This window comes from Burkholderia anthinoferrum (assembly GCF_002925705.1).
GTDB classification, from domain to species: Bacteria; Pseudomonadota; Gammaproteobacteria; order Burkholderiales; family Burkholderiaceae; genus Burkholderia; species Burkholderia semiarida.
This window is the reverse complement of sequence record NZ_LFZP01000048.1, coordinates 1-57671: the sequence shown is the minus strand read 5'-3', so window position 1 is coordinate 57671 and position 57671 is coordinate 1. Positions and strand designations below refer to the sequence as shown.

47 protein-coding genes and 1 tRNA gene (1 of these 48 running past the window's edge) are annotated in these 57671 nt (G+C 68.8%); 23 read left to right on the top strand and 25 right to left on the bottom strand.

Annotated elements, in window-relative coordinates; genetic code table 11:
- The 4 genes from C5F75_RS18870 to C5F75_RS18855 form a co-directional block, all read left to right on the top strand.
- Positions 1–1392, top strand: the 3' portion of a protein-coding gene (locus C5F75_RS18870; protein WP_104012582.1) for an SDR family oxidoreductase. 396 nt of this gene lie to the left of the window's left edge; only the last 1392 of its 1788 coding nucleotides appear in the window; its start codon lies beyond the left edge, outside the window; its stop codon occupies positions 1390–1392.
- Between the two features lie 29 nt (positions 1393–1421).
- Positions 1422–2327, top strand: a complete 906-nt coding sequence (locus C5F75_RS18865) for a metal-dependent hydrolase (RefSeq protein WP_060011860.1) — start codon at positions 1422–1424, stop codon at positions 2325–2327.
- Positions 2328–2406: 79 nt separating this feature from the next.
- On the top strand, positions 2407–2694 hold the full coding sequence (locus C5F75_RS18860) for a hypothetical protein (RefSeq protein WP_059525440.1): 288 nt from the start codon (positions 2407–2409) through the stop codon (positions 2692–2694).
- Positions 2695–2945: 251 nt separating this feature from the next.
- Complete coding sequence (locus C5F75_RS18855; protein ID WP_104012591.1) at positions 2946–3320, top strand: DUF2917 domain-containing protein; 375 nt, start codon at positions 2946–2948, stop codon at positions 3318–3320.
- 160 nt (positions 3321–3480) lie between these two features.
- Here the strand turns inward: C5F75_RS18855 and C5F75_RS18850 are convergent, their stop codons facing one another.
- Positions 3481–3759 (bottom strand): hypothetical protein, encoded by a 279-nt coding sequence (locus C5F75_RS18850; RefSeq protein ID WP_006480752.1) that lies wholly within the window; start codon positions 3757–3759, stop codon positions 3481–3483.
- Between the two features lie 823 nt (positions 3760–4582).
- Between C5F75_RS18850 and C5F75_RS18840 the strand changes: the two genes are divergently transcribed.
- Entirely contained in the window at positions 4583–5884 is a 1302-nt protein-coding gene (locus tag C5F75_RS18840) for an NCS2 family permease (protein ID WP_059584507.1), read from the top strand.
- A 243-nt stretch (positions 5885–6127) separates the two neighbouring features.
- Here C5F75_RS18840 and C5F75_RS18835 read toward each other — a convergent pair whose 3' ends face one another.
- Positions 6128–6415, bottom strand: coding sequence for a DUF1488 family protein (locus C5F75_RS18835; RefSeq protein WP_006486743.1), 288 nt, complete (start codon positions 6413–6415; stop codon positions 6128–6130).
- Between the two features lie 240 nt (positions 6416–6655).
- Positions 6656–6931, bottom strand: coding sequence for a DUF2964 family protein (locus C5F75_RS18830; protein WP_226291178.1), 276 nt, complete (start codon positions 6929–6931; stop codon positions 6656–6658).
- Between the two features lie 184 nt (positions 6932–7115).
- Here C5F75_RS18830 and C5F75_RS18825 point away from each other — a divergent pair, with 184 nt between their 5' ends.
- The 7 genes from C5F75_RS18825 to C5F75_RS36815 all read left to right on the top strand — a co-directional run bounded on the left by C5F75_RS18825 (position 7116) and on the right by C5F75_RS36815 (position 11825).
- Positions 7116–9020, top strand: a complete 1905-nt coding sequence (locus C5F75_RS18825; RefSeq protein ID WP_104012581.1) for a sigma-54-dependent Fis family transcriptional regulator — start codon at positions 7116–7118, stop codon at positions 9018–9020.
- A 79-nt stretch (positions 9021–9099) separates the two neighbouring features.
- A complete protein-coding gene (locus C5F75_RS18820) occupies positions 9100–9402 on the top strand; it encodes a 2Fe-2S iron-sulfur cluster-binding protein (protein WP_059584503.1) in 303 nt (100 codons plus the stop codon).
- A 58-nt stretch (positions 9403–9460) separates the two neighbouring features.
- On the top strand, positions 9461–9955 hold the full coding sequence (locus tag C5F75_RS18815) for an SRPBCC family protein (RefSeq protein ID WP_059585090.1): 495 nt from the start codon (positions 9461–9463) through the stop codon (positions 9953–9955).
- Positions 9956–10047: 92 nt separating this feature from the next.
- Positions 10048–10425 carry a DUF2946 domain-containing protein gene (locus C5F75_RS18810; RefSeq protein WP_099317742.1) on the top strand — a complete coding sequence of 126 codons (378 nt, stop codon included), beginning with the start codon at positions 10048–10050 and terminating at the stop codon, positions 10423–10425.
- A gap of 293 nt (positions 10426–10718) precedes the next feature.
- Positions 10719–11084, top strand: a complete 366-nt coding sequence (locus tag C5F75_RS18800) for a copper resistance CopC family protein (protein ID WP_104012580.1) — start codon at positions 10719–10721, stop codon at positions 11082–11084.
- Positions 11085–11176: 92 nt separating this feature from the next.
- Positions 11177–11620, top strand: a complete 444-nt coding sequence (locus C5F75_RS18795; RefSeq protein ID WP_059584498.1) for a copper chaperone PCu(A)C — start codon at positions 11177–11179, stop codon at positions 11618–11620.
- 31 nt (positions 11621–11651) lie between these two features.
- Complete coding sequence (locus tag C5F75_RS36815) at positions 11652–11825, top strand: hypothetical protein (RefSeq protein ID WP_167351648.1); 174 nt, start codon at positions 11652–11654, stop codon at positions 11823–11825.
- Positions 11826–11860: 35 nt separating this feature from the next.
- Here C5F75_RS36815 and C5F75_RS18785 read toward each other — a convergent pair whose 3' ends face one another.
- Positions 11861–13174 (bottom strand): leucine-rich repeat-containing protein kinase family protein, encoded by a 1314-nt coding sequence (locus tag C5F75_RS18785; RefSeq protein WP_104012579.1) that lies wholly within the window; start codon positions 13172–13174, stop codon positions 11861–11863.
- Positions 13175–13318: 144 nt separating this feature from the next.
- Here C5F75_RS18785 and C5F75_RS18780 point away from each other — a divergent pair.
- Positions 13319–13403 (top strand) — tRNA-Leu (locus C5F75_RS18780).
- Between the two features lie 74 nt (positions 13404–13477).
- Here the strand turns inward: C5F75_RS18780 and C5F75_RS18775 are convergent.
- Positions 13478–14350: a LysR family transcriptional regulator gene (locus C5F75_RS18775; RefSeq protein WP_104012578.1), complete on the bottom strand. Its 873-nt coding sequence runs from the start codon at positions 14348–14350 to the stop codon at positions 13478–13480.
- Between the two features lie 139 nt (positions 14351–14489).
- On the opposite strand from C5F75_RS18775, the gene C5F75_RS18770 reads away from it, so the two are divergent.
- On the top strand, positions 14490–15731 hold the full coding sequence (locus C5F75_RS18770) for an MFS transporter (RefSeq protein WP_104012577.1): 1242 nt from the start codon (positions 14490–14492) through the stop codon (positions 15729–15731).
- A gap of 73 nt (positions 15732–15804) precedes the next feature.
- On the opposite strand, the gene C5F75_RS18765 is transcribed toward C5F75_RS18770, so the two are convergent.
- The 10 genes from C5F75_RS18765 to C5F75_RS18720 all read right to left on the bottom strand — a co-directional run bounded on the left by C5F75_RS18765 (position 15805) and on the right by C5F75_RS18720 (position 36653).
- On the bottom strand, positions 15805–17052 hold the full coding sequence (locus C5F75_RS18765) for a RhtX/FptX family siderophore transporter (RefSeq protein WP_099317748.1): 1248 nt from the start codon (positions 17050–17052) through the stop codon (positions 15805–15807).
- A gap of 22 nt (positions 17053–17074) precedes the next feature.
- Positions 17075–18586: a PepSY-associated TM helix domain-containing protein gene (locus C5F75_RS18760; protein ID WP_104012576.1), complete on the bottom strand. Its 1512-nt coding sequence runs from the start codon at positions 18584–18586 to the stop codon at positions 17075–17077.
- Between the two features lies 1 nt (position 18587).
- On the bottom strand, positions 18588–18851 hold the full coding sequence (locus C5F75_RS18755) for a hypothetical protein (RefSeq protein WP_059640820.1): 264 nt from the start codon (positions 18849–18851) through the stop codon (positions 18588–18590).
- Positions 18851–21034, bottom strand: a complete 2184-nt coding sequence (locus C5F75_RS18750) for a TonB-dependent siderophore receptor (protein WP_218828261.1) — start codon at positions 21032–21034, stop codon at positions 18851–18853. Before C5F75_RS18750 ends, C5F75_RS18755 begins: the two co-directional genes overlap by 1 nt.
- Positions 21035–21180: 146 nt before the next feature.
- Positions 21181–22944, bottom strand: a complete 1764-nt coding sequence (locus C5F75_RS18745; RefSeq protein ID WP_059584483.1) for an ABC transporter ATP-binding protein — start codon at positions 22942–22944, stop codon at positions 21181–21183.
- The gene (locus tag C5F75_RS18740) at positions 22941–24668 is read right to left on the bottom strand and encodes an ATP-binding cassette domain-containing protein (protein ID WP_059584480.1); all 1728 of its coding nucleotides are present in this window, start codon (positions 24666–24668) and stop codon (positions 22941–22943) included. Before C5F75_RS18740 ends, C5F75_RS18745 begins: the two co-directional genes overlap by 4 nt.
- Positions 24665–25717: a Gfo/Idh/MocA family oxidoreductase gene (locus C5F75_RS18735; protein WP_059584479.1), complete on the bottom strand. Its 1053-nt coding sequence runs from the start codon at positions 25715–25717 to the stop codon at positions 24665–24667. Before C5F75_RS18735 ends, C5F75_RS18740 begins: the two co-directional genes overlap by 4 nt.
- The gene (locus tag C5F75_RS18730) at positions 25714–31191 is read right to left on the bottom strand and encodes a non-ribosomal peptide synthetase (RefSeq protein ID WP_059584477.1); all 5478 of its coding nucleotides are present in this window, start codon (positions 31189–31191) and stop codon (positions 25714–25716) included. Before C5F75_RS18730 ends, C5F75_RS18735 begins: the two co-directional genes overlap by 4 nt.
- Entirely contained in the window at positions 31188–35588 is a 4401-nt protein-coding gene (locus tag C5F75_RS18725; RefSeq protein ID WP_059584476.1) for a non-ribosomal peptide synthetase, read from the bottom strand. Before C5F75_RS18725 ends, C5F75_RS18730 begins: the two co-directional genes overlap by 4 nt.
- 123 nt (positions 35589–35711) lie before the next feature.
- A complete protein-coding gene (locus C5F75_RS18720) occupies positions 35712–36653 on the bottom strand; it encodes a helix-turn-helix transcriptional regulator (RefSeq protein ID WP_059584474.1) in 942 nt (313 codons plus the stop codon).
- A gap of 214 nt (positions 36654–36867) precedes the next feature.
- On the opposite strand from C5F75_RS18720, the gene C5F75_RS18715 reads away from it, so the two are divergent.
- Genes C5F75_RS18715 through C5F75_RS18700 form a run of 4 tightly spaced genes read left to right on the top strand, consistent with a single transcriptional unit; the run spans position 36868 to position 41022 of the window.
- Complete coding sequence (locus C5F75_RS18715) at positions 36868–38520, top strand: (2,3-dihydroxybenzoyl)adenylate synthase (protein ID WP_059584472.1); 1653 nt, start codon at positions 36868–36870, stop codon at positions 38518–38520.
- Positions 38517–39290 (top strand): thioesterase II family protein, encoded by a 774-nt coding sequence (locus C5F75_RS18710; protein ID WP_059584469.1) that lies wholly within the window; start codon positions 38517–38519, stop codon positions 39288–39290. The genes C5F75_RS18715 and C5F75_RS18710 overlap by 4 nt, the downstream gene beginning before the upstream one ends.
- The gene (locus C5F75_RS18705) at positions 39287–39592 is read left to right on the top strand and encodes an isochorismate lyase (RefSeq protein WP_059584467.1); all 306 of its coding nucleotides are present in this window, start codon (positions 39287–39289) and stop codon (positions 39590–39592) included. The genes C5F75_RS18710 and C5F75_RS18705 overlap by 4 nt, the downstream gene beginning before the upstream one ends.
- Positions 39589–41022 carry an isochorismate synthase gene (locus C5F75_RS18700; RefSeq protein WP_104012575.1) on the top strand — a complete coding sequence of 478 codons (1434 nt, stop codon included), beginning with the start codon at positions 39589–39591 and terminating at the stop codon, positions 41020–41022. Before C5F75_RS18705 ends, C5F75_RS18700 begins: the two co-directional genes overlap by 4 nt.
- Before the next feature lie 13 nt (positions 41023–41035).
- Here C5F75_RS18700 and C5F75_RS18695 read toward each other — a convergent pair whose 3' ends face one another.
- Positions 41036–41920: a LysR family transcriptional regulator gene (locus tag C5F75_RS18695; RefSeq protein WP_059584463.1), complete on the bottom strand. Its 885-nt coding sequence runs from the start codon at positions 41918–41920 to the stop codon at positions 41036–41038.
- A gap of 77 nt (positions 41921–41997) precedes the next feature.
- Between C5F75_RS18695 and C5F75_RS18690 the strand changes: the two genes are divergently transcribed.
- Complete coding sequence (locus tag C5F75_RS18690) at positions 41998–43299, top strand: aspartate aminotransferase family protein (protein WP_104012574.1); 1302 nt, start codon at positions 41998–42000, stop codon at positions 43297–43299.
- A gap of 68 nt (positions 43300–43367) precedes the next feature.
- Here the strand turns inward: C5F75_RS18690 and C5F75_RS18685 are convergent, their stop codons facing one another.
- Positions 43368–44117 carry an SDR family oxidoreductase gene (locus C5F75_RS18685; RefSeq protein WP_104012573.1) on the bottom strand — a complete coding sequence of 250 codons (750 nt, stop codon included), beginning with the start codon at positions 44115–44117 and terminating at the stop codon, positions 43368–43370.
- 41 nt (positions 44118–44158) lie between these two features.
- Here C5F75_RS18685 and C5F75_RS18680 point away from each other — a divergent pair, with 41 nt between their 5' ends.
- From C5F75_RS18680 to C5F75_RS18670, 3 genes are all read left to right on the top strand, one after another.
- Entirely contained in the window at positions 44159–45136 is a 978-nt protein-coding gene (locus tag C5F75_RS18680) for an AraC family transcriptional regulator (RefSeq protein ID WP_059584452.1), read from the top strand.
- Between the two features lie 73 nt (positions 45137–45209).
- The gene (locus C5F75_RS18675) at positions 45210–46067 is read left to right on the top strand and encodes an AraC family transcriptional regulator (RefSeq protein WP_059640794.1); all 858 of its coding nucleotides are present in this window, start codon (positions 45210–45212) and stop codon (positions 46065–46067) included.
- Between the two features lie 44 nt (positions 46068–46111).
- Positions 46112–46519 (top strand): DUF2000 domain-containing protein, encoded by a 408-nt coding sequence (locus tag C5F75_RS18670; RefSeq protein WP_059640792.1) that lies wholly within the window; start codon positions 46112–46114, stop codon positions 46517–46519.
- A gap of 33 nt (positions 46520–46552) precedes the next feature.
- Here the strand turns inward: C5F75_RS18670 and C5F75_RS18665 are convergent, their stop codons facing one another.
- The 6 genes from C5F75_RS18665 to C5F75_RS18640 form a co-directional block, all read right to left on the bottom strand.
- Positions 46553–46903 (bottom strand): VOC family protein, encoded by a 351-nt coding sequence (locus C5F75_RS18665; RefSeq protein ID WP_059640790.1) that lies wholly within the window; start codon positions 46901–46903, stop codon positions 46553–46555.
- Positions 46904–47066: 163 nt separating this feature from the next.
- Positions 47067–47768: an ABC transporter ATP-binding protein gene (locus C5F75_RS18660; protein WP_006484776.1), complete on the bottom strand. Its 702-nt coding sequence runs from the start codon at positions 47766–47768 to the stop codon at positions 47067–47069.
- Positions 47768–48541: a high-affinity branched-chain amino acid ABC transporter ATP-binding protein LivG gene (gene livG / locus C5F75_RS18655; protein WP_104012572.1), complete on the bottom strand. Its 774-nt coding sequence runs from the start codon at positions 48539–48541 to the stop codon at positions 47768–47770. The genes C5F75_RS18660 and livG overlap by 1 nt, the downstream gene beginning before the upstream one ends.
- Positions 48538–49809 (bottom strand): high-affinity branched-chain amino acid ABC transporter permease LivM, encoded by a 1272-nt coding sequence (locus C5F75_RS18650; protein ID WP_059640787.1) that lies wholly within the window; start codon positions 49807–49809, stop codon positions 48538–48540. The genes livG and C5F75_RS18650 overlap by 4 nt, the downstream gene beginning before the upstream one ends.
- A gap of 11 nt (positions 49810–49820) precedes the next feature.
- Positions 49821–50747: a high-affinity branched-chain amino acid ABC transporter permease LivH gene (gene livH, locus C5F75_RS18645; RefSeq protein WP_059584442.1), complete on the bottom strand. Its 927-nt coding sequence runs from the start codon at positions 50745–50747 to the stop codon at positions 49821–49823.
- A 183-nt stretch (positions 50748–50930) separates the two neighbouring features.
- The gene (locus C5F75_RS18640) at positions 50931–52049 is read right to left on the bottom strand and encodes a branched-chain amino acid ABC transporter substrate-binding protein (protein WP_104012571.1); all 1119 of its coding nucleotides are present in this window, start codon (positions 52047–52049) and stop codon (positions 50931–50933) included.
- Positions 52050–52834: 785 nt separating this feature from the next.
- Here C5F75_RS18640 and C5F75_RS37250 point away from each other — a divergent pair.
- Complete coding sequence (locus tag C5F75_RS37250; protein ID WP_081075384.1) at positions 52835–53488, top strand: hypothetical protein; 654 nt, start codon at positions 52835–52837, stop codon at positions 53486–53488.
- 330 nt (positions 53489–53818) lie between these two features.
- Here C5F75_RS37250 and C5F75_RS18630 read toward each other — a convergent pair whose 3' ends face one another.
- Both C5F75_RS18630 and C5F75_RS18625 read right to left on the bottom strand, forming a co-directional pair.
- A complete protein-coding gene (locus tag C5F75_RS18630; protein WP_104012570.1) occupies positions 53819–54571 on the bottom strand; it encodes a macro domain-containing protein in 753 nt (250 codons plus the stop codon).
- A complete protein-coding gene (locus C5F75_RS18625; protein ID WP_104012569.1) occupies positions 54568–57537 on the bottom strand; it encodes an RHS repeat-associated core domain-containing protein in 2970 nt (989 codons plus the stop codon). The genes C5F75_RS18630 and C5F75_RS18625 overlap by 4 nt, the downstream gene beginning before the upstream one ends.
- Positions 57538–57671 lie beyond the last annotated feature (134 nt).

The following is a 57671-nucleotide window of genomic DNA, read 5'->3' as shown; positions in this document are numbered from 1 at the left end:
GGCCGTATCGCGTCATATACGTCGTGCTCGGGCCCGTGCCTCGACCACGTCGGGTTCTGGCTGCGCGAACGCGTGCTGCACCCGACGCCCGCGTCGCTGGCCAGGCTCGGCGGCCAGCTCGTGCGCTCGTGGTACGTCTACCTGTTCCACCTGCCGCTCCTCCCCGAACTCGGCTGGCGGCTGTGGCTCGGCCGCGCGTGGCCGGGCCTGCTGCGCCGGATCGAGAAAACGCCCGCCACGCCGCGCCCGACGCAGGCCGACGACGGCGCGCGCGGCGTGCGCCTCTACCGTGCGAACTTCATCCGCTGCCTGTTCGCGCCGCGCGAACGCTATGCGCATGCGCCGGTGCAGACGATCGTGCCGCTCGGCGACAAGTACGTGAGCCCCGCGCTGTCCGAGAACCTGTCGCGCTGGGTGCCGCGGTACTACCGCCGCGAAGTCGCGGCCGGCCACTGGCTGCCGCTCGCCGATCCCGCGCGCTTCGCGGATCTCGCCGGTCAATTGATCGATGCAGTCGAATCCGGCGACGAACCACCCGCGCTCGCGAACGCGCGCCGCCGCGCGACCAGCGGGCGCTTCAGCGGCAAGGTCGCGGTCGTCACCGGCGCGGGCAGCGGCATCGGCCGCTGCGCGGCGCAGGCCTTCGCACGCGAAGGCGCGACGGTCGTCGCATGCGACATCGATCTCGCGAGCGCCGAGCGCACCGCGCTGCTCATCGGGCTGACCGGTGCGCACGCGCATGCGAAACGCGTCGACGTCGGGTCCGCCGACGAAATGGAAGCGCTCGCGACCTGGGTCGGCAGCGAACTCGGCGGCGCGGACGTCGTGATCAACAACGCGGGCATCGGCATGGCCGGCGGCATCCTCGACACGAGCACGCGGCACTGGGAGCGCATCCTGCACGTGAACCTGTGGGGCGTGATCCACGGCTCGCGGCTGTTCGCGCAGCAGATGGCCGCGCGCGGCGCCGGCGGGCACATCGTCAACACCGCGTCGGCCGCCGCGTTCGGGCCGTCGCGCGACCTGCCCGCGTATGCGACGACGAAGGCCGCGGTGCTGATGCTCAGCGAATGCATGCGCGCGGAACTCGCCGGGAAAGGCATCGGCGTGACGGCCGTGTGCCCCGGTTTCGCGGAAACCGGAATCATGGCGTCGACGCACTACGCGGGCGCGAGCGCCCAGGACGAAGCGCGGCTGCGCAAGCGCGCGACCAGGCTGTACCAGATGCGCGGCCTGAAACCCGAAACCGTCGCGCAGGCGATGATCGACGGCGTGCTGCGCAACCGCCCCGTCGTCGCGGTCGGCGGCGAAGCGCACGCGATGCGCTTCGTCGGCCGCTTCATGCCGTGGCTGGGCCGGATGATCGCCCGCGTCAGCATGGCATCGCATTGACGGCGCACGACGCCGCACAGGGAGACGACATGAACGATACCGCCGACTACCACAAGATCAGGGCCCGGCACGTGAAGTTCGACTTCAGCGACACGCCGGTCACCTGGGTGCCGAACGATCCGGGCAGCACGCACATCATCAACACGCTGAACCTGCTGTTCCCGGAGGGCGAGCTGTGGTTCTGCCGCGTCTACAACAAGGCGCTGCCGTTGATCGCCGATGCGCGACTGCGCGACGAAGCCGAAGGCTTCCTGCGCCAGGAAGCCGTGCACTCGCGCTCGCACGGCGGCGTGCTGAAGCACTACTACGACCGTCACGGCATCGACACGAAGCCGTTCACGCAAAAGCTCAACCGGTTGTTCACACGCGTGCTCGGCGAACGGCCGCTCGGGCTGAAGATCGGCCATACGCGCTTCTGGCTGCGGCAGCAACTGGCCGTGATCGCGTCGCTCGAGCATTTCTTCGGCTATCTCGGCAACTGGGTGCTCAACGCGCACGGCCTCGACGAAGGCCGTGCGGACCCGACGATGGTCGACCTGCTGCGCTGGCATGGCGCCGAGGAAGTCGAGCACCGCACCGTCGCGTTCGACATCTACCGGCACCTGGGCGGCACCTATCCGGAGCGCTGCGTGCACATGGCGTTGGTGATCCTGCTGCTGCTCCACTACATCACGACCGGCGCGAAGTTCATGTACCGGCGCGATCCGGACGCCGGCCGCTACCCGGGCTTCGTGCTCGCGTGGTGGCGGGGTTCGCGGCGCGGGCACCTGCCGTCGTTCTGGAAGGTGATCGGCGCGGCGCTGCGCTATTTCAAGCCGGGCTATACGCCGCATCACGAAGGCTCGACCGAGCAGGCGCTCGCCTACCTCGCCCGCTCGCCGGCCGCGCAGGCGGCCGCGCACGGCGGCAACTGGGGCACGACGAAAGGCACGTGACCGGGTTGCCGGCCGGTTCGGCGGGCGGCGCCCGCCGAAATGCGTACAATCGCGGCTTCAATTTCCCGGAGGTGCCGCGATGGCCATGAAGAAAACCGATCTCGAAAAGAACAAGGCGCTCAAGCTGACGCACGCGATGAAACAGTCGAGCTCCGCGCGTTTCGGCAAGGGCGCCGAAGAAGCGGCCAAGCTGGACCGCCGCGCGCAGCGCAAGCTCGACCAGGAACAGGGCCTCGTGCCGTTCGCGTGCAAGCTCAACGCGGAGCTGGTCGAACAACTGAAGGCACGCGCGGCCACGCACCCGGAAGGGATGACGGGCCTGCTGTCCGAGCTGCTCGTGAACGGTCTCGCGCAACGCGACGCGTAATTGCGACGTATCTCGAAATTTCCGTTGACAGGGCTGCGCGGCCACGACACACTCGTTCGCATGCCTATGCTCAAGCCCATCGCCATCGCGCATCAAAAACGAGTGAACGCCCATACGTGGCGATCGCCGGAGGCGCTTGTGCATTAGCATCGAGATTTCAGTCATGCATGTCACGAGGCCTCGCCGGAACCGGATGAGGCCTTTTTGTTTTGGTGCGCGTCATCCCGCCCGGCTCAACGATGGAGATGACGATGGACCAAGCAAGCCGGCTGGTTGTTTGCCCCGATCGGTGCCGCACCGATACGATCTCGTTGCCGAGAGTCGAGTTGCATTTCACGGTCGCGCCGCGCAAGACGCTGACGTGGCGCGCGCAGCACGACGCCGAGATCCGCGTGCATGATGCGACGCTGTGGATCACGCGGCTCGGCAGCGTCGACGATTACTGGATCCGCTCCGGCGACGTGCTGCGCGTGCAACGCGGCGAACGCGTGTGGCTCGGCGCCGACGGCGACCAACCGGCGCAGGCGTCGATCACGACCGCGTACGTGCGGCGCGGCGAACGCGTCAGGCGCGCGCTCGCGCAAGTGCAACGTTTGCTCGTGAAGGTATGGAGAAGGAGCGGATGAGCGGCGCGCCGTTACACGCGCGATACGCGGAACGGCCGCGACCGAAAACGGGCGCACCCGCGGCGCAATGCGCCGCGGGTGCGCATCGAAGAACGCGGCACGCCGGTGCGTGCCGCGAGCGATCGCGCGCCATGCGCAACGAGAGGATGCTGCAGGTGCATCAGGTGCTGGCGGCGAGACGCGGGCCCGTGCTTCGTGGAGTGGAATCGAGGTCGGGGCGTTGCGCAGCCTGAGAGGTCACCCACGGATCGATGCCCTGCTTCTGCACCTCTTCGAGGAATGACACACGTGTGCGCCAGTAATCCGCCTGTAATTTCGCATCGATGACGCGCTGTTCGGCTGCGAACAGTTCCATGCGCGCCGTCACGAGCATCGACGCGGCGGTTTTTTCCGGCGTGGGGGCGTGTCGCATCGCCCAACGGCTGATCCAGTTCAACATGCTGACCTCCGTGATTACGGACGAACCCGCATCGGGCAATCGCAATCGGCCGTGCCTGACCGGCCGTGCCTAACCGGCCATGGCTGCCCGAACGCGCAACGGCCTTGACCGCCATTCACCGCCTGGCCTGCACGGACTGCGACTCCCCCGCGTCGGCAATGATCGGCCGGCGTGTGTATGAGCGGTGTATCTATCCTAGAAAGACTTGCCGGTTTACGCGATGGGGTCTTGCATTCTTTTACACAGAAACCACAGTCGCCCCCGCATCGCGAAATGACAGTTGCGGACGGGACGGCTTCGGCGCACGATAACCCGATCCCTGCCGCCGCCTGGACAGACGAATGGCCGCCGCACGCGGTTGCCTGGTCCTGTGTCCGCACCGGCGGCACACGTGCGTTCGTACGAGCGCGCCGCCTGCACCGCATTCGTGCAGCATGCGGGCGCTGCGTTTCAGTCGCATGTCGTCGTGTACCGGCCGCGCGCGACGCCGCCGGCATGCCGTTGCGCACGCATCGGCCGGTTTCGCCCGCCTGCGGGGCGCCCCTTCCGTTCGTTTCCTTCGTTCCCGCCGTTTCGGCCATTTCCGCCGGCCGGTGCCGCATGAACCGGTAAAATGCGCGCCTTCGTCGCGCGGGCGGGCTGCCGGACCGTTTGCGCGCAGGCAACCGATCGTGCCCTCCAACTATATCGTCCGAGCTATCCACGCTATTACAATCCGCCGATAGCCGGACAATAGTGGCTGGTTACAGTTAGCCGGCCGCGCTGCCTGTACAACAATTCGGCACAACAATCAACACGACAACCCGACCGGAGAAACGCCTTCATGGAATCCATCAAGCGGTATTTCGGCTTCGCTGAAGCCGGCACCGATTTCCGCACCGAAATACTCGCGGGCGTCACCACGTTCCTGACGATGGCCTACATCATCTTCGTCAACCCCGCGATCCTCGGCGACGCCGGCATGCCGAAGGAATCCGTGTTCGTCGCGACCTGCCTCGTCGCGGCGCTGGCGTCGATCATCATGGGGCTGTACGCGAACTACCCGATCGCCTGCGCGCCCGGCATGGGCCTGAACGCATATTTCGCGTACACGGTCGTCAAGGGAATGGGCTTCACGTGGCAAGCCGCGCTCGGCGCGGTGTTCATCTCCGGCTGCCTGTTTCTGCTCGTCACGCTGTTCCGCGTGCGCGAGGCGATCGTCAACGGCATTCCGAAATCGCTGCGGATTTCCATTACCGCCGGCATCGGCCTGTTCCTCGGCATCATCTCGCTGAAGACGTCGGGCGTGATCGTCGGCAACCCGGCCACGCTCGTCACGCTCGGCGATCTGCACAAGCACGAGACGATCCTCGCGATCGTCGGCTTCTTCGCGATCGTCACGCTCGACCATCTGCGCGTGCGCGGCGCGATCCTGATCGGCATCATCGGCGTGACGATCCTGTCGTTCTTCTTCGCCGGCAACCAGTTCCACGGCGTGTTCTCGGCGCCGCCGTCGATCGACGCGACGCTGTTCAAGCTCGACATCGGCGCCGCGCTGTCGACCGGCATCATCAACGTGATCCTCGTGTTCTTCCTCGTCGAGCTGTTCGACGCGACGGGCACGCTGATGGGCGTCGCGAATCGCGCGGGCCTGCTCGTCGAAGGCAAGATGAACCGCCTGAACAAGGCGCTGCTCGCCGACAGCACGGCGATCGTCGCGGGCTCGGTGCTCGGCACGTCGTCGACCACCGCGTACATCGAAAGCGCATCGGGCGTGCAGGCCGGCGGCCGCACCGGCGTGACGGCCATCACCGTCGCGGTGCTGTTCCTCGCGTGCCTGTTCATCGCGCCGCTCGCCGGCGTCGTGCCGGGCTACGCAACCGCACCGGCACTGCTCTACGTGTCGTGCCTGATGCTGCGCGAGATGGTCGAGGTGCCGTGGGACGATGCGACGGAAGCCGTGCCGGCCGCGCTGACCGCGCTGCTGATGCCGTTCACGTACTCGATCGCGAACGGCGTCGCGTTCGGCTTCATCGCGTACGGCGGCCTCAAGCTGCTGACGGGCCAGGCGCGCACGGTCAAGCCGATCGTGTGGATCATCGCGGCCGTGTTCCTGTTCCGCTTCTTCTATCTCGGCAGCGAGTAAGCGCGGAACGCACACCGGCGCGACGCACGATGAAAACGCCACCTTCGGGTGGCGTTTTCGTTTTCGCACGATTGCTCTGCGATCCTCATGAATCGACGTGCACGAGCGCGCCGACGCTCGGGCAATCCCGCACGGCCCGCATACGAAAATGCCGCGCGGCCCCGCCGAACGGCATTGCGTGAAGACAATGTCCTCGCGTGCGCCGCGCTCGAGCGCATGCGCCGCCGGACGGGCGTCGTGTCGTCAGCGCCAGTTGGCCTCGTAGAAACGCACGTAGCCGCTGCGCAGCGTCACGCATTGCGCACGCGTTTCCGACAGCAGGCGCCGTGCGGCCGCCTCGATGCGCTCACGGTGCTGATCGAATGCGCCGACCATGTCCTCGAAGCGCGGCGATGCCGCGCCGAAGTGGTCTTCCAGCGCCTCGGCGGTGATCTGGCACTGGACGCGCTCGCCATTGACCAGTGCCGTGAACCCCAGCATCAGGTCACGCCCCGAATACTCCGGCTTCTCGTTCGTGAAATGGATCTGCATGGGCGCCGCCTCGACCGGTAGAAAACGAATGACCGCGTCCGTCGTCCGCTACCGGCCGGACGAAATGCACGCGGGCTCGCCGGCGGAGGCCCCGGCCGCGGAGTGTGGCGCGGTCGATGCATGCCGGTTGAATTCCACTTTAGACGGTTTCGCGCCAGAGACAACAATTTCGGTGTGCGTCGTTCCGACGCGCATTTCGTCTGATCTGCGCGGCATCCGGCACTGTTTCGCCAACGGACGTCAGTGCGGATCGGTCGGCCAGACGTTGAGCGCGATCGCGGCGGTCGTGACGCCCACCGCAATCGCGGCCGCCCCGTATCTCACCGCATCGGTCAGATCGAACAGCAACCCGTGGATCGCCACGGCAATGCCGCCCAGCATGATGAAAGTGGCGATGGCCGCCAGCACGACTCTCAGTTCCGCCCGAACCATGATGCGTCTCCCGAACGGATGCATGTCGCGTCGCATGCATGTTGCACCGCGGAACACGGCGCGCGCGTGCTCCATTTCCATCATTGCAGGCGGGCGCTTAAAAGCAAGGGGATTTTGTTGGCAGTCGCGCATCGCACGTGGCGCTTGTATGATGATGCGTACCCGGACGGACGGCTGGCGCGCCGAATGGTGCGCCGCGAGCGGAGCCGCACTCCGCCGCCGATGCCGATCCGGTTGCCCCGGCGGCCCCGGGAACAGGAGACAAACCATGCCGCAACCCTTCGTGCTGCCCGCCACCGCGGGGCGTACCGACCTGCTCGCGCAGGCGCATGCGCGTTCGACCGCGGTCGGCCTGCGCGCGCACGAACGCCCCGATTTCTCGCCGCTGTCGCGCGTCGCGCTGCGCGAACTGCTCGACACGAATCACACGCTGTTCTCGCACGCGCGACCGGTGATGGAGGACCTCCACGCGCAGATCGCCGATACGCAAAGCCTCGTGCTGCTGACCGACGCCGACGGCGTGATCCTGCACAGCATCGGCGACGCGGACTTCATCGAGAAAGCGAACCGCGTCGCGCTGTGCAACGGCGTGTCGTGGGCCGAAGGCGCGCGCGGCACCAACGCGATCGGCACCGCGCTCGCGTCCGGCCAGGCCGTCGTCGTGCACGGTTCCGAACATTTCCTGCGCGCGAACCATATCCTCACCTGCGCCTGTGCGCCGATCGTCGACCCGTTCGGCCGCACGCTCGGCACGCTCGACGTGAGCGGCGACCCGCGTGGCTCCAGCCCGCATACGCTCGCGCTCGTGCGGATGTCGGCGCAACTGATCGAGAACCACCTGTTCGCGAACCAGTGCGGCGAAGCGCTGCGGCTGCGCTTTCACGCACACGAGGATTGCGTCGATTCGCTGTTCGCAGGGCTCGTCGCATTCGGCGCCGACGGCAGGCTGATCGCCGCGAACCGCAGCGCCCAGTTTCAGCTCGGCGCGTCGTTCGACACCCTGCAGCACCAGGCGAGCGACGCACTGTTCAGCATGCGCTTCGGCGAGCTCGCGCGGCAGGCCGCCCGCGCGCCGGGCGCCACGTTCCGCCTCACGCTGTCGACCGGCGTGCGCGTGCTCGCGCGCTGCGAATTCCCGGAAGCGCAGAAAACGACCGTCGCCGTCACGCCGACCGCGCCGGCCGCACGCATGCGCGCACCGGACCCCGATGCGATCACGTTCGCGACGCTCGACACCGGCGACGCGCGCATGGCCGCCGTGCTCGAACGCGTCGCGAAGATCCGCGGGCGCGACCTCCCGCTGCTGATCCTCGGCCAGACCGGCACCGGCAAGGAATGGCTCGCCCGCGCGCTGCATCAGGCGTCGCCGCGCGCGGACGGCCCGTTCGTCGCGGTCAACTGCGCGGCGCTGCCCGATTCGCTGATCGAGGCCGAGCTGTTCGGCTATGAAGATGGCGCGTTCACCGGCGCACGCAAGCGCGGCAGCCCCGGCAAGATCGCACAGGCCGACGGCGGCACGCTGTTTCTCGACGAGATCGGCGACATGCCGCTCGCGCAGCAGGTGCGGCTGATGCGCGTGCTGCAGGAGCGCGCGGTGATGCCGCTCGGCGGCGCACGCGCGGTGCCGGTCGACGTGCGCGTGGTGTGCGCGACCCATCGCGACCTGCGCGCGATGATCGCGGAGGGCACGTTCCGCGAGGATCTGTTCTACCGGATCAACGGGCTCGCGGTCACGCTGCCGGCGCTCGCGACGCGCACGGACCTGCCCGCGCTCGTCGAACGGATTCTCGCGCGGCTCGCGCGCAGCGAGCCGATGCCGCGCCGCCTCGCGGCCGACGTGCTCGACGCGTTCGCGCGCCACCGCTGGCCCGGCAACCTGCGGCAGATGACCAACGTGCTGCGCACGGCCGGCATGCTCGCCGAAGACGAAGCGGAAATCACGCTCGCGCATTTGCCCGACGATTTCTGGCTCGACTGCGACGATGCGCCGGCTGCGCCGGCGGCAGCCGCATCGGTCCCGCCGGCGGGCAGGCGCGAAGGCACGACGCTGCAGAGCCATCAGGCCGCGATGATCGACGCGGTGCTCGCACGCCATGGCGGCAACGTATCGGCGGCCGCGCGCGAGCTCGGCCTCGCGCGCAATACCGTGTACCGGTATCTGCGGCGGCACTGACACCCGCGGCGGGCGGCCGTCGGCCGCCGGCGGGTTCGGGTATGCTTGGCGCGATGCCGCCGAACCGCCCGCTTCATTCATGACCGATCCAGATCACCCGCCCCTCGTGCGCGTCGACCCGCTCGGCGCAACCTTCGACGCGCCCGATTCGCTGACCGTGCTCGAAGCCGCCGCGTTCGCGCGCGTGTCGCTGCCGCGCTCGTGCCGCAACGGCACGTGCCGAAGCTGCCTTTGCCGGATCGTCAGCGGCAGCGTACGCTATACGATCGAATGGCCGGGGCTCTCCCGCGAGGAAAAGGCCGACGGCTATACGCTGCCGTGCGTGGCCGTCGCGACGTCGGATCTCGTGCTCGACGTGCCCGACGCGGTCATGCTCGACTAGACGCGGCGTGCGCCCGCGCACGTCGTCCTGCAACGCTCGATCCTGCATGGAGAACGTGATGGCCCAGCCAACCGATCGCATCGAAAAACAGACGCTGCTCGCCGCACCGCCCGACCGCGTCTGGGCGGCCGTCAGCGATTCCGACGAATTCGGCCAGTGGTTCGGTGTCGCGTTCGACGGCCCGTTCGAGGCCGGCCAGCCGCTGTTCGGCCGCATCACGCCGACCCGCGTCGACGACGACGTCGCCAAGGCGCAGGAGCCCTACGCTGGCACCGTGTTCGAAATCGTCGTCGATCGTATCGAGCCAAAACGACTGTTCTCGTTTCGCTGGCATCCGTTCGCGATCGATCCGAATGTCGATTACGCGTCCGAGCCGATGACGCTCGTCACGTTCACGCTCGCGGCGCAAGCCGGCGGTACGCTGCTCACGGTCACCGAAACAGGCTTCGACCAGTTGATCGAAGCGCGTCGCGCGACGGCGCGCGACATGAACGACCAGGGCTGGGCCGCGCAGATGACGCTGATCGCGAAGTATCTGGCGAAGCACGCGTAGCGCGCCGCGATGCCGCACGCGCCGACCGACTCGCGAATCGACGTGCGTGGCATAATCGGCTCCATCGTCGTCCACCCGCCGCCGCGCATCGCATGCTGAGTCGTCGTCTCCGGAAGATCGGCAGTCTGATCGGGATGCTCGCCATCCTGATGACGGCGCTCGCGCCGACGATCTCGCAGGCGCTGACCACGCAAGGGCGCGTCGACGCACTGCTGGCCGGCTACTGTTCGGCCGCGCCGGCCGCTGGTGACCGCTCCGCCGACGCGTCGACGAAAAATCTGCAGGCCCATCTCCAAGCATGCGGCTACTGCAGCCTGCTTGCCCATACGCCCGCGCTGCCCGCGCCCGAGTTGACGTTCGCGGCCCACGTGCACGCGATCGAGCATCGCGCGGCAACCCGCTTCGAAAGCCTGCGCCGCGCGCTGCCGCTCACGGCCGCGCAACCGCGCGCTCCGCCGTTCCCGTCCTGATCCGTCGTCATTGCGCGTGATGCCGCAGCGCATCGCGCAGCCCGCGCACGCCGCCTGCGTGCGCGACATGTCACGTTTCGAAGGACGATCATCATGTGTCACCCTGCTGCGCGCGGCGTCGTGCCGGGCGCATGGTTGGCCGTCTGTGGCCCGGATGGCCGCGCCTGCATTCGCGCGCATGCGAATGTCCGGCCGCGCACGTCCGTACCGACCGCCACCGGCCGCGATGCCGCGCGCGCAGCCGTCCGTCGAATCCGTCTGTTCCATCCGATTCGTCACTCGCTCATCCACCCATGAAAACCGCCACTTTCGCTCGCGGCGCACTCGCCGCGCTCGGCTTCGTCATCATCCACGCCGCCCATGCGCATGCGCTTCCGAAAACGCAGGACCCGGCCCCCGACGCCACGCTGTCGAGCGCGCCGCACGCGGTCACGATCGATTTTGGCGAGACGCTCGAGCCGGCGTTCAGCTCGATCGCCGTGACCGACAGCCACGGGCAGTCGGTCGTCGACGGGAAGTCGGCCGTCGATGGCGGCAACCGGAAGCGGATGCGCGTCGCGCTGACGAGCCTGAAGCCCGGCACCTACACCGTCGCGTGGATCGCGGTGGCCAGCGACGGCCATCGCACGCACGGCCGCTACGCATTCACGCTGAAGTAACGCATGTCACCCACGCGATGCGCGTCGGCGCTCGATGCCGGGCGCATTCGCATCGATGCCCTCGGCATCGCACCCGACAAGGAGAACACACGATGAAACACTCGATTCCGACCGGCCTGCTCGCGGCGCTGGCGCTGCACGCGTCCGCCACGTTCGCCGCGCCGGCCATCCAGGCCGACGCCTGCTGGATCCGCACGATGCCGGCGACCGTACCGTCCTCCGGCTACTTCACGCTGAAGAACGACGGCGACGCGCCCGCGACGCTGACCGGTATCGACACGCCCGCATACGGGATGGCGATGGTGCATGAAACGCGGACGAGCGGCAGCACCGCGAAGATGGTTCACGTCGACTCGGTGGTCGTACCCGCGCACGGCACGCTGACGTTCAAGCCGAAGAGCTATCACGTGATGCTGGAGGAGCCGCGCCAGGCCGTCGCGCCTGGCGCGAAGGTGCCGGTCCGGCTGCATTTCGCGGACGGCTCGACCGTGTCCGTGACCTGCGACGCGAAGGCGCCGACCTACGCCGGCCAGTAACGCCGCCGGCTCACGACGGAAGGAGATGCTGATGAAAAACCGCTTGCCGCTGGCCGACCTGATCGTCCGCTACCGGACGCCGCTGAATGTCGCGGTACTGATCGCCTGTGGGTCATGGGCCGCGTGGATCGCGTGGATGACGCGGCCTGCCGCCATCGATACGCCACCGCCGATTCCCGCGTACTGCATGCGCGACGCGCGCTGACGCGCGGCGCGGCACGCGTAAGCCGGCGCCCTCCGTCAGCGCATCCGAGCGGCCAGCGCGGCCGTGATCTCGTCGAACGACGGCCGCGCATCGACGTCCTCGTTCACGCACGCCGCCGCCAGCGCGTCGAGCGCGCCGGTGCGCGATTCGCAGCGTTCGAGCAATTCGCCGAGCAGATAGCCGAACGCGCGCACTTCGAGCCGCTCGAACCTTGCGCCGCGCGTGCGCTCGTTCACGTCGTACAGCGAAGCCGCCCCGAAATCCCCGAGCAGCGCGCCGCCCGCGCCGTCGTGCAGGATGTTGTGCGCATACAAGTCGCCATGCATGATGCCGCGCGCGTGCAGATGGCCGGCCGCCGACGCGATGCCGTGCGCGATCCGCAACGCTTGCGCCGGATCGAATGTCGCATCGGCGGCATAGACGTCGCGCGTGCACGACGCGAAGCTCGGCGGCCCGGCGAGGTTCGTCAGCGCAGGATCGACCCGCTCCATCACGAGGCCGTGCGTGCCGTCCGGATGCCCGCGCACCTTGCCGATCACCGGAATCAGGTTCGGGTGGCGGCCGGCATGCAGGCACGCGGCCATTTCGCAATCGGGCAGGCCGTCGCTCGTCACCGCACCCTTGAACAGCTTCACCGCGACCGTCCGCGGCGGATGGCCGTCCGCACGCCATTGCGCGCGGTAAATGACACCCGACGCGCCCTCGCCCAGTTTCTGTTCGCACGACAGCGCGGCCCAGTCGATCTCCGCGACGTCCGGCCCGGCGGACGCCGCGGCCTCCGGCGCCGCGCCGAACGGATTGCCGGCCACCGCAAGCCATGCGAGACGCGGCAGGCGCGGCAGCCAGTCGGGCAACGCATCGAGCCGGTTCGCCGACAGGCGCACCAGCTCCAGCGCGCGGCAGGCGGCCATTTCCACGGGTAGCGCACGCAACTGGTTGCCGGCCAGCATGAGCTTCTGCAAGCGCGCACAGTCGCCGATATCGGCCGGCAGTTCGTCGATCGCGTTGTCGGTCAGGATCAGCCAGCGCAGCGCACGCGGCAGCGCGCCGCGCGGCACGGTGCGGATCCGGTTCGCCTTGAAGCCGATCATGTCGAGCTGGTCGCACGCGCCGAGCACGTCGGGGAACGCGGTAAAGCGGTTGCCCGACGCGAACAGGATGCGCAGCCGATGCAGCCGCGGCAGGTCGTCCGGCAGCGCGGACAGCGCATTGCCGGTCAGGTCGAGCACTTCGAGCGTATCGGCCAGATCGAAGATCTCGCGCGGAAATTCGGTCAGTCCGCACGCGAGCTTCAGTTGCCGCGCGCCCGACAGTTGTCCGGCCTGCAGTTGTTCGAGGGTGTGGGTCACGGGGAGAAAAACGGGTGGCGGTTGCGGGGACCCGTCGGGTCGATCGGACGAATTCTACCGGGATCGATCGGGCGCCCGTACACGACCTCGTCATACCCCCTTCACAAACGCGCGATGTGACGTTAGAATTGCGCCCCTTGCAGTGCCGACGTGGTGAAATTGGTAGACACGCTATCTTGAGGGGGTAGTGGCGAAAGCTGTGCGAGTTCGAGTCTCGCCGTCGGCACCAGATGCGTTTTCCTCGCATTCCCGCATTTCCGAAACCCGCGACAGCACTTGGCTTCGCGGGTTTTTTGTTGCCCGCTACGCGAGCAGCAGAAAATTCCGCACCACCGCGGAGGGCTCGTCGCAGCGCGACGCAATGGCGAGCCTCGCGCGAAACCGGTTGCCCGCGAACGGCCGGTATACGACCCCGGGCACCTGCACCTGCGTAATCGCCTTCGGCACGACCGACACGCCGAGGCCAGCCGCCACCAGCGTCACCGCGGACGCGATCTGCGGCGCCGGTTGCCCCATGCGCGGCTCGAACCCGGCAGCCTTGCACGCCGCGACGATATCGTCGAACAGCGCGGCGCCGGCCGCGCGCGGCACCTGCACGAACGACTCGTCGGCGAGTTCCGCCAGTTCGATGCGCCGCCGCTGCGCCAGCCGGTGCGCGACGGGCAGCGCGACGAACATCGGCTCCTCGTCCCAATCGGATACCCGCAGCGTCGCGGCGACACGGCGCTCCGGCCGCACGATCGCGACGTCGAGGCGCCCGGCCTCCAGCGCCTCCAGCAGCACGCCCGACGTCGCTTCCTGCAACGTCAGTTCCGCATCCGGAAACGCCTCGCGAAAGCGGCGAATCAGATCCGACACTTTCGGATTGAACGCGGCCGTCCCGGTGAAGCCGACGCGCAGATGGCCGGTTTCCCCGCGCGCGGCGCGCCGGGCCGCCCGTGCCGCGCGTTCGGCATCGTCGAGCACGCGCCGCGCCTCTTCCGCGAAAACTTCGCCCGCCAGCGTCAGCTCGGCGCCGCGCGCGGTGCGTTTGAACAGTTCCACGCCGAGCTCGTTCTCGAGCGCCTTGATCTGCTGGCTCAACGGCGGCTGGCCGATGCCGAGCGCTTCGGCGGCCTTCGTGAAATTCGACGCGGCCGCGACGGCCAGAAAGTAGCGCAGATGCCGGAGTTCCATGCGTGACGTGACCTCGCGATGAGTCGGGCTGGCCGGTCAGCCAGTGTTAAAACATATTGCTGCGGTTCATTTCATATATTGGACATATATATGACCGTGCGCAAGAATTCGTGTATTCCGTCGCACATCGAGTGCCCTCATGTCCTCCGCTTCGATTTCCCGCTCCATGCCCGGCACGCAGAACACCACGCCCGATGCGCTGCCGGCCGGCGTGTCCCCGCGCTCGGCCGCGTACAAGCGCATCGCGTTCGCGCTGTTCCTCGCCGGCTTTGCCACCTTCTCGCTGCTGTACTGCGTGCAGCCGCTGCTTCCCGCGTTCGCCCGCGAATTCAACGTCGGCGCGGCGTCGAGTTCGCTGTCGCTGTCGCTGTCTACCGGAATGCTCGCGGTGTCGATCCTGTGCGCGGGCGCGCTGTCCGAACGGGTCGGGCGGCGCGGGCTGATGTTCGCGTCGATGACGCTGGCCGCGCTGTTCAACCTGCTCGCCGCGTGGTCGCCAAGCTGGCACCTGCTGCTGCTCTGCCGTGCGCTCGAAGGCTTCGCGCTCGGCGGCGTGCCGGCGGTGGCGATGGCCTATCTCGCGGAAGAAATCGCCGCCGACGGGCTCGGCCTGTCGATGGGGCTCTATGTCGGCGGCACCGCGTTCGGCGGCATGATCGGACGGATCGGGATGAGCGCGCTCGAGGAGCACTTCTCGTGGCGCACGGCGATGCTGTCGATCGGCGTCGTCGATCTGCTCGCGGCGCTCGCATTCGTGATGCTGCTGCCGGCGTCGCGACGCTTCGTGAAGCGCACCGACCTGACGCTGCGTCACCACCTGCGGCTGTGGCACGCGCAATTGCGCCACGCACGCCTGCCGTTCGTGTTCTCGATCGGCTTCCTCGTGATGGGCGCGTTCGTGACGATCTACAACTACGCCGGATTCCGGCTCATGGCCGCGCCGTTCAACCTGAGCCCGACCGCGTGCGGGCTGATCTTCGGCGCGTACCTGTTCGGCATGGTGTCGTCATCGAGCGCCGGCGCGCTCGCCGATCGCCTCGGGCGCGCGCCGGTGCTGGCGAGCGGCATCGTCGTGTTCGCGGCGGGCCTCGCGCTGACGCTGTCGCATTCGCTCGTCGCGATCGTCGTCGGCATCGTGCTCGTGACGATCGGCTTCTTCGTCGCCCATTCGGTGGCGAGCGGCTGGGTCGGCGCGCTCGCGGGCGCCGCGAAGGGGCATGCGGCTTCGCTGTATCTGCTCGCCTACTATGTCGGGTCGAGCGTGCTCGGCTCGGTCGGCGGCGCGTTCTGGCAACACGGCGCGTGGGCGGGTGTCGCCGCGTATGTCGCGGTGCTGCTCGTCATCGCATTGCTGGCGGCGCGGCGCTTGAGCCGCGCTTGAGCCACACGCGATGTGGCGCACTACGGCACGGTGCGCACCCCGCACCCCGCACCGTGCGCCGGCCGCGCAGCCGTCACGACACCAGCGCATCGTCCCCCTTCATCGCATACGCGGCCTCGCGCCGCCGCAGCTTCATCGCGATCAGCGCCGCCAGCACCGCCAGCGCGACGCCGGTGAGAAACCCGCCCGTATAACCGACCTTCGCGGTCAGCGACAGGATCGTCGACGACGCGATCAGCTCGCCGAGATCGCGCGTGCTCTGCACGGCCGTCACGTCGGTGCCGGCCTGATCGCTGCCGCCCGCGAAGCGCATGCCGGCCGTCATGATCGACACGGACGTGATGCCCGTCGCCAGCGAGCCGAGCACCGTGCAGAGCCATGCCCACGACGGCGACACCGGCAGCCACCCGCTCGCCTGCGCGAACCACAGCAGCGCCGCCGCGCCCGCGCAGCTCACGCCGGCCGTAAACGCGCGCCACAGGCCGAGCGCCCTGACGAGCCACGCGCCGCCGCCGCAACCGAGCACGACCGTCACGACACCGCCGGCCATCCCGAGTTTGCCGATCGCGTCGAGCGACCAGCCCGCGTCGTTGAGGAACAGCTTCGACAGGCCGAAGCCCGATACGGCCGTCATCGCCGACAGCAGCGCGAGCGACAGCAGCGACCACGAGCGCGGCCGCTTCGCGAAGCGCACGAGGCTCGCCGCGTGTTCGGGCCGGGCGCGGGCACGATCCGCGTCGCGCGGCAAGAGCCACAGCACGCAGACGAGGCTCGCGAGCGGGACGGCCGCCAGCGCGAGAAACGCGGTTGACTGGCCGAACAGGCCGATCAGCGTCAACGTGCCCGCGCCGCCGCCGAAGAAGCCGATCATCACGCCCGCGATCTGGATCGCGTTGATCCTCGCGAGCGTGTCGCCGCTGAAATGCTCGGCGGCCATGCCGTCGTTCGCGATGTCCTGCGTCGCGCTCGCGAACGACGCGACGGCCAGCAGCCCGACCGCCCAGCCCGCCGTCGCGACCGTCATCCCGATCTGCGCGAGGCTGACGAGACACAGCACGACGATCGTCTGCATCGGTAGCATCCAGCTGCGCCGGCGGCCGATGCGGGGCGACCAGCGGTTGTCGACGACGGGCGCCCACAGGAATTTCACGACCCACGGCAGGCCGACGAGCGGCAGAAACGCGAGTGCGTGAAGCGGCGCGCCGTCGTGGCGCAGCAGCGTCGGCATCGCGTCCATCGCGATGCCGATCGGGATGCCCTGTGACAGGTACAGCAGCGTGATCGTGATGACCAGGCGGCGATGTTCGAGCAGATCGCGCATCGGAGTCTCCAGTTGCATGAGGTTAAAAAGGTTCGGCGCCGGCCGGCATGCGCGCCGGCTGCATCGCGTCGCGCCGCGGACGGCGCGCCGCCCGCAGCAGCAACGCGCCGAATGCGACGAGCGCCAGGTCGATCGGCCAGTACACGAGTCTGCCCACGCCCAGCAGCGCGAGCGCGCAATGGGTCGCGCCGGCGAGCGCGTAGGCGGCGCCGGCCGCACGCATCAGCACACGCAGCCATGCCGCGCGATCGGCGACACAGGCGGCGAGCGCAATCGCGCCGCCCCACACGGCCCAGAACAGCAGCGCGAGCGCATGATCGACGTGCACGCCGTCGGGCAACGCACGACCGGCGAACAGCAGCGCGCCGCCGGCGAGCACGAGCCCGCCGCACACACCGACCGCGGCGGCAGCCAGCACGTGCGCCGAGCGATCGCGCGGCGCACGCCGCCGCTCGATCCACAGATGCAGCCCCGTCGCGCACAGCGCACACGCGGCGAGCCCCATCAGGAAATGCAGCACGCGCAGCACTCCACCCGCCGCACCGACCCAGCCGTATTGCGCGAAATGCAGCGGCTGTACCGCGATGAACGCGCGCAGCCAGAAGCCGCGGCCGCGCGACGTCGCATCGGCGAGCCATTGCCCGTCCGTCGCGCGGTACAGGTGGCGCTCGAACACGGCCGTGCTCGGCAGGCCCGCGCTCGTGCCGGCGATCTCGACGCGCGCATTCGCATCGCCCCAGCGATGCAGCACGACGGCTTCGGGCCGAAAATCCGGCCGGCGTGCCGCGTCGCGCCGCAACAGCGCATCGAGATCGGGCGCATGCCGCCACGGGCCGCCGGCCTCGACGGGCGGCGGCCCGCCGAGCAATTCGGCGAACGCACGCTGCGGCTGCCCCGGATACGCGATGCCCGCGAGCGACACCGTGCCGAGCGCGCCGAGCCCCGACAACGCGCCGGTGAACGCGAACAGCACGAGCCACGGCATTCCCCACAGGCCGATCCACGCGTGCAGGTCGAACAGCGCGACGCGCAAGCCGTTGCCGCGCCGGATGCGCGCCGCGTCGGGCCAGCGCTTGCGATGCACGACGACGCCCGCGACGATGAGCACGAGCAGCACGATGCCCCACAGGCTGACGAAGATGCGCCCGGGGAAACCGGCGAACAACGTCTTGTGCAGCGTGACGATCACGGTCGCCCGCCCCGTATCGGGCAGCGGCGCGCCGGTCGCCGGATCGAGCGCGAGCGTGCATGTCTGGCGCGCGTCGCAGAAGCGGATGGCCGGATCGTCCGGCCGCGGCAGCACGATGCGCGCGTCGCGCAACGCCACGCCGAGCGCCGCCGCGCGCGCGACGAGCGCATCGAGCGGCAGCGTCGGCCGTGCGACGGCGACCGATGGCGGCCGCCACCAGCCCTGCATCGAATCGAACGCGAGACTCCAGGTGCCGCTGAACAGCACGACGAACAGCACCACGCCGAACAGCGCGCCGGCGCCGCGATGCAGCGCGCGCCAGCGCGAACGCGACGACGCGTCCATGTCAGCGCCCTCCCCAGATCACCGCGCACGGCACGAGCACCGCGAGCCACGCACCCGCACGCCACGCGGCCTGCCGCCAGCCGGGAGCGACGAGCACCCACAGCAGCGCGGCGACGCTCGCCACGAGCGTCATCAACACGGCCGCATAGAGCCGGTTCAGGCCGTCGCCGGGGTAATGACGGGCCAGCGTCACCGCGAGCGCGGCCGCACCCGGCAGCACGCCGCCGATCGCGATCGCCGCCCGCGCGCCCCAGCCGGACGCCATCAGAATTGGCCGCGCACGGTCAGCATCACGTTGCGCGGTTCCCCGTAACGGTTGTTCCAGCCCGGCTGGCTCAGGCTCAGGTAGTAGTTCCGGTCGAACAGGTTGTTGACGTTGAGCGCGGCGCTCCAGTGCTTGTCGTAGCGGTAGCCGAGCCGCACGCTCGCGAGCGCGTAGCCGCCCTGGCGCATCGTGACGCCGTTCGCCTGCGCCGAATAACTGCTCTGCACCTGCACGCCGCCGCCGATGCTCCAGCGCCGCTCCTGCCAAGGCAGGTCGTAGTTGGTCCACAGCCGGAACAGGTGGCGCGGGTTCAGCAGCGGCGCGAACGTGCCCGCGTTCGCGAGGTTGTCCGCATAACGCATCGTGTCGTACGTGTAGCTCGCCCATACGCTCCACCACGGCGTGATGCGGCCGTTCGCCTCGAATTCGAAGCCCTGGCTGCGCACGCTGCCGCCGTTCACGTAATAGCAGCTCGGCCCCGCGCACGGATGCGCGAGATCGACCTGCGGGTTGTTGTCGAGATCGATGCGGAACGCCGCGAGCGACACGTCGAGCTTGCCGCCCGCCAGTTCGCCCTTCACGCCGGTTTCATAGGTGCGCCCCTTCACCGGCGTCAGGATGCCGCCGCCCCACATCGACTTGGTCTGCGGCTGAAACACCTCCGCATAGCTCGCGTACCACGACCAGTCGCGCGCGAAATCCCAGATCAGCCCGCCGTACGGCGTGAACTGGTGGCCGGTGTTGTAGTGCGCGCCGAGACTGTCCTGGTTCCACCAGCTCATCCGGCCGCCGAGCACGAGCGTCACCGGTTCCGCGAGCTTGATGCGGCCGAGCCCGTAGACGCCCTTCTGCGAAATGTCGTTCTGCTGCGACTGCTGGTACGGCCCGATGCCGGGCTCGGGCACGCTGCTCGGGTTCCAGCGGTACACGTTCACCGGCGTGCCGGCCACGTTGCCGAGCAGCGGCGCCGTCATCTGCCCGCTGCTGCTGTTCGCATACGTGATGCCGAACAGCAGGTCGTGCGTGAGCCCGAACGCATGCACGGGGCCCTGCACGTTCGCATCGACGCTGCGGCTGTAGCTGCTGAACCGGTACGCGGCGCCGGTCAGCCGGCCGCCGGCGCCCGTCGCCGGATCGATCGCCCCGAACGAACCCGCGTACTTCAGGTCCGAGCGCACGCTCTGGTATTCGCCGCTGACCTTCGCCTTCCAGCCGGCGCCGAGCTTCTGTTCGACCGACGCGAACGCGCGCGTCGTGTCCCAGTTGAAGCGGCCCCACGCGGTGTCGAGGAACGTCGAGCGCGACAGGCCGAGGCTCGACCCGTCGCGCGCCATCGGCACGCCGGACATGTCGGGCACCGACGACGTCGTCTGGTACTGCGCGCCGAACGTGAGCAGCGTGTCGCGCGTCACGTCGACTTCGGTGACGCCGTAGATCGAACGCGTGTCCTGCTTCGCGTGGTCGTAGAAGAAGTGGCGATCCTCGTACGCGGCGACGAGCCGGCTGCGCACGGTGCCGGCCGCATTGAGCGGGCCGCCGATGTCGGCTTCCGCGCGATAGCGGTCCCAACTGCCGACGCTCGCGGTCGCATGCGCGGAGAACTGGTATTGCGGACGCTTGCGCACGAGGTTGACGGTCGCGGCCGGATTGCCCGAGCCGTGCAGCAGCCCGTTCGCGCCGCGCAGGATTTCCACGCGCTCGTACACCGAGATGTCCTGCGGCGCGCTCGCCATGTCGCCGATCACGACCGGCACGCCGTCGAATTCGAACGAATCGACCTTGAAGCCGCGAACGAAGTACGCGGTGGTGAGCAGCACGTAAGGCTGAACGGTCACGCCGGCCGACTGCTGCATCACCTCGTCGAGCGAGAACAGGTTCTGCTGGTCGATCCGCTCGCGCGTGGTCACACTGACCGACTGCGGAATCTCGCGCAGCGCGAGCGGCATCTTGCCGACTGTCGCCACCGACGGATCGTCGGCCACGCCCCGCGACGCGTTCACCGCAATCGCCTTCAGCTCGCCCGCAGCGGGCGGCGCGGCGCCCGCCTCCTCCTTGCGAACTTCCGCGCCGCCCGCCGGCGCCGCATCGGCGAACGCGGCCGCCGGGTGCGCGGCGATCAGCAGGCCGAGATACAGCGACGGACGCCAGCGCCCGAAACGGGCGACACGCGCGCCCTTCATCATCGATCTCCCAGGTTCCCGTACCTCGTACCGCATTCACGCCCCCGTATTTGATAATCATTCTCATTATCAATTAGAACCGGCAGGCGATTTTTCGATCGAGGGGCTTTTCCTATCGATTCCGGGCACGGCGGCCCGCATTGTTCACGTCACTGTTCGGATTCGGCCGGACGGGTTTCCTCGCCCCGGCCGGCGGGCGGCGCCCCGTCGGGCGGCTGGCCGGCGCGGGCGAACGTCGCGTACCACGCATCGGTCTCGATCAGTTGCGCATGCGTGCCGGTCGCCCGGATGCGGCCCGCGTCGAGCACGACGATCGTGTCGGCGGCCGCCGCGAGCGCCGGCTGGTGCGTGACGACGATGCGCGTGCGCTGCCCGCGCAGCGCGACGAGACTGTCGCGCACGCGCCGCGCGCTCAGTTCGTCGAGGCTCGCGGTCGGCTCGTCGAACATCAGCACCGGCGCCCGCGCGAGCAGCGCCCGCGCGAGGCACGCCCGCTGGCGCTGCCCGCCCGACAGCAACTGGCCGCCCGGCCCCACGTCGGTGTCGAGGCCGTCCGGCAGGCGCTCGGCGTCGCGCAGCAGGCCGACCGCGTCCAGCGCGGCGCGCAGCTGAGCATCGGTCGCATCCGGCCGCCCCATCCGCACGTTCCACGCGAGGCTGCCGCGAAACAGCCCGTTGTCCTGGAATACGAGGTTGCGCGTCGCGGCGAGCGTCGCCTCGCTCAGGTGCCGCACGTCCGAACGGCCGAGCAGCACGCGCCCGGCGCACGGATCGTCGAGCCGCGCGAGCAGGCCGAGCAGCGTGCTCTTGCCCGCGCCCGTGGGGCCGACAATCGCAACGAAGCCGCCCGCCGGACAATGCAGGTCGATCCCGTCGAGCAGCGTCGCGCCGCCGACCGACCGATAGCCGACACGCACCGCATCGACGCTCGCATCGTGTACCGGCGTGCCGCGCTCGGGGCTGTCGAAACGCGGTGCATGCAGCACCGCGAGCACGGTGTCGAGCGCGCGCCAGCCGCCGCGCAATGCCTGGTCGAGCTGCGTGAGCTGCGCGAGCGGCTCGATGAAGCGCACGAGCAGCACGAGCACCGCCACGGCCGTCGCCGCGTCGAGCCGGCCGGCCGCGACGGCCCACGCGCCGCCGACCAGCATCGCGACGAACACGCCCTGCACCGCGCCCGCGAAGCCGAGTTCGATCGGCAGCGAGCGCCGCATCAGCGCGCGCGTGCGGCGATGCCGTTCGTCGAGCGCGCGCTGCAGCGCCGCGCGCGCGTCGCCGTCCCGGCCCGCGAAGCGCAGCAATCCCTGATGCGCGGCGAAGATCTGAAGCTGCACGGCCATGTCGCGATCGCCGGCGGCGCGCGCCTGTTCGAACGCGAGCGTGCGGGCGCCGCCACGCTCCAGCAGCGCGAACAGCAGCCCGGCCGCCGCCCCGAGGCACAGCGCGATGCGCCAGTCGATCCACGCGAGCCCCGCGACCACCGCGAGCGGCGTGACGACCGCGCCGATCAACGGCCCGAGCAGATGCGCGGGAATCGCCATCGCCTGCATCACCGGCCCACGCAATAACCCGGCCGGATGACTGTCGCGCACGGTCTGCCACGACGCGACGCGCGGCAGGTGCTGCACGAGGCGTTCGACGAGGCCGACGGCCAGCGCGCCGCCCGCGCGATAGCCGCGAAGCTGCGCGACGTACAGCACGAGCGCATGGCACAGCGTCAGCGCGCCGAGCACGGCCGTCCAGTGCAGCGCGGCCGCCTGCGCGCCGGCAAACCACGCGCGGATCAGCGGCACGAGCAGCAGCCCGCACGCGCCGTCGAGCAACGCGGCGGCCAGCGCCCAGCCCACGCCGCGCCACAGCGCGCGGCGCGTGTCGCGCGGCAGGCACTGCAAACGTTCGAGCGACTGCATCATCGTGCGGCCTCCCCGCCTGCGGCGCCGCGTTCGCGCCAGAGCCGCGCATACAGCCCGTGCGCGGCGAGCAGCGCCGCATGCGTACCGCGTTCGACGATGCGGCCGCGTTCCATCACGAGAATCTGGTCCGCGTGCCGGATCGCATCGAGATCGTGGCTGACGATCACGCGCGTGCGCGTGTCGGCGCGCAGCGCGTTGCGCAACGCGCGCCCGGTTTGCGGATCGAGCGCCGACGCCGGTTCGTCGAGCAGCAGCAACGGCGCGCGCGACAGCAGCGCACGCGCGATCGACAGCCGCTGCAGTTCGCCGCCGGACAGGCGCACGTCGCGCCCGCACACGCAGTCGTAGCCGCCCGGCAATGCGTCGATGCGCGCGTCGAGACAGGCCGCGCGCGCGGCGGCGCGAATCGCGTCGCGATCGGCATCGGGCCGGTACAGCGCGATGTTCGCGGCAATCGACACATCGTCGAGCGCCGTCGCTTGCTGGAACACCATCGCAACCTGTTCGCGACGCGTCTGCGATGTGAGCCGCCGCAGATCGGCGCCGCCGAGCCGCACCGTGCCGCGATCCGGATCCATGAAGCGCGCGAGCAGCATCAGCAGCGTGCTCTTGCCCGCGCCCGACGGCCCGACGATCGCCGTGGTCGTGCCGGCCGCGATCGTCGCATCGATGTCGCGCAGGATCGGCTCGCCGTCGATGTCGACCTGCACGCCGCGCAGTTCGATCGACGCATCGCGCGGCACCTGCGCCGCGCTGTCGGCGGGTTCCTGCAGGCCCGGCTGCGCGAGCAACGCGTCGAGCCGCGCGGCGGCCGCGCGCGCCTCGCGCAACGCATCGGCGCCATGACCGAGCGCGCGCACCGGCGCCGCGATGGCCCAGACCAGCAGCGCGAACGCGCACAGCGTGCCGACCGGCAACTGCCCGGCCGTCAGCCACGTCGCGCCGAACACGACCCACGCAAGCAGGAACGGCGTGCCGAGCAGCACCTGCGTGCAGGCGCCGAGCCCGCCGATGCGGCCGACCCACGCCGAGAACGCGTGCGAGAAATGCCCGGCCGACGCCAGCGCGGCCGCCTCGATGCCGGCGCCCGGATACTGCCGCACGAGCGCCGGATTCTGCGCGAGCTGCGCGTAGTCGCCCATCAATCGTTCGAGCGCCGCGTTGCGCGCCGCGAAGGCCGGCGCGAATCGCGCCGAGCGCATCCAGCGGAACAGCGCCGCACCGGCGGCGAGCGGCGCGAGCGCGAACGCGAGCAGCACGGGATTCAGGTAAAGCAGGCACGCGAGCGCCGCGCACGGCACGACGACGAGCTGCGTGAGATCGGCCGGCGCATGCGCGACGAGCTGATGCAGCGCGCGCACGTCCTGATCGACGTGGCGCGCGACGCGGTCGCTGCCCGCGCGCGCGAACCAGCCCAGCGGCAAACGTTGCAGATGATCGGCGAGGCGCTTGCGCAGGCGGTCGCCGAGATCGGCGTCGACGCGGTGCGTCAGGTGCAGCGCGACCGTCTGGCCGCCCAGCCAGCACGCGCCGGCCGCCACGGCGGCGACGAGCCAGCCGCGCGCGGCCACATCGAGCTGCGGTGCGACGCGCCATGCGTCGGCGAGCTGCGCGAGCGCGAGCCACGGCACGAGCGACGCGATGCCGGCCAGCGCCTGCAACGCCACCGCGGCGACGAGCGGCGCCGCGAACGGCCGCAACATCGAAAGCAGCGGCCCGTTCATGCGGCCCGCTCCAGCAGCATGCCGAGCGTCGCGGCGCGCGCATCGCCCGGCGGCTGCTCCGGAAAACCGAGTTGCGCGGTCAACTGCTGCCAGACGCGCGCCACGTCGATGCCGCGCTGGTTGCACGCATGCAGCCCGTCGCCGGACACGAGCCGATCGACCGCACGCACGGCGGCCTGCGGCCAGCTTCGCGCGTGAATCTCGCCCCACGTATCCTGCGCGTCGTCGCAGATCTGGATGCTGGGCATGGTGTCGCCGGCCAGCTCGCCGAAGATCGGAAAGAGGCCGTCCTCGTCGGTCGCCGGCTCGCGCAGCGCGGGCGCCCACCACAGCGGGCCGTGCGGCGACGCGAGCGTCCAGGTGCCGGCGTCGGTCGTCAGCGTGATGCTGAACAACAGGCTCATCCGGCCGTCGTCGGCCGCTGCCATTTCGTTGTGCACGCGCAGCGACACCGGCGTTTCGGCGAGCACCATCGCGCATTCGCGCATCGACGACAGCGCCGGCCCGATCGGTTCGACCGACCACGGCCCGACACCCTGCAACGCGGCCGCGAGCACGTCGAGCGCCGCGTAGCTCGCCTGCACCGAGCACGCCACATCCGCATGCACGGGCGCGCTCGTCTCGCGCAGCCGTCGCGCGACCGCGATGAAGCGCGCGACGACCGGCAGGTTCGGATAGAAGCTGTTGAGCAGGCAGCGGCGGCCCTGGCGCGACGCGGTGCGCAGCACGCCGTCCCATTCGTCGGGCAGCAGCGGATGCTCGATCACGACGTCGATCCCGCGTTCGAGCAGCCGGCACGCGAGCGCGGCGCCTTGCTCGCCGCGCGCCGCGCCGCCGACGGCGACGCAGGCGACGCGCACGTCGTCGGGCAACGCTTCGACGCGGTCGAACACCGGCGCGCCGACGCGCGCGGCCAACGCCGCGGTGCGCGCGCTGCCCCGCCCGAGAATGCCGGCGACGCGATACGAACCGGACGCCGCGAGGCCCGCCGCATAGAACTGGCCGAAACGGGAGCCGGCCACGACGACCGGCAGCGGATGGACCTTCATCGTGCCTCCTTCAGGTGCGTGTCGACGAACGCGGCGTTCAGGCAGTCGAAATGACCGCCGGGAATATCGACGGCGGTGATGCCGCCGAGCGCCTGCGCCGTCCAGTAATCGGTGAGCGCCGCGCGCTGCTGCGGGATCAGCGGGTTGCAGCGCTCCGGCACGAACAGCCGCAGCGCGCCCGCATACGGCGCGTCGCCGGCCCAGTGGCACGCCTGCACCGAATGCATGAAGAGCCGGTAAAGCCGTTCGCGCTCGTCGAGCAGCGGATGCGCGAGTTCGTCCTGCATCGACAGGCCGGCCGCCGCGCGCAGCACGCGGCGACGCAGCGCATCGACCGGCTCGCAGCAATCGCCGAAGATCTCGAGCTGCGCCTGCAGGCTGCCGGGCGCGAGCCGCGCGGGGTCGGCCTTCAACGCGTCGGCGAGCGCGTCGGCCAGCACGTACGTTTCCGGGAAGCCGAGCGCATCGAGCGGCAGCCCGAGCGTCGCCGCGAAGTTGAACAGCACGAGCCGTTCGTCCTCGACCAGATACGGAATCCGGTAGCTCGACACGATGTCGAGCGTGCGCACCGCGACGCCGAGCTGCACCAGCGACTTCGCCATTTCGAGCGCGACCAGCCCGCCCGAGCAATAGCCGAGCACGTCGACCTCGCGCACGCCGCTGCGCCACAGCGCCTCCGCGTAGCGCCGGCCCAGCGTCGCGTTCAGGTGGCGCACCGGCAGGTCGAGGTAGTCCTGCGCGTCGCGCACCGCGAAGCCGAGCACCGGGCCGAGCCGCGCGAGCGCGGGAAGCACCGGACGATACGCATGCACGGTGCCGAGCCCTTCGTGCACGATCACGCGCGGCACGCCGTCGCCGGGCGCGAGCGGAATCGGGCGCACCGCCGCGCGCACGCGCGGCGCCGGCGCATGGACGACCACCGATGCAGGCGGCGTGCGCGGGGTTGCAGGCGCGGCCGGCGGCATCGCGCTCGCCGGCTGCGCGCTCGCATCGCGCAGGCATTGCGCGAACGCGGCCGGCGTCGGCTGCACGAGCACCCAGCGCAGCAGCCGGTCGAACGGATGCGCATGCGCGAGCGGTTCCTCGCCGCGCAGCCGCGACACGAGCTGCGCGATCAGCAGCGAATCGCCGCCCGCGGCGAAGAAGTCCTGATCCGGCGAGACGTTGCACGTATCGAGCACGGTTTCCCACAGGCCGATCAGCCGCGCCAACAGCGGATCGGCCGCCTGTGTGGGCGCCGGTCGGGCCACGGCCGGCGCCGGTTCTCGGATGTCGGCGATGCCGGCCAGCGTGCGGCGGTCGATCTTGCCGTTCGCGGTCACCGGCAAACGTTCGAGCACGCGCAGTTGCGACGGCACCATGTAGCCCGGCACGCGCTCGGCCACGAACGCCAGCAGCGTATCCGGCGCGAGGCGCGCCGCGCCGCGCTTCACATGCGCCAGCAGGATGTCGTAGCCGAGCGCGGCGAGCGGCGTGCCGGGCGCGACGCAACCGAGCGCGCGATCGCCCGCTTCGGCCTGCAGCCATTCGAGCCACTGCGCGTGCGGCACGAACAACCGCGCCGATGCGGCCCGCGCGTCGTCCGGCGTCTCCATCATCAGCGCCTGGCTGATGCTGATTTCCGGATGCTCGGCCGTCAGCTCCTGGATCACCCACCACGCGTCAGGCGCCGACAGCGCGCGCAAGCCGGCGATCAGCGCGACCGTGTCGCGCGCATTGTTCAGCGCGCCGGAGCTGATCGTCAGGTCGACCGAATGCGGCGCGATGCCCTGCGCATCGCATCGCGCGTTCATGTCGAAGCGCACGAAGCGCATCCACGGATACGCGGCGAAACGCTCGCGCGCGGCCGCGAGGAAGTAGCTCGACACGTCGCTGAACAGGTAATCGATGCGCGTGCCGGCTTCGACGAGCGGCGCGAGCGCATCGACGATCGCCCGCGTCGCGGCGGCCGTGCCCGCGCCGATTTCGAGGATGCGCCACGCGCGCCGAGGCTCGCGCGCGACGACCGCCCGCACGGCCTGCGCCATCCCGCGATGCAGCGCGCGGGCGTGCTCGCCGTCGCTGTACATCGCTTCGGCGATATGCGCGGCGCCTTCCGGGAACATCAGGCCGGCCGGCGATACGCTGCCGTCGATCTGCGCATCGAGGCATCCCGCGCTGGTGCGGAAATAATCGACGAGAACGGCCGGCCACAGATCGGGCGATGCGTGCTGCGCGAATGCATCCCAGCATGCGAGCGCGTCGACGACGCCGGCATCGGGCCGCATGCGCCAGCCGTCTTCGCCGTCCGCGTCCAGCACGCCGTGCGCGACCAGCATCGCGAGCCAGTGCCGCAGCAGATGCCGTCGCGCCGCCGGCACACGCAGCCGCTCGCACAGCGTCGCGAAGCCGGTCGAGCCGTCGGCCGTCAGGCCGCCGGCCGGCACGATCCACGCGGCGAGCGACGCCACGCACGCCGTTTCGAGTTGCGCGACCGAGCGCGACACGTCCGCTTGCGCGGGCCAGCGCGCCGTGTCGAATGCCGCACGCACATGCGTCGCGATCTCGTGCAGCGCGTCGTCCTGCGCCGACGGTGGCGCTTCCGCGCCGTGCAGCGACACGAAGCTCGCGAGCCGGCGCTCCGCGCCGTCGCCGAGCACGATCGTCGCGGCCGCGCCGACGAGCGGATGCGCGGTCAGCGCCGCGTCGATCTCGGCCAGCTCGATCCGGTAGCCGCGGATCTTCACCTGATCGTCCTGCCGGCCGAGGAATTCGAGCGCGCCGTCGGCCCGCACGCGCCCGAGGTCGCCGGTGCGGTAAAGCCGGCGCCCGTCCGGATGACGGATGAACCGTTCGGCCGTGCGCACGGGATCGTTCGCATAGCCCGTCGCGAGCCCGACGCCGCCAATGTGGATCTCCCCGCGCACGCCGGGCGGGCACAGCCGGCCAAGTGCGTCGAGCACTTCCATCGTCTGCCCGGTCAGCGCGCGGCCGTACGGAATGCTCGCGAGCTGCGTATCCTCCGGACGGATCGGATGCTCGATCGACCAGATCGACGCCTCGGTCGCGCCGCCGAGGCTGAACAGCGCGCTGTCGGGCCAGCGGCGCCACCAGCGGGCCGGCAGCGTCACCGGAATCCAGTCGCCCGACCACAGCACGCGGCGCGGGCCCGGCACGTCGAGCGCCGGCTCGCCTTCGAGGTAGTCGATCAGCATCTGTCCCTGGGCGGGCACCGAGTTCCACAGCGTCACGCGGTGGCGCGCCATCAACTCGGCCCAGTGCGACGGATCGTTGCCGCGCGCCGGGTCGGGCAGCACGACGCACGCCCCGCGCGCGGTCGCGCCGAAAAAGTCGTACACGGACAAGTCGAAGCTCAGTTCGGCCAGGCCCAGCACCACGTCGCCCGCGCCGACCGCATGCCGCGCGTTGATGTCGGCGAGCGTGTTGCACACCGCCGCGTGGCTCAGCATCACGCCCTTCGGCTCGCCGGTGGAGCCCGACGTGTAGATCACGTAGGCCAACGCATCGGGGGCGACGTCGCGCACGGCGCGCGGCGGCCATTGCGGATCGATCGGCAACGCATCGATATCGATGCGCACGCAACCATCGTGTTCGAACGCGAGCGCCTGCACGCTGACGACCGCGCGCACCCGCGCATTGCGCAGGATCGCCTGCTGCCGCAGCGCCGGCTGGCGGCTGTCGACCGGGACGTACGCGGCGCCCGCCTGGACGATCGCGAGCACGGCCGCGAGCTGGTGCGCGCACTTCGGCATCAGCACCGCGACGGTATCGCCCACGCCGACGCCGGCCCGTTCGAGCGCGCCGCGCAGCGCCGCCGCATGTTGCGCGACCTCGCGGTACGTGCGTGCGCCCCGCGCATCGATCACGACCGGCGCATCCGGCGTGCGCAGCGCCTGCGCGGCGAACCCGGCCGCGAGATGCGTATCGGCGTCCGGATGCACGTCGGCGACGGGCGCGGCGGACGGCAATACGATGTCGCCCGCGCGCGACCACCATTCGGCATCGTCGGCCAGCCGGCCCAGCAGCGCGACATACGCATCGAACATCGCGGACGGCATGCCGTGCGGAAACAGGTCGTCACGCACGTCCCAGCCGATTTCCAGCCCGCCGAACTGGTCGGTCACCTGGCAGTCGAGCCACACCTGCGGCGTCTGGCTGATCATGTAGCGCGGCGGTTCGGCGCGCGCCGCGTGCTCGCCGAGCAGGCGCCCGACGCTGCCGATTCCGCTCGTGAACACCACCGGCATCAGCGCCGCATCCTTGCCGCGCCGCCGCGCGAGTTCGCGCATCACGTCGACGCCGGTGAACGCGCGATGGTCGAGATCGTCGAACATCCGCGCGCCGATCGCGCGGGCACGCTCGACGAAATCGCGCCCGTGCGTCGCATCGACGGCGAGCAGGCTCAATGCGGTGAAATCGCCGAGCACCGCATCGATGCGCGGATGCACGGGCGGACGGTTCAGCACCGTCAGGTTCAGGCAGAACGCCGGCGCCTGGCTCCAGCGGCCGACGACCTCGGCGAACGCGGCCAGCGCGACGCTCGCCGCGCTCAGCCCGAAACGGCTCGCATGGCCGCTCAGCGCGGCCCATTGCGCGCGATCGAGCCGCGCATGCCGATGCGTGAAGCGCGGCCGCCCGTCGGCGCGCAGCGCGGGCACGATCGGCAGATCGGGACGTGCGGGCAGATCGTCGAGCCGGGCAAGCCACCACGCCTTGTCGCGTGCATGGTCGGCACGCGTCGCGGCCTGCGCTTCATGCATCACATAGTCGCGGAACGTCGCGTCGAGCGGCGCCGGTTGCCATTGCGGATCGTCGTAACGACGCCGCCATTCGGCGAGCAGCAATTGCAGGCTCGCGTAGTCGATCAGCGTGAAATCCACGGACAGGTGCAGCACCGCGCCGTCCGGCCCGACGCTCACTTCCGGCTGCAGCACCGGCCAGCGGTCGAGCGCGTGCACCGCATGGTCGAGGCGCTCGCGCACGCGGTTCAGGTGGGCGTCGAATGCGTTCGCGTCGGCGTCGCGCAGGTCGTGCACGGTGAGCGGCTGCCACGGCACGTCGGGCAGCACGCGCTGCCATGCGTTGTCCTCGACGATCGCGCGCAGCATCGGATGGTGGGCGACGCACGCATTCCACGCGGCTTCGAAACGCACGCAGTCGAGATCCTTCGGTTCGTCGTATTCGACGTACAGATGGCAGGCGCTGCCGCCGAAGTCGAACGATTCGTGCCGGCCGAGCACGTACGCGGCCTGTACCGGCGTCAGCGCGAACCGTTCGTACTGGCGCGCCGGATCGCTGCGCCACGCGCCGCCCTGAAGGAAACGGACGAACGCATCGCGTTCGGCCTTGATGCGCGCGGCGAGATCCGCGTCGAGCGCGCCGGCCGGCGCGCGATAGCGCAACTGGCCGCCGTCGTCGCACCACAGTTCGATCTGCCGTTCGCGGCAGAGATCGAGCACGTCGTCGAAGCTCACAGCACGCCCTCCTCGATCGTCGCGAACGATGCGTCGCCATCGGCAGGCGCCGCAGGCGTCAGTGCGTCGAGCTGCGCCGCGAGACCGGCGAGCGTCGGCTGCCGGTAGAACGCGGCCATCCCGATCCGCACGCCGAGCCGCTCGCGCAGTTGCGCGAGCAGCCGTGTCGCGAGCAGGCTGTCGCCGCCGAGCGAGAAGAACGTCGCGTCACGCGCGTTCGCCGCGCGGCCGAGCGCCTGCTCCCAGCAGGCGAGCAATGTCGCGTGCCGTTCGTCGGCCGGCACGAACGCGTCGTGCGCGGCCGGCGCGTCGCCGAGCGCGCGCGCGAGCGCGTCCCCCACCGCCCGGCGATCGATCTTGCCGTTCGCGTTCAGCGGCCAGCGCGACGCCCACCACAGCGCATCGGGGCGCATCGCGTCGGGCAACCGGTCGCGCAGCCAGTCGGCCAGCGCCGCCTGCGCGGTCGGCTCGCCGGTCCGGCGCGCATCGATGCACGCGAACGCCGCCGAGCGCCAGCTCCGCGCATCGACCGCAAAGCCGCATGCGTGCGCGGCCGCCGCGAGCGCGTCGTGGGCGAACGGCCGCGGCGGCGACGCATCGCCCACGACGCCCGCGACGAGTTCGCGCAGCGGCGAATCGCGCAGCACGTCGGCGAGCAGCAGGCGGCCGTCCCGCGCGAGCAGCGCGGCCGCGATCCGGAACGTGTCGCGCGGATCGTCGCGCAGGTGCGCCGCCGCGAAACTGATCACGCAATCGAATGCGCCGAGATGACGGGCGGGCAGCAAGCCGTCCTGCATCGTCTGCAACGCGGGCAGCGTTCGCGTGAAGCGCGCCCGGGCGTCGTGCAGCAGGCCGGGCGACACGTCGAACAGCGTCACGTCGAAACGCGGATCGTCGAGCACGCCGAGCCCCGCATCGAGCGCCTGGCCCGCGCGCGCATCGAGCACCGCGACGCGCAATGCCCCGGCGTGTGCCGCGGCCTGCGCGTCCAGCGCGGCGGCGAACGCGCGCAACGCGCGGGCGCCGTCCGGCAAACGCGTCGCGAACGCGAGCGGCGCCACGCACGGGTCCAGCGGCACGCGCTGCGCGGCGGTATCCGGATCGGCGGCGAGCGCGCGCAGCGCGGCCGTCAGCTCGTCGAGATCGGTTGCCTGCCAGTCGAGCCGATCGAGCGCCGCGTCGATGGCCATCGATGCGTCGCCGTTTGCGTGCCAGTGCGCACGCAGCGACGACGGCAGGCCCGCGCCCTCATCGAGCAGCCGGCCGGCGACGGCACGCGCGACGGCCGCTTCCGCCGGCATCGTGTCGGCCATGCCGGCCTCGACGAGCGATGACGGCGCCGTGTCCGCTGCCGCGCGATCGGCCGGCACGAACGCCGCGACGATGCGCGCGGCCTCGCCGTGGACGACGCTCGCGCACGCGCCGTCGATCAGCGGATGCACGGCCAACGCCGCCTCGATCTCGCCGAGTTCGATCCGGTGCCCGCGCACCTTCACCTGCCGATCCTCGCGCCCGAGAAATTCGAGCGTCCCGTCCGGCCAGTAGCGGCCGCGATCGCCGGTGCGATACCAGCGGCCCGACGCGTGTTGCACGAAACGCTGCGCGGTCAGCTCGGGATCGTTCCGGTAGCCGCGCGCGAGACTGTCGCCGCCGATCAGCAATTCGCCCGGCACGTAATCGGGCGCATCGCGCCCGTCGCCATCGACGACGCGATACGCCTGCCCCGGCAATGGCCGGCCGTACGGAATCGAACGCCAGTGCGGCGGCACGTCGTGCACCGTCTGCACGTTGGACCAGATGCCGGCCTCGGTCGCGCCGCCGAGCGCGTGGAACGCACAGGCATCGCCGCAGCGCTCGCGCAGCCGCGCCGGCAGGTCGAGCGCGATCCAGTCGCCGGACAGCAGCGCCGCGCGCACGCTGCGGCACGCGTCGCTCGCCGCCGGCACGGCCAGCGCCATTTCCAGCAGCGCGGGCGCCGAGTTCCACAGCGTCACGCGGTGCTGCGCGATCAGCTCGATCCAGCGCGCCGCATCGCGCGCTTCGTCCTGCGTCGGCAGCACGAGTTCGGCGCCCACCCCGAGCGCGCCGAACAGATCGTACACCGACAGATCGAAATCGAGCGCCGATACCGCGAGCAGCCGGTCGTCCGCGCTCACGCCGAGCAGCGCGTCGATCGCATCGATCGTGTTGATCGCCGCCGCGTGCGTCATCTCGACGCCCTTCGGCACGCCGGTCGAACCGGACGTGTAGATCACGTAGGCCGTCGCCTGCGGCGCGACCGCGAGCGGCGCGGCCAGCGGCGCATGCCGCAGCAACGCGGCGATGCCGACATGCGGCAGCGGCCCGTCCGCGCATGCGATGTCGCCGATCGCCATTTTCACGCCTGCCGCGCGCTCGATCAGCGCCTTGCGCGCGACCGGCTGCGCGACGTCGAGCGGCACGTAGCACGCGCCGGCCGCCAGCACGCCGAACACGGCCGCGACCTGCGCGGGCCCGCGCGGCAGGCTGATCTCGACGGCATCGCCGTGCCCGATTCCGGCCGCCCGCAACCCGCCCGCGACCGCGAGCGCCTGCGCGGCCAGTTCGCCGCGCGTCACCGCGCGGTCGCCGCAACGCAGGGCCACGGCGGCCGGCTCGCGCGCGGCCAGCGCGAAGAAATCGTGATGCAGCGTGCGCGCGCGGCCGCAGGCCGGCAACGCGTTGAGCGTATCGCGCACGCGCCGCTGCGCGGACGGCAGCTCGACCGCGATCGGCCACCGCCAGTCGCGATCGCACAGCGCCTGCACGAACGCGACATACGCGCCGAACATCGCGTCGATCATCCCGTCCGGGAACAGGCCGTCGACGCTGTCCCACGCGAGCAGCGCGCCGCCCCGCACGCGATAGAGCTGATGGTCGAGCCATACCTGCGGCGTCTGCGAAATCATGTCGTGCAGATCGCCGAATACCTGCGCGAACGCGTCGGGCACGAACGATTCGTCGCCGAGGTTGCACGAGAACACCACGGGCGCCGCGCGCGGCATGCCCTGCCGACGCGCATCGCGCAGCACGTCGAGCGCCGGATACGCGGCATGCGCGATCGCTCCGTGCAGCCGCTGCTGGAACGCGCGCACCGTATCGGCCGCGCTCGCATCGGCGCGCACGTCGCATTCGACGAGCAACAGCGTCGTGAAATCGGCGATCACGCGGCCCAGGTCGGGCGCATCGCCGTGCCGGTCGAACAGCGGCACGTTCAGCAGGAATGCCTGCCGGCCGCTCCAGCGCGCGAGCACGGCCGCGAACGCCGCGCCGAACACCGACGACAGCGTGACGCCGTGCTGCGCGGCGCGCGCCTGCAGGCGCGCGAGCTCGTCCCTGCTCAGCGTATGCGCGACGCGGCTGAAACGCGGCGCGCGGATCGTTTCCGGCGCACGGGCGAGCGGCAGCGCGGGCCCTTCCGGCAACGTCGCGAGCCGCGCCTGCCACGCGTCGCGCGCCGCGGCGCGTGCATCGCGCGTTTCGGCCGCGCGACGCGCGAGCCAGGCCGGGAACCACGTCGACGGCGCGGCGGGCAGCGCCGACGGCTCGGCATACGCGACGCCGATCTCCTGCATCAGCAGCCGCACGCTGTCGACGTCGGCCGCGAGCAGATCGACACTGAGCCACACGCGATCCTCGCCGCCGGGCATCTGCACGAGTCCCATCATGAACACTTGCGCGTGCTCGACGTCGAGGCATTCGTGCGACCGGAACGCACGCAGCGACACCCATTCGGCCTGCGCATCGGCCGCCGTCCGGTCGCGCCAGTCCGCATGCGCGAACACCGGCGCATTCGACTCGGCGAGGATCTGCTGGCGGCCGCCGTCGAAACGCGCGCGCAGCATCGGATGACGCTCGCGCACGCGCCGGCATGCGATGTCGAGACGAACGGGATCGATCGCGCGGCTGCGGAATTCGAGAAACGCGTGACAGCTCACGTTGCCGAGCACTTCGCCGTCGCCGCGGCCGAGCCAGTACGCCTGCTGCACCGCGGACAACTCGAACGGCGCGTGCACGTCGACCGCTTCGGCAGCGACGACGGCCTCCGCCCGAGCGGCTCGAGCGGCCCGAGCGGCCCGAGCGACAGGCGGCGCACTCGTGAGCAACGCGGCCCACGCGCCGAGCGTCGGCGTGCGCGCGAGCGCATCGAACGTCAGCGCATGGCCGAGCCGGTTCAAGCGCGTCTGCAGATACATCAGCCGGATCGAATCGAGGCCGCAGCTCAGCAGGTCCTCGTCGTCGTCGAGCGACGCGATTTCATCGACGGATTCGTCGAGCAGCTCGGCGATCAGCTCGACGAGCCGCGCGCGAAAATCAGTAGGAGAACAACAGGAAGGATCGGAATGGTCGGTCGTGGAATCGACAACGGTCTGGCTCATGGGCACGCCTTGTATGGGTCGTTCGGCGGCGGCTCCGCGCGGCGGCGGCCACCTGTGAATGAGAATCTATCTCATTAACACCCATGCGCCCGGTCGATTCCTTTAGGCTGCCGGTCAGTTGTTTTAGATCGCCGCGCCCGCCAGTTCCTCGTGGTCGATCGCGTTCGACGACACGCGAATATCGCTCGGCGAAATGCCGTAGCGCTTGCGGAACGCGATCGAGAAATGCGCGGGGCTGTAGCCGACGCGGTACGCGACGGTCGATACGTTCGCATCCTCCGCACACAGCATCGCGTGCGCGGTCCGCAGCCGGTATTCCTGCAGATACGCGTACACGCTCGTGCCGAACACCTTGCGGAAACCGGCCGTCAGCTTGCGCGAATTCATCCCGACGCGCGCCGCGAGCGCGTCGAGCGTCGGCGGATGCTGGAGCTCGCGCGTCAGGATGTCGCTCGCCGCGTACACGCGCTCGACATCCGACGACGTGACGCGCACGTCGGCCGGTGCGGACTGCCGCTGCGTGGCCAGCAACTGCGCGCTCAGCGCGGTCAGCTCGAACGCCTTCGCCTTCAGGTAGTACTCGCGCACGGCCCCCTCGAACGGACAGGTGGCGATCTGCACGGCGAGCGCCTGCAGCGCCTTCGACGCCGGGCAACTGACGATGCGCGGATCGCCGCCCGTCGGCGCGAGCAGCTTCTCCGGCAGCAGGCTCAGGTTGCGGTCGAGCGCATCGAGGCCGAGCTGCACGATCGTGTAGCGCAGCGGCACGTCGCGGTCGTAGATCTGGTGCGTCGTGAATTCGCCGTCGTTGGCGATCACGCACAGGCCCGGCCCCTTGATGCATTGCTCGGGCTGGCCCGGCACGCGGCAGCGCAACTGCCCGCTCTGCACGAGGACGAGCTTCAGCCCTTTTTCGAGCGGCTCCTCGTACCAGTCGCGGCTATCCGAGCACAGCGTGCCGCTCATGAGTTTCATGCCCGCGTCGATGTGCACCACGCCCGGGTGATTGCCGGGCACGAGCACCGGCGGGTGACGTCGTGACGAAGCGAAGGAGGTCGATCTCATCGGAGGTCCGTTGGTTAGGCGGCACGCGCGGACCGGCACGCACCGGCAGCCGGCCGATTGTCCGGCCGGATTGGCCGGGCGCCGCGCGACCGGCGCCTGATCGAACGAAATTGCCGCGATATCGAAAGAAACGGCGCTATCGCAGCACCCGTTCCAAATGATAATACCTCTCATTTACATTTTCTGACAACTTGCCGGAACCCAAGGTCAGCGCATGCAACCCTCCCCTTCCTCCCTGGCGGCGGCCGTGCCGGCCGACGCGCCCGACTGGCCCGACGACTTCGCGCGCCGCTATCGCGACGCCGGCTACTGGCAGGACACGACGTTCTTCGACGCGCTCGACGCGTGCGCGCGGCGCCATCCCGACGCGCTCGCCATCGTCGACGGCGCGCGCCGCCTGCGCTATCGCGATCTGCTGGCGCGCATCCGCCGCCTCGCGGGCGGCCTCGCACGGCTCGGCCTCACGCGCGGCGACGCGGTCGTCGTCCAGTTGCCGAACGGCGCGCGCTTCATCGAGACCTGCTTCGCGCTGTTCCAGCTCGGCGTGCGGCCGGTGCTCGCGCTGCCGGCCCACCGTCACTACGAGATCGGCGCGTTCTGCCGCTTCGCCAGTGCGCGTGCTTACCTCGGCGCGTCGCGACTCGGCGATTTCGACTGCCAGCCGCTGGCGGCCGCCTTGCAGGCCGACTGCCCGACGCTCGAGCACGTCGTGATGGCCGGCGACGATCACGCATTCACGTCGTTCGACGCGCTGTACGACGCGCCACCCGTGCACGCCTGCGCGGCGCGCGCCGACGACATCGCGTGCTTCCAGTTGTCGGGCGGCACGACCGGCACGCCGAAGCTGATTCCGCGCCGCCATCGCGAGTACCTGTACAACGTGCGCGCGTGCAGCGCCGCGAGCGGTGTCGATGCCGACACCGTCTACCTCGCCGCGCTGCCGATGGCGCACAACTTCACGCTGTGCTGCCCCGGCACGATCGGCGCGCTGCTCGCGGGCGGCCGGGTCGTGACGACCTCCCGGCCCGAGCCCGACCAGAGCTTCGCGCTGATCGCGCAGGAACGCGTCACGCATACCGCGCTCGTGCCGCCGCTCGCGCTGCTGTGGCTCGACGAGCAGCCGCAACGGCAGGCCGACCTGTCGAGCCTGCGCGTGCTGCAGGTCGGCGGCGCCCGGCTGATGGACCACGCGGCCGCACGCGTGACGCCCGTGCTCGGCTGTCGATTGCAGCAGGTGTTGGGCATGGCCGAAGGGCTCATCTGCTGCACGCGGCTCGACGATACGCCCGAGCGCATCGCGCGCACCCAGGGCCGCCCCGTCTCCGAAGGCGACGAAGTGCGCATCGTCGACGAAGCCGGCGCACCGGTCGCGCCCGGCGAAATCGGCGAACTGCAGGTACGCGGCCCGTACACGATCCGCGGCTACTATCGGCTCGCGGAGCACGACGCGACGGCGTTCACGGCCGACGGCTTCTACCGCAGCGGCGACCGCGTGCGGCGCACCGCGGACGGCGACCTCGTCGTCGAAGGCCGCGACAAGGATCAGATCAACCGCGGCGGCGAGAAGGTCTCGGCCGAGGAAGTGGAGAACCTGCTGCTCGCGCATCCGCAGGTGCACGACGCGGCGGTCGTCGCGATGCCCGACCCGATGCTCGGCGAGCGGACCTGCGCGTTCGTCGTCGCACGCGCGCCTGCTCCGTCCAGACTGATGCTGAAACGCTACCTGCGCGACTGTGGGCTCGCGGCCTTCAAGATCCCCGATCGCATCGAATTCATGCCGCGCTTTCCGGAAACCGGCATCGGCAAGACCAGCAAGAAATCGCTGCGCGACCTGTTGCGCCGCCAGTTGCAGGCGGCGGCCGCATGAGCGCGCGCCCGACCGAGTCGAACTGGATTCGCGAGTTGCGGCTGTCGCCGTGCCCGCGCGCGCAGCTCGTCTGCTTTCCGCACGCGGGCGGCACCGCGAATTTCTTTCGCGGCTGGAGCCGGGCGCTGCCGTGGGACGTCGATCTGCTCGCGCTGCAGTATCCGGGCCGCGAGGAACGCTTCGGCGAGCCGTGCCTGCACTCGATCGACGCGCTCGCCGGCCCCGCCGCCGACGCGCTGCAACGCCATGCACACGCGCCGCTCGTGCTGTTCGGGCACAGCCTCGGCGCCGCGCTCGCGTACGAGGTCGCGGTGCGGCTCGAGGCGCGCGGCGCCGCGCCGCTTTACGTGGCTGTTTCCGCGCTGCCGCCGCCGCATCGCCAGCGCCCGTCGGATCTGCACCTGCAATCCGACGACGCGCTCATCGGCGACGTCGCCCGGCTGTCCGGCGAGCACGCCGCGCTGCTCGCCGACCCGGAAATGCGCGCGATCTACCTGCCGATGATCCGCGACGACTACCGCGCGATCGAAACGTATCGGCGCGAGCGTCCGCCGCGCATCGATGCGCCGCTCGGCGTGATGCTGCCGCTCGCCGATACCGAGCTCGACAGCGACGAGGCGCATGCGTGGCAGGACGTCGCGACGCGCCCGATCCGCGTCGCGACGTTCGACGGCGACCACTTCTACCTGCGGCACCAATACCCGGCGGTGATCGCCCATCTGGTCGAACGGATCGACCAGTCCCTTCGTTACGGAAAGGAGTACACATGAAAACACCGGACGCCTGCACGGGGCTGCCCGACATTCGCGAAGCGATCGATCGCCTGGACGCCGACATCATCGACGCGCTCGGCCGGCGCATGCAGTACGTAAAAGCCGCGTCGCGCTTCAAGCCGGACGAGGCGAGCATCGCCGCGCCGGAGCGGGTGGCCGCGATGCTGCCCGACCGGCGCCGCTGGGCCGAACAGGCCGGCCTCGACGCCGACTACGTCGAGAAGCTGTTCGCCCAGCTCATCGCGTGGTACATCGCGCAGCAAACCCGATACTGGCGACAACAGCGGGGGCTCGCATGACCGCCGGCCTTCCGCTGCTGCACGACACGTTCGCGCGGGCGGCCCGCCGCGCCGCCGCCACCGGCACGCCGACGCTGGCGTCGGTCTCGGTGCCGCTGCGCGCGCTCGACTTCTTCGACCTGATCGCCGCGTGGGACGACGGCGTCACGCCGTGGTGCTTCCACGAAGCCGGCGATGCGTCCGTCACGCTGTTCGGCTGGGACTGCGCGCTCGACCTGAGCGCCGCCGGCGACACGCGCTTCGCGCAGATCGACGCACGCTGGCGCACGCTCGTGCGCGACGCGGTCACGGCCGGCCCGCAGCCGCCGCGGCTCGTCGGCGGCTTCCGGTTCGATTCGCGGGGCCCGCGCAGCGCGCACTGGTCGCCGTTTGCCGACGCGAGCATGACGCTAGCGAAGCTGCTAATCGTGCGCGAAGGCGATGCGCACTGGGCCGTCTGCCAGCAGGTCGTCTCCGCCCACGACGATCCGGCCGCGCTCGCGCATGCGCGTCTTGCACGGATCGACTCGCTCGGCGCCCTTGCGCCGGCCGCGGAAGACGAGGCGCCGCAACTGCTGCACACGCAGGCGCTGCAGGCGAGCGAATGGCAGCACGAAGTCCGTCGCGCGGTGGACGCCATCCACGACGGCGCATTCGGCAAGGTCGTGCTCGCGCGCGACGTGCTCGAGCAGTACGCGCGGCCGGTCGCGATCGCGCCGCTGCTGCGCCGTCTGCGGCGGCGCGACCCGCATGCGCACCTGTTCGCGGTCCGTCGCGAAGGGGCGTGCTTCGTCGGCGCCACGCCGGAACGGCTCGCGCGTGTCGCGGCCGGCGACGTGCGCACGCATGCGCTGGCCGGCACGATCCGGCGCGGCGCGACGCCCGACGACGATCGTGCGCTCGGCGCGGCGCTGATGGCTTGCGCGAAGGAACGGCTCGAACACGCGCTCGTCGTCGACGCCATCCGGGCCGCGCTCGCGCCGCTGTCGCGCACGCTCGACGTGCCCGATCGGCCGTCGCTGCACCAGTTGCCGAAGCTGCAGCACCTGAGCACGCCCATCCGTGCGACGCTGAACGCGGATGCGACGCTGTTGCAGGTCGTCGCCGCGCTGCACCCGACGCCCGCGGTCGCCGGCCATCCGCGCGCGGCGGCGCTCGACCACATCCGTGCGCACGAAGGCTTCGATCGCGGCTGGTATGCGGCGCCGATCGGCTGGATCGACGCGCACGGCAACGGCGATTTCATCGTCGCGCTGCGCTCGGCACTCGTCGCGGGCGGCGCGTGCCGGTTGTTCGCGGGCTGCGGCATCGTCGCCGATTCCGAGCCGGCCAACGAATATCAGGAAACTGAACTGAAGCTGTCGGGCATGCGGGCGGCGATCCGCGTGCGCGATACGGCGGCGGCCGTGCGTGGCCGCACGCACGCGTCGGCCTCGTCGACGGTCGACTGATTCGCGCCGGCCGTCAAAGCAACGGCAGCGTTTGCCGGATATGGTCGGCGAAAGCGGCCGTCAGGTGCGACGGCCGCTTCCGGTCGAACCGCAGCGTAATGCCCACGGCCGGCAACGGCGGCAAGTGCGGGTCGCCGTTGACGATCGCGAGGTCGGCCGGCACGGCCGTCTGCGTCATCACCGCGAACGCCTGCCCCGAGCGCACCAGCGCGATCAGCCCGGCGAGGCTGCTGCTCGCATACGCGACACGGTAGTCACGGCCGGCGCGGTTCAACGCGTCGCAGGCCGCGAGGTGATCGAGCGTATCGCGATCGGACAGCGCGAGCGGCAGCGGATCGAAATGCGCGGGCTCGAGCCCCGGATAGCCGATCCACACCAGTTGCTCGCGGCGAATGATGTCGTCGGTCGCGCCGTCGTCCGGCACGGAAATCATCGCCAGATCGACCGCACGCTTCTCCAGGTGTTCGATCAGCCGCGGCGTCGGCCCACACACGACTTCGACGATCGCCTGCGGATGCTGGCTCGAAAACTGCCGCAGCAGCGACGGCAGCCACACTTGCGCGTAATCGTCAGGGCACCCGAACCGGATCGTCCCCGACAGCCCCGTGCCGCACAGGTCGGCCATCGCCTCGTCGTGCAGCCGCAGGATGCGCTGCGCATGCACGAGCAGCCGCTCGCCCGGATGCGTGAGCACCACGCCGCGGCCGGTGCGCTGGAACAGCGGCTGGTCGACCGCTTCCTCGAGCCGCTTCATCTGCTGGCTGAGCGCGGATTGCGTGCGGCCGACGCGCGCGGCCGCGCGGCTCAGCGCGCGCACCTCGGCGATCACGACGAACGAGCGCAGCAGGTCGATTTCGAGCGAAAGCGCCAAGGTATTAGCCCCTCTTCTAGCTTGCATTAGAACTATTCGTTTCCATCAAACCAGACGCGCGCCTAGACTGCAAGCGATCCCTGCCCTTTGCCCGGAGCCGCCCGATGTCCCTGAACGACGACGCAACCTTCTGGCGCAACGCCACGCAGCACCTGGTCCGCTACGGCGGCACGTTCGAGCCGATGATCGTCGAGCGCGCGAAAGGCAGCTTCGTCTACGACGCCGACGGTCGCGCGATCCTCGATTTCACGTCGGGCCAGATGAGCGCGGTGCTCGGCCACAGCCATCCGGAAATCGTGTCCGTCATCGGCGAATACGCGGGCAAGCTCGACCACCTGTTCAGCGGGATGCTGTCGCGGCCGGTCGTCGATCTCGCGACGCGCCTCGCCGACATCACACCCGCCGGGCTCGACCGCGCGCTGCTGCTCAGCACCGGCGCCGAATCGAACGAGGCGGCGATCCGGATGGCGAAGCTCGTCACCGGCAAGTACGAGATCGTCGGCTTCGCGCAGTCGTGGCACGGGATGACGGGCGCCGCCGCATCGGCCACCTACAGCGCGGGCCGCAAGGGCGTGGGCCCCGCGTCGGTCGGCTCGTTCGCGATTCCGGCGCCGTTCGCGTACCGGCCGCGCTTCGAGCGCAACGGTGCGTACGACCCGCTCGCCGAACTCGACTACGCGTTCGACCTGATCGACCGGCAGTCGAGCGGCAACCTCGCCGCGTTCATCGCGGAGCCGATTCTCAGCTCGGGCGGGATCATCGAGCTGCCGGAAGGCTACATGGCCGCGCTCAAGCGCAAGTGCGAGGAACGCGGGATGCTGCTGATCCTCGACGAGGCGCAGACGGGCGTCGGCCGCACCGGCACGATGTTCGCGTGCCAGCGCGACGGCGTGACGCCCGACATCCTGACGCTGTCGAAGACGCTCGGCGCCGGGCTGCCGCTCGCGGCGATGGTCACGTCCGCGGCGATCGAGGAACGCGCGCACGCGCTCGGCTACCTGTTCTACACGACGCACGTGTCCGATCCGCTGCCGGCCGCCGTCGGCCTGCGCGTGCTCGACGTCGTGCAGCGCGACGGCCTCGTCGCGCGCGCGAACACGATGGGCGAGCGGCTGCGGCGCGGCCTGCTCGACCTGATGGAGCGCTTCGACTGCATCGGCGACGTGCGTGGGCGCGGGCTGCTGCTGGGCGTCGAGATCGTCAAGGATCGCCGCACCAAGGAGCCGGCGGACGGGCTCGGCGCGAAGATCACGCGCGAGTGCATGAAGCTCGGGCTCAGCATGAACATCGTGCAGTTGCCCGGCATGGGCGGCGTGTTCCGCATCGCGCCGCCGCTGACCGTCAGCGACGACGAGATCGATCTCGGCCTGTCGCTGCTGGAGCAGGCGATTACCCGCGCGCTTTAGCGCCCGTCGCCGCCTCGCCCGGTCCGTCGCACCGGTTCAACCAGCCGGCGCGACGGACGCCCGATCGTTCAACCCGCTTCCGCCGCCCACGCCTGCGCATCCGCGCCGGCCGGAATACGCATCGGGCTCGACGGATCGGTCGCCGCGCGCCACACGGCTTCGGCGACGTCCTGCGCATGCGTGATCGGCCCCGACGCATCGAGCATCCGCGCCACGGCCTTGCCGACGAAGTCCGCATACGCTTCGTGCTCGAAGCCGTGCATGTGGGACCGTGCGTTGTCGGCGAAACGCGTGTCGGGCGCGCGGCCCGGCAGCACCAGATGCGCGCGCACGCCGAACGGCGCGAGTTCGACCGCCATCGATTCGGTGAACGCATTCACCGCCGCCTTGCTTGCCCGATACGCGCCGACCAGCGGCAGCGCCTTCAGCGTGACGCTCGACGTGACGTTCACGACCACGCCGGCGCCGCGCGCGCGAAACTGCGGCAACACGGCCTGCGTCACTGCGATCGTGCCGATCGTGTTGGTGTCGAACAGCGCGCGCACCGTATCGAGCGGCGTGAGCTCGGCCGGTGCGGCCGCGCCGAAGCCCGCGTTGTTGACGAGCACGTCGATCGGGCCGGCGGCGTCGATCGCGGCGCGAATGCTGTCCGCGTTCGTCACGTCGAGCGGCAGCACGCGCAAGCGCTCCGACGGCGGCAGCACGTCGTCGGCCGGCTTGCGCATCGTCGCGACGACCTGCCAGTCGCGCGCCAGAAAATGCCGCGCGATTTCGAGGCCGAAGCCGGAAGAACAGCCGGTAATGAGTACGGTCTTCATGTGAACTCCTGGGGGGTGTTGAGCACGTGTCCGTACGATAGATGGCGGGAGCCGTATTCGCTACAATCGACAATCCGCTTTTCTTTTGCGAGAGTCCGGCGATGATCGACCCGCTGACCGAAGTCGTGACGCTGCTGCAACCGGGCGCGCGGTACTCGAAGTACGTGCGCGGCGCGAGCCCGTGGGCGATCAACCGCACGGTCGCCGGCGAGCCGTTCTATTGCGCGGTCCTCGACGGCGGCTGCCGGATCGCGATCGACGGGCATGCGCCGATCGAACTGCTGGCCGGCGACTTCATGCTGATTCCGGCGGCCTACGGCGTCGCGATGTCGAGCCTCGAACCGCCGCCGCCGGGCGTCGACACCGCGCCGCCCGTCATGCTCGACCACGGCGAATACCGGATCGGCGATCCGGCCAACCCGGTCGACACGCGGATGATGGCCGGCAACTGCAGTTTCGGTTCGCCCGATGCATCGCTGCTGGTGTCGCTGCTGCCCCGCTTCGTGCACGTGCGCGGCGAACCGCGGCTGACCACGCTCGTGCAACTGGTGCGCGACGAATCTCGCGCACAGCGGCCTGCCCGCGAGATCGTGCTGGCGCGTCTGCTCGAAGTGCTGCTGATCGAGGCGCTGCGGTTCACGACCGGCACGCACGCGTCGCCCGGGCTCGTGCGCGGGCTCGCCGACAGCCGCCTCGCGGCCGCGCTGCGCCGGATGCACGAACGCCCCGCGCACCCGTGGACGATCGTCGAACTCGCGAAGGAAGCCGCGCTGTCGCGCTCGACGTTCTTCGAACGCTTCAGCCGCGCGGTCGGCGTCGCGCCGATGGAATACCTGCTGACGTGGCGCATGGCGCTCGCGAAGGATCTGCTTCGCCGCAACGAAGGCCGCATCGCGGAAATCGCGGCGCGCGTCGGCTACAGCTCGGCGAGCACGTTCAGCGTCGCGTTCGCGCGGCATGTTGGCCGGCCACCCGCGCAATATGCGCGCGACGAACAGGCGGCGGTGAACGGAGCATGAACCGCACGCGCCTCCGCTGTTCCGCCGCCTGCTTAGAGGGTCCGTCACACAACGACGACGTGAGAGGTAGCCGATGACGACAGATGCGAAAGCCACCGGCGAACCCGACCACTGGCTCGTCGCGCGCCGCGACGCGGAAACCGGCATCGAAAGCCTGCACGCGCATTTCAACGGCCATGCGTACGACGCGCATGACCACGACGACATGCTGGTCGGCTTCACCGAACAGGGCGTGCAGCGCTTCCAGTGCCACCGCTCGCTGCATACGAGCGTGCCGGGCCGCGCGATCCTGATCGAGCCGGGTGCGATGCACGACGGCCACGCGCCCGAAGCCGGCGGCTTCACGTACGGGATGCTGTACCTGCCGCAGGCCTGGGTCGAGCGCGCCGCGCGCCGGCTCGACCTGCCGGGCCTCGGCAGCGTCGAAGCCACGTTCGGCCACACGCTCGTCGACGATCGCGGCCTCGTCGATGCGATCCGGAATGCGTTCTTCGCGCTCCACGACAACGAAGGCCGGCTCGCGCGCGACCAGACGCTCGACCGCCTGCTGATGCGGCTCGGCAGCCATCTGGGCGGCCCGCTTGTGCTGGAAAGCGACGTCGTGCCGCCCGCGATCGCACGCGTGCGCGACCTGCTGCACGAACACATGGGCGACAACATCGGCCTCGACGAACTCGCGAGCGTCGCCGGCATCGACCGGTTCCGGCTGACGCGCATGTTCCAGCGCGCGTTCGGCACGTCGCCGCACGCGTACCTCGTGCGTTTGCGGCTGCGTGCCGCGCGCCGGCTGCTGGCCGCCGGCCGCACGCCCGCGCAGGCGGCCGCCGACGTCGGCTTCGCGGACCAGAGCCACCTCGGCCGCTGGTTCCGCCGCGCGTACCGGATCACGCCGGCCGCGTACCGGCAACTCTGCACAAACGTTCCAGACTGATCGCGCGCGGCGTCGGATCATGGGCGCTCCAACCAGGAGCAAGCATGTTCGATACCAAAGTAGCGCTGATCGTGCGCGACGATCTCGCCGCGTGGCAGAAACTCAATGTCGTCGCATTTCTCGCGACGGGCGTCGCCGCCGGCGCGCCCGAGGCGCTCGGCGAACCTTACGAGGACGCGGCCGGGCGCCGCTACGGCAGGATGCTGGGCCAGCCGATGCTGGTGTTCGCGGCCGATCTGAACGGATTGCAGGCCGCGCACCGGCAGGCGCTGTCGCGCGAGTTGACGATCGTGCCCTACGTGCGCGCGATGTTCTCGACCGGGCACGATGCGGCCAACCGCGAAGCGTTTCGCGCCGAGGATGCGGAGAATCCCGATCTGGTCGGGTTGGCGTTGCGCGGGCCGAAGAAGGCCGTGGACAAGGCGGTGAAGGGGCTCGCGTTGCATGCGTGAACGCCGGCGGCGTGCCCGGCTCGCCGTCGCCGGTCAGCGATGCGCGAGCACGTTGACGAGCTTGCCGAACGGGTCGCGCACGTAAAAGCGCCGCACGCCCCACGGCTCGTCGGCCGGGCCGTATTCGACGGGCACGCCGGCCGCATGAACACGCGCAAGCGCTTCGTCGAGATCGTCGACCTCGATCGACAGATCGGGCGTCGGCGTGCCCGATCCGCCCTGCGACGCGAAGCTGATCTGCACGGCCATCTGCTCGGCGTTGCCGTAGGTCGCGATCCAGCCGTGGTCCATCAGCAGGTCGAGGCCGAAGATGTGCCGATAGAAGCGCTTTGCGTCGTCGATCGAGCGTGTGTCGATATTGGCGACGATTCGTTTGACCTTCATCGGTTTGCTCCGGGAAGCGAGGAAGTCGCCGATTCGACTACGATCGAAGCCGAATCGGCTGCGGATTCGCTACACAAACGGGCATGGCCCCCATCGTACCGACACATCCGGAAACAACGCTAAAAAGCCGCCGGCCCGTTGCAGGCCAGCGGCTTCCCGCCGATCAACCGCCGAGATACGCTTGCTTGATCCGGTCGTTCGCGAGCAGGTTCGCGCCCGTGTCGGCCAGCACCACGCGCCCGGTTTCGAGCACGTAGCCGCGATCGGCCACGCCGAGCGCCTTGTTCGCGTTCTGCTCGACCAGGAACACCGTGACGCCTTCGTCGCGGATCGTCCGGATGATGTCGAAGATCTGCGCGATCACGAGCGGCGCGAGGCCGAGCGTCGGCTCGTCGAGCAGCAGCAAACGCGGCTTGCTCATCAGCGCACGGCCGATCGCCAGCATCTGCTGCTCGCCGCCCGACATCGTGCCGGCGCGCTGCGCCGCGCGTTCCTTCAGGCGCGGAAACAGCTTGAACACGTGCTCGATGCCGTCGTCGATCTCGTGACGGCTCGCGAAAAAGCCGCCCATCTTCAGGTTCTCGAGCACCGTCAGACTCGGGAACACGCGCCGCCCTTCCGGCGAGATCGCCATCCCCTGCCGCATGATCTGGTGCGTCGACATCGCGGTGATGTCGTTGCCCTCGAACAGCACGCGGCCCGACGACGCGCGCGGCGTGCCGCATACCGTCATCATCAGCGTCGTCTTGCCGGCGCCGTTGCTGCCGATCAGCGTGACGATCTCGCCCTTGTTCACCTCGATCGACACGCCCGCGAGCGCCTCGACCGCGCCGTAGTGCGTATGGACCTGTTCCAGCTTCAGCATCACTCTTCCCCCAGATACGCCTTGATCACGCGCGGGTCGTTGCGGACCGCTTCCGGCGTGCCGATCACGATCGGCCGGCCATGCTCCATCACGAGGATGCGGTCGGACACGCCCATCACGAGGCTCATGTCGTGTTCGATCAGCAGCACCGATACGCCGAATTCACGGCGCAGCTTGTCGATCAGGTGCTGCAGCTCGATCTTTTCCTGCGGGTTGAGGCCGGCCGCCGGCTCGTCGAGCATCAAGAGACGCGGCTCGGTGATCATGCAGCGCGCGATCTCCAGACGCCGCTGGTGCCCGTACGACAGCGTGCCGGCCGGCCGGTTGGCGACCGCGGTCAGCCCCATCCGGTCGAGCCACACGGCCGCGCGTTCGAGCGCTTCCTTCTCGGCATGGCGGTACGCGGGCGTCGCGAACAGGCCGTGCAGCAGCCCGGCCTTCACCTTCCGATGCTGCGCGACGAGCAGGTTCTCGACGACGGTCAGCGACTTGAACAGGCGGATGTTCTGGAACGTGCGCACCAGGCCCTTCAACGCGATCTGGTGGCTCGGCAGCCCGCCAATCGCGTGGCCGTCGAGCACGACGTCGCCGCCGGTCGGCTTGTAGAAGCCGCCGACGCAGTTGAACACGGTGGTCTTGCCCGCGCCGTTCGGCCCGATGATCGCGAACACCTCGTTGCGGCGCACGTCGAAATCGATGCCGTCCACCGCGAGCAACCCGCCGAAGCGCATCTGCAGCCCGGCAACCTTCAACAGTTCTGCATTCGCGCTCATTGCGGCAGCTCCACGTGAGGACGGCTCGCGGGCAAGAGGCCCTGCGGACGCCACATCATCATCAACACCATCACCAGACCGAAGATCAGCATCCGGTACTCGGCGAACCCGCGCGCGACTTCCGGCAGCACGGTCAGCAGGATCGCCGCGAGAATCACGCCGAGCTGCGAGCCCATCCCGCCGAGCACGACGATCGCGAGGATCAGCGCCGATTCGATGAAGGTGAACGATTCAGGATTCACGAGGCCCTGACGCGCGGCGAAGAACGCGCCGCCGATACCCGCGAACGCCGCGCCGAGCGTGAACGCCGACAGCTTGATGCGCGTCGGGTTCAGGCCGAGCGAACGGCACGCGATCTCGTCGTCGCGCAGCGCTTCCCATGCGCGGCCCATCGGCATGCGGATCAGGCGGCTCGTCACGAACAGCGTGAAGCCGACCAGCACCAGCGCGATCAGGTACAGGAAGATCACCATGTGCTCGCCGCTGTATTCGAGCCCGATCAGTTCATGGAAAGTCTTCGCGCCTTCGACGCTCGCCGAGCGCGCCATCTCGAAGCCGAACACCGTCGGCTTCGGAATGCTCGAGATGCCGTCCGGGCCGCCGGTGAGGCTCGTCAGGTTGTTTGCGAGCAGGCGGATGATTTCGCCGAAGCCGAGCGTGACGATCGCGAGATAGTCACCACGCAAACGCAGCACCGGGAAGCCGAGCAGGAAGCCGAACGTCGCCGCGGCAATCGCCGCGATCGGCAGGCATTCCCAGAACGACAGCCCGAAATACTGGTTCAGCATCGCGTACGTATAGCCGCCGACCGCGTAGAACCCGACATAGCCGAGATCGAGCAGCCCCGCGAAACCGACCACGATGTTCAGCCCGAGACCGAGGATCACGTAGATCAGCGCGAGCGTCGCGACGTCCACTGCACCGCGCGAGCCGAAGAACGGCCACACGAGCCCGACCGCGAGCAGCACCCAGATGATCACGCGCTGCTGCCGCGCGCCCATCGCGGGCATCGCCGGCAGCTTCACCGCGGATTTCGCGCGCACGAGCCACGGCTTGAACAACTGGAACAGGAACACGGCCGCGACCGCGATCCACACCGGGCGCCAGTGCGGCGTCAGCACCACCTGATAGCCGTCGAGCTTCAGTTGCAGCCCGAGCACAGGAATCGTGAGGATCGCCGTCAGGAGCGCGGCGGCCACGGCATTTTTCAGCGCCTGGCCGATCGATGCGTCGGCGGCCGGGCGGCGAACGGAAATGACTTGACTCATCTGCGTCTCCGTCAAACCTTTTCGATGTCCGACTTGCCGAGCAGGCCGGTCGGGCGGAAGAGCAGGATCAGCACGAGCAGGCCGAACGCGACCACGTCCTTGTACTCGGCCGGCATGTATCCCGCGGCGAAGGTTTCGGCGAGGCCCAGCAGCACGCCGCCGAGCATCGCGCCCGGAATGCTGCCGATCCCGCCGAGCACCGCGGCGGTGAACGCCTTGATGCCCGCGACGAAGCCGATATACGGATTCAGCTTGCCGATCGTCAGCCCGATCAGCACGCCGCCGACGGCCGCCAGCATCGCGCCGAGCACGAACGTGAACGAGATCACGCGGTTCGTGTCGATGCCGAGCAGGTTCGCCATCTTCATGTCCTCGGCGCACGCGCGGCACGCACGGCCCATCCGCGAATGCGAGATGAACAGCGTGAGCGCGATCATCAGCACGATCGTCACGCAGACGATCAGCAGGCGCGCATACGGAACCGTCACGTCGTAGTCGCCGCCGAGATGGATCTCGAACGCGCCGGAGATCAGCACCGGCACCGACACGTCGCGCGCGCCCTGGCCGATCTGCACGTAGTTTTGCAGGAAGATCGACATGCCAATCGCGGAAATCAGCGGCACGAGGCGCGGGCCGCCGCGCAGCGGGCGATACGCGACGCGCTCCACCGCGAAGCCGTACAGGCCGGTGACGATCACCGACACGATCAGCGCGGCGCCGAGCACGAGCGGCAGCGGATAGCCGGCGGAGATACCGATGGCCGTCAGGGTCACGAGGCCCACGTACGCACCGATCATGTAGATCTCGCCGTGGGCGAAGTTGATCATGCCGATGATGCCGTAGACCATCGAATAGCCGATGGCGATCAACGCATAGATCGCACCCAGCGTCAGGCCGTTGACCAGCTGCTGGGCGAATTGGGGAAAGAAGTCAGTCATATGCGGGAAGCTCCCGTTGGCGCTGGGCCGCGTGCCGTCGCCGGATCACGGCGGCCGGCCGCGCGCAGCGCACGGTGTCGTCTCGGGCCGCCCTTTGGCGCGCATGGGGCAGATGCGCGGCCAATACGCACCCGCCCCGTCCGGGTTTCGGGCGGGGCGGGTGCGCGAGCGGATACTTCGTTGTTACTTGGCGGCGGTCTTCGTCGCGTCCTTGTGCCACGTGTACACGACGAACTTGAACGCCTTCAGGTCGCCCTGCGCGTCATACGCGACCTTGCCGATCGGCGTGTCGAACGTCGTCTTGTGCATGTACGCGGCGACCTTCGTCGGGTCCGTCGTCTTCGCGCCCGCGATCGAGTCGGCGATGATCTTCACCGCTGCGTACGACGGCATCTGGAACGGGCCGTTCGGGTCGCGCTTCTTGTCCGCGAACGCCTTCACGAGCGCCGCGTTGGCCGGATCGGCCGAGAAGTCGGCCGGCAGCGTGACCAGCATGCCTTCCGAAGCCGGGCCGGCGATCGCCGTCACGTCCTTGTTGCCCACGCCTTCGGGCCCCATGAACGTCGCCTTCACGCCCTGCTCGCGCGCCTGGCGCATCAGCAGGCCCATTTCCGGGTGGTAGCCGCCGAAGTAGACGAAATCGACGCCTTGCGACTTCAGCTTCGTGATGATCGCCGAGTAGTCCGAATCGCCGGCGTTGATGCCTTCGAACAGCACGACCGGGATCTTCGCGGCTTCGAGATCCTTCTTCACCGACGACGCGATGCCCTGGCCGTACGACTGCTTGTCGTGCAGGACCGCGACCTTCTTCGGCTTCACGTTGTTGATGATGTAGTGCGCGGCGGCCGGACCTTGCTGGTCGTCGCGGCCGATCGTGCGGAAGATGAAGTGGCGCTTCTTGCCTTCCGTCAGCTGCGGCGCGGTGGCCGACGGCGTGACCATCACGATGCCTTCGTTCTCGTAGATGTCCGACGCGGGAATCGTCGAACCCGAGCACACGTGGCCGATCACGTACTTGATCTTCTGGCTGACGATCTTGTTGGCGACGGCGACGGCCTGCTTCGGTTCGCACGCGTCGTCCATCATCACGACTTCGAACTTGTTGCCGCCCGCACCGCCTGCCGCGTTGATCTGTTCGATCGCGGTCAGCGCGCCGGCCTTCACCATGTCGCCGTATTGGGCGACCGAGCCGCTCATCGGACCAGCGATGGCGATCTTCACGGTTTCCGCTTGCGCGGCGGCGGCGCCGGCGGCGAACAGCACGGCGGCGGCGGAAATGGACGTAAGACGGGACAGCGTCATCTGGGAGCTCCTCGATGTTGTTTAGTCATACGGGCAAAGGCGGCATGACTTGCGCAATCGAACAGCACCCGGGGCGAGGACAGGGGACACGCCCGAGACACATAGAAGACGGAACTCCAGCGGAATGTTGCGTAGCGGGGCCCGGCTCTTGCAGTCCCCGAAGGGGACGTCTGGTTCGGAAAGACATCGTGATGCGTCTTGCATTGCGCAAGCGTTTCGCCTGCCCCGCTTGCCAAATCGCTCGTTCGGAGGGATGGTCCGACAGCCATTGGCAAGGCAGCCGAAATTATATGGGCGTTTTTCAATCGTCTGTCAAAAATGCCTGTCGATTGAGGGAAAACACGTATGTTTTTGAGGCGGGCGGGTGGCGACGGGGGCGCAACCTTTTCGGGGTGGGACGATTGCCTTGGGTGCAATTGGGTTGCTATTGGGCGGGGAGACCGGGGTGGGTTCCTTGCTGGGCATGGCGTCCGGCGAGGGCGTGATCCGCGATGGTGCGTTTTGTGGGCGGCCCAGGAGTCGATCGCGGGAAACCAATCGACTGATGATTGTGTGAGTGCGCACCAGAACGGGCGCTCGACATCGCGGCAAATCTTACTGTTTACTTTTGAAGCTAAACATTTTGAAAGCTTTTTGAGATTTCCATGAAATAATGTGGCCTCGCTTCAGCAATCCAGCCAGCCTCCCTGCAAGTCGCGCCCGCCGCGCCTCGCAGTCGCTTCAGGGACGCTTCGACGTCCCCCTTGTCGCTCAGCCGCCAGCCAGTGATTTGCCGTTTTTGTTCAATGCACATCACCTGCTTCGAATCATCGATGAATTGCCCAATCCGCCTCTCTTCCGCCGCCGCGATTGCGTGTGCGCTTTCTGTTTGTGCTGCCCATGCTTCCGGACGCGATACGCTGACCGACCGGTCGGCCAGTGCCAATGTGTTTCGCTCGGAGCGACGTGCGGCCGCCCGGGATGATGGGCATGCGGCGCGGTTGAGCCGCAGGCGGGTGCAGTTCGCCACGCCTGCCGAACGCAGCCCGTTCGATACGCCGGATACGCGGCCGTTGCGGGTGACGAGCGATGCGCTTGTGGCATCGCCGCCCGCTTCTTCTGAACGTGAACCCGATGTCATCTTGCCGCCGAATCGTGTCGCGCTCGGCGCGGGCGGGAGCGACAGTTTGGGGCGCGCTGTGCCGGGGTATGAGCAGCGCGAGCGGAACTGGAATGAATACCTGCGCGCTAATGGATCGCGGCCGGCTGTGAGTGGCGGCTCGTATGCGCCGCAGCGGCCGTACGATGCGCCGCGCGGTCCGCACGGCGCGCCGAATCCGTTCGATCCGTCGGTGCCGCAACCAGAGACGCGGACGTTCTATGACAACGGCTCAGGGGCGAAATGCACGGCTACCGGCGGTGCGGGGACGTCGCGGTCGTCTTGCGATATCGCTTGGTGATGCGTGGTTTGGGGTGGCTGCCGCCGGTTACGGCTGCTCTACCCCGTCCGGCGCGCTGCGCGACGTCGCGCAGCGCGGCCGCATCTCGCGGCGTTGCCTTTTACATCTGCGTGATGATCAGCCTGCCCGGCTCAATGTCGATCCTCGCCTTGCGGCCCGGAACAAAACACGCATCGTTGATCAGCCACGCGCGTCGAGGCCGGCGCGGCCACCGACACTTCACCCCAGGCGGCCGTCGACCGCTGCGGCACCCGCGTAACCCACTCCTCCTGCACCGCATCGTCCCACACCTTGTAGCGCGCCTGCCAAACCAGCTCGCCGCCAGCGTTATCAAGAAAGTGTAATTATTTTACAAGTCTGTTTATAGTACGAAAACACTTCGTCGATTTCCGCCGAAATGACTTCCCAATCCCCGCCACCAAGTCCCGCGCCAATCATTGGCATTTGCACCGAAAGTCGATTAGCTAACGCAAATTCGCAAATTTTACTAAGGCATATCTTGAGGTCAGAATACGAAACGTATTGAGCAACGTCGCGACTACTCTTGCGAATCCCGTCCTGAGAAACCATGTTCGCGACAAATATCCGCTTCTCGTCATCCACAGACAAAAATTGAACCATTCCGAGCGGAGGCCGCTGTTCATCTCGGAACAATTCGAGATAACCATCTCGTGCGACAGGGTATTTCTTGCCGAGAGAAACAACAAACCCGCGCCCCCATTTCCCCCGATTGTTCACCACATGAGCAATCAAGGTTGAATTTTCCCGTGGCACAGCCGCATCCCCAACTTCATAGACAATCGACAGTCCTTTGGGAGGATTGCCTATGACCGCCTTCCAGACATGCTCGAAATCTTCTCGTTTGATTTCGTCTTTTTGAGAAATTTCAAGCTCGTCCTTAATTCCATCAAAGAGCAAAAATCCTATCTCAGGATTCCAATCACGTACCGATGAAGATGCATAGATAACTCCACCATCAGGATGGCTAATCTGGCGCGTCGCGACGCCGTCGAGAAATTCCGTATAAACCTCCCCTACACCACACGGAAACTCTGTTTTTGAATGGAAATATTCTCTTTTCATGAGCAACTCGATCCACTTCTTTTCACGCGATTCGAAATATCAAGTGGTTCACTCCCTTCAACCAAGAAAGTTCCTGGACGGGGCTCCTTGACATCCAAACCCGTAACGTCAATTTCAACAAAATGCGTGATGCTATTAAGTTTTCGCGCATCGCCGTAAATATTTGCCGCAAGCTGTCCTAGTGACATCTTTCCAGTTCCAGCAGCATCGGCCATAGTTCTACCGCCAATCATATCGGGAGATATATCAGTGAAATACTGACCATCTCCAAACCTTGCATGTACGGGCCCATGCGACGCATTCAAAAGTCCACTACTCGTAATGCCCTCCATACCATCTTGAGTCGTGTAGTGGTAAAGCGTTGTTATGTCGTCGCCAGTCAGTCCCCATGGGTCAATCCACGATACCGGGTTAGGCGCGTACCGATAGAGGTTCGCTCCTCCCAGCAATCCAATCGGATCCGGATTGATGAATCTCCCGATGTCTGGATCGTAGAACCGGAAAGTGTTGTAGTGCAACCCGGTCTCGCGGTCCAAATACTGTCCTTGGAAGCGCAAGTTCTGTGGTCGTGGTGCATATGTCGACGTCGGCGCGGCTACCGACACTTCACCCCAGGCGGCGGCCGACGTCTGCGGCGCCCGCGCGATCCACTCCTCCTGTACCGCATTGCCCCAAACCTTATAGCGCGCCTGCCAGACCAACTCGCCACCAGCGTCAGTCAGTTCCTCCGGCAACCCCGATACATCATTGTGGAAGTAGTAAACCGCATCCCGTCCATCCGCATCATTAGCCGCTGCCCTCCCTTGATCGATCCGGGCAAGCGGCACATAACTATTGGACTCGTACAAGTACGTCAGCGCTTCCTCGCCCTGACGATCGTGATACGTCTCCTGCACCAACCGCATGCCGTCCCACAGGAAATCCGTACTCGCATAACTGCCATTGAGCTTCCTGATCCGTCGACCGAACGCGTCGTATTCGAAATGCGTCGTTGCAACCCCGAGCCGGTCCTTCGTCACGACGGTCTTCAACTGGTTCCAGTCGTCGTATTCAAGCGTGAGCTCTTTAGCCGGCCCATGCCCGCTCACCTTACGAACGAGCCGCCCATACGCGTCGTACTCAAAGCGCTTGTCCTCGAACATCTTGAGCCGGTTGTGCTCGACATACCCGCCCGGGTGATCGCTCGACACCAGGTTCGCCGCGGCATCCCACCGAAACACTTCCGACGGCAATCCCGGCCCCACCGCCTGTTCGATGCGCCCCGTCGGGTCATACCGATAGCTCGTCGTGCCGTAACGCTGGTCGCGCTTCTGGATCACGTCGCCAGCGGCATCGTATTGCCACTGCTTCGCAAGCAACTCGCCGCCCGCCGCGCCGCACTGCGCAGTTTGCCGAGCACGGCGCCCCACCGCGTCATACCCGAAGTGACTCGTCAGCTTGCCCTGCGTCCGCAGCACCTCGCGATGCAGGTCGTCCCGTTCGATGTCCGCAACCGTGGCACCGTCGAAACGAATCTGGTGCACATGCCCCGACCCGTAATGCAGCCAGTCGATCGTGCGCTCGCCGGAAATCGTCGTGCTGACACGATTGCCGAGCTCGTCGTAGGTGTGTGCGAGCCAGCCGGTCGGCGTGTATTCCTCGACGACTTCTCCACGCTTGTCGTACTTCAGGCTGACGCGATTCTTCAGCGATGGTCCACGCGCGGCAAGCGTGTACAACTCGGCCGACGTGATCCGGCCGGCCTCGTCATACAGGTATTCGCAACGCTCGTGCGCGGCTTGTTTCGCCGTCAGCTGCCCGATCGCATCGCGCTCGTATCGCGTTTCGATCTGCCCATCGCGTACGATCGTGCCTTGACCGCACACGTCGTACTCGTATGTCCGCTTGTGGCCATCGAGCCCGATCTGTGCGGAAACGAGATCGCGACGGTCGTACTGAAAGCGATACGTCTCACGATTCTCGTTGGTCAGGCTCGCCAACCGGAACGCCTGGTCATAGCCGAACTGCACGACCCGACCCGCCGCATCCGTGCGTGCAAGCAACAATCCACGCGGATTGACTTCGTAGCGCGTGCTGCGCTGGTTTGGATCGACGACCTCAATCAGCCTTCCGGCCGCGTCGTAACGGAACATCTGACGCGCACCATCGGTCGTCCCGATCCCCGTGACTCGCCCCATCGCATCCGTTTCGTACACCGTGGCATTGCCGGCCGCATCGGTCACCCGAGCGAGCGCACCGCGTGCGTCATACGCAAACCGCGTGACCTTGCCGGAACAGTCGGTATACGCGGTCAACTGCGCCCGGCCATTCCATTCGAGGAATTTGTACCCGCCACGCGCATCGCGAATCGTATGCACGAGCCCGCGCTCGTCCCTGTAGTACTCGGTCGCGAAATCCGCCGGATCGCGCACCATCACCAGATTGCCGCGCGCGTCGTAACGATAGATCCATCGCGCGTTGGTCGGATCGATTTCCGCAACAGGCAGATCGTAGTGCCCATTCCATTCGGTCCGCTCGACATGGCCGAGCGCGTCGATGCGCTGCGTCTGCCGGCCGCGCTCGTCATATTCGAAGCGAGTGACATGGCCGGCCGGATCAGTCGTGCTGACCAGCTGCCGCATCGCGTTCCATTCGAGCCGCCACACGTTGCCTTCGGCATCCGTATAACTCGTCGGCTGCTGATCCTCGTTCCACGTCCAGACCGTCACGCGCCCGATCTGATCGGTGATCGTCACCGAACGCTGCGCAAGGTCTGCATCGAACGTGTACGCTTCGCCGTCGTCGGTCCAATGGCGCACGACACGTGCGTCGCAGCCCACACCCTGCCACGCATAAAAGCAGTTCAAGCCGCCGGGCAACGTGTGCTGGACCATCAACCCATGCTCGTAGGCAAACCGTCGCCCGGTGTGGCCGCTGCGATCGGTCACGGCCACGAGTTGGCCGGCATCGTCGTACGCATAACGCACCAGCGTGTCGGGTTGCTCTCCGTCGACACCGCGCGTCAGTTCGATCGTGGCATGCGGCTAGTGTCCTGTTCCGCTGATTCGCGAGCAAAGTCGATGCAGCTTTTCGAGGATGGAATCGGCTGACGCGGTCCAGA

What these genes read in the sequence shown, in the direction of transcription:
- C5F75_RS18815 (WP_059585090.1), top strand. Translation starts at nt 9,461, where the DNA reads ATGGCCCAGCCAACCGATCGCATCGAAAAACAGACGCTGCTCGCCGCA.
- C5F75_RS18630 (WP_104012570.1), bottom strand. Translation starts at nt 54,571, where the DNA reads ATGAAAAGAGAATATTTCCATTCAAAAACAGAGTTTCCGTGTGGTGTA.
- livG (WP_104012572.1), bottom strand. Translation starts at nt 48,541, where the DNA reads ATGAGCGCGAATGCAGAACTGTTGAAGGTTGCCGGGCTGCAGATGCGC.
- C5F75_RS18665 (WP_059640790.1), bottom strand. Translation starts at nt 46,903, where the DNA reads ATGAAGGTCAAACGAATCGTCGCCAATATCGACACACGCTCGATCGAC.
- C5F75_RS18835 (WP_006486743.1), bottom strand. Translation starts at nt 6,415, where the DNA reads ATGCAGATCCATTTCACGAACGAGAAGCCGGAGTATTCGGGGCGTGAC.
- C5F75_RS18760 (WP_104012576.1), bottom strand. Translation starts at nt 18,586, where the DNA reads ATGGACGCGTCGTCGCGTTCGCGCTGGCGCGCGCTGCATCGCGGCGCC.
- C5F75_RS18740 (WP_059584480.1), bottom strand. Translation starts at nt 24,668, where the DNA reads ATGAACGGGCCGCTGCTTTCGATGTTGCGGCCGTTCGCGGCGCCGCTC.
- C5F75_RS18640 (WP_104012571.1), bottom strand. Translation starts at nt 52,049, where the DNA reads ATGACGCTGTCCCGTCTTACGTCCATTTCCGCCGCCGCCGTGCTGTTC.
- C5F75_RS18820 (WP_059584503.1), top strand. Translation starts at nt 9,100, where the DNA reads ATGACCGATCCAGATCACCCGCCCCTCGTGCGCGTCGACCCGCTCGGC.
- C5F75_RS36815 (WP_167351648.1), top strand. Translation starts at nt 11,652, where the DNA reads ATGAAAAACCGCTTGCCGCTGGCCGACCTGATCGTCCGCTACCGGACG.
- C5F75_RS18710 (WP_059584469.1), top strand. Translation starts at nt 38,517, where the DNA reads ATGAGCGCGCGCCCGACCGAGTCGAACTGGATTCGCGAGTTGCGGCTG.
- C5F75_RS18700 (WP_104012575.1), top strand. Translation starts at nt 39,589, where the DNA reads ATGACCGCCGGCCTTCCGCTGCTGCACGACACGTTCGCGCGGGCGGCC.
- C5F75_RS18705 (WP_059584467.1), top strand. Translation starts at nt 39,287, where the DNA reads ATGAAAACACCGGACGCCTGCACGGGGCTGCCCGACATTCGCGAAGCG.
- C5F75_RS18825 (WP_104012581.1), top strand. Translation starts at nt 7,116, where the DNA reads ATGCCGCAACCCTTCGTGCTGCCCGCCACCGCGGGGCGTACCGACCTG.
- C5F75_RS18865 (WP_060011860.1), top strand. Translation starts at nt 1,422, where the DNA reads ATGAACGATACCGCCGACTACCACAAGATCAGGGCCCGGCACGTGAAG.
- C5F75_RS18735 (WP_059584479.1), bottom strand. Translation starts at nt 25,717, where the DNA reads ATGAAGGTCCATCCGCTGCCGGTCGTCGTGGCCGGCTCCCGTTTCGGC.
- C5F75_RS18810 (WP_099317742.1), top strand. Translation starts at nt 10,048, where the DNA reads ATGCTGAGTCGTCGTCTCCGGAAGATCGGCAGTCTGATCGGGATGCTC.
- C5F75_RS18750 (WP_218828261.1), bottom strand. Translation starts at nt 21,034, where the DNA reads ATGATGAAGGGCGCGCGTGTCGCCCGTTTCGGGCGCTGGCGTCCGTCG.
- C5F75_RS18755 (WP_059640820.1), bottom strand. Translation starts at nt 18,851, where the DNA reads ATGGCGTCCGGCTGGGGCGCGCGGGCGGCGATCGCGATCGGCGGCGTG.
- C5F75_RS18720 (WP_059584474.1), bottom strand. Translation starts at nt 36,653, where the DNA reads ATGAGATCGACCTCCTTCGCTTCGTCACGACGTCACCCGCCGGTGCTC.
- livH (WP_059584442.1), bottom strand. Translation starts at nt 50,747, where the DNA reads ATGACTGACTTCTTTCCCCAATTCGCCCAGCAGCTGGTCAACGGCCTG.
- C5F75_RS18695 (WP_059584463.1), bottom strand. Translation starts at nt 41,920, where the DNA reads ATGCAAGCTAGAAGAGGGGCTAATACCTTGGCGCTTTCGCTCGAAATC.
- C5F75_RS18800 (WP_104012580.1), top strand. Translation starts at nt 10,719, where the DNA reads ATGAAAACCGCCACTTTCGCTCGCGGCGCACTCGCCGCGCTCGGCTTC.
- C5F75_RS18650 (WP_059640787.1), bottom strand. Translation starts at nt 49,809, where the DNA reads ATGAGTCAAGTCATTTCCGTTCGCCGCCCGGCCGCCGACGCATCGATC.
- C5F75_RS18725 (WP_059584476.1), bottom strand. Translation starts at nt 35,588, where the DNA reads ATGAGCCAGACCGTTGTCGATTCCACGACCGACCATTCCGATCCTTCC.
- C5F75_RS18715 (WP_059584472.1), top strand. Translation starts at nt 36,868, where the DNA reads ATGCAACCCTCCCCTTCCTCCCTGGCGGCGGCCGTGCCGGCCGACGCG.
- C5F75_RS18680 (WP_059584452.1), top strand. Translation starts at nt 44,159, where the DNA reads ATGGCGGGAGCCGTATTCGCTACAATCGACAATCCGCTTTTCTTTTGC.
- C5F75_RS18670 (WP_059640792.1), top strand. Translation starts at nt 46,112, where the DNA reads ATGTTCGATACCAAAGTAGCGCTGATCGTGCGCGACGATCTCGCCGCG.
- C5F75_RS18840 (WP_059584507.1), top strand. Translation starts at nt 4,583, where the DNA reads ATGGAATCCATCAAGCGGTATTTCGGCTTCGCTGAAGCCGGCACCGAT.
- C5F75_RS37250 (WP_081075384.1), top strand. Translation starts at nt 52,835, where the DNA reads ATGCACATCACCTGCTTCGAATCATCGATGAATTGCCCAATCCGCCTC.
- C5F75_RS18850 (WP_006480752.1), bottom strand. Translation starts at nt 3,759, where the DNA reads ATGTTGAACTGGATCAGCCGTTGGGCGATGCGACACGCCCCCACGCCG.
- C5F75_RS18855 (WP_104012591.1), top strand. Translation starts at nt 2,946, where the DNA reads ATGGACCAAGCAAGCCGGCTGGTTGTTTGCCCCGATCGGTGCCGCACC.
- C5F75_RS18765 (WP_099317748.1), bottom strand. Translation starts at nt 17,052, where the DNA reads ATGCGCGATCTGCTCGAACATCGCCGCCTGGTCATCACGATCACGCTG.
- C5F75_RS18745 (WP_059584483.1), bottom strand. Translation starts at nt 22,944, where the DNA reads ATGATGCAGTCGCTCGAACGTTTGCAGTGCCTGCCGCGCGACACGCGC.
- C5F75_RS18795 (WP_059584498.1), top strand. Translation starts at nt 11,177, where the DNA reads ATGAAACACTCGATTCCGACCGGCCTGCTCGCGGCGCTGGCGCTGCAC.
- C5F75_RS18860 (WP_059525440.1), top strand. Translation starts at nt 2,407, where the DNA reads ATGGCCATGAAGAAAACCGATCTCGAAAAGAACAAGGCGCTCAAGCTG.
- C5F75_RS18770 (WP_104012577.1), top strand. Translation starts at nt 14,490, where the DNA reads ATGTCCTCCGCTTCGATTTCCCGCTCCATGCCCGGCACGCAGAACACC.
- C5F75_RS18830 (WP_226291178.1), bottom strand. Translation starts at nt 6,931, where the DNA reads ATGATGGAAATGGAGCACGCGCGCGCCGTGTTCCGCGGTGCAACATGC.
- C5F75_RS18660 (WP_006484776.1), bottom strand. Translation starts at nt 47,768, where the DNA reads ATGCTGAAGCTGGAACAGGTCCATACGCACTACGGCGCGGTCGAGGCG.
- C5F75_RS18690 (WP_104012574.1), top strand. Translation starts at nt 41,998, where the DNA reads ATGTCCCTGAACGACGACGCAACCTTCTGGCGCAACGCCACGCAGCAC.
- C5F75_RS18685 (WP_104012573.1), bottom strand. Translation starts at nt 44,117, where the DNA reads ATGAAGACCGTACTCATTACCGGCTGTTCTTCCGGCTTCGGCCTCGAA.
- C5F75_RS18675 (WP_059640794.1), top strand. Translation starts at nt 45,210, where the DNA reads ATGACGACAGATGCGAAAGCCACCGGCGAACCCGACCACTGGCTCGTC.
- C5F75_RS18775 (WP_104012578.1), bottom strand. Translation starts at nt 14,350, where the DNA reads ATGGAACTCCGGCATCTGCGCTACTTTCTGGCCGTCGCGGCCGCGTCG.